This is a genomic window from Streptomyces sp. WMMB 322 (genome assembly GCF_900090145.1).
Lineage (GTDB): Bacteria > Actinomycetota > Actinomycetes > Streptomycetales > Streptomycetaceae > Streptomyces.
The window spans coordinates 111,128-157,216 of the sequence record NZ_FMHI01000018.1; the positions used below are offsets into that span (position 1 = coordinate 111,128).

Annotated in this window: 38 protein-coding genes, 1 rRNA gene and 1 pseudogene (1 of these 40 running past the window's edge); 11 read left to right on the forward strand and 29 right to left on the reverse strand. The window is 71.6% G+C overall.

The annotated features are described in order from the left end of the window. Positions 1-424: the start of a glycosyltransferase family 4 protein gene (locus tag H180DRAFT_RS23940; RefSeq protein ID WP_055488187.1), read on the reverse strand. It extends 827 nt beyond the left edge of the window; only the first 424 of its 1,251 coding nucleotides appear in the window; the start codon lies at positions 422-424; its stop codon lies beyond the left edge, outside the window. 293 nt (positions 425-717) lie between these two features. Here H180DRAFT_RS23940 and H180DRAFT_RS23945 point away from each other — a divergent pair, with 293 nt between their 5' ends. Both H180DRAFT_RS23945 and H180DRAFT_RS23950 read left to right on the forward strand, forming a co-directional pair. Next, entirely contained in the window at positions 718-1,683 is a 966-nt protein-coding gene (locus H180DRAFT_RS23945) for a hypothetical protein (RefSeq protein ID WP_055488188.1), read from the forward strand. A 203-nt stretch (positions 1,684-1,886) separates the two neighbouring features. Beyond that, positions 1,887-2,150 carry a hypothetical protein gene (locus H180DRAFT_RS23950; RefSeq protein WP_055488189.1) on the forward strand — a complete coding sequence of 88 codons (264 nt, stop codon included), beginning with the start codon at positions 1,887-1,889 and terminating at the stop codon, positions 2,148-2,150. A gap of 104 nt (positions 2,151-2,254) precedes the next feature. Here the strand turns inward: H180DRAFT_RS23950 and der are convergent, their stop codons facing one another. From der to H180DRAFT_RS24020, 14 genes are all read right to left on the reverse strand, one after another. Then, positions 2,255-3,733, reverse strand: coding sequence for a ribosome biogenesis GTPase Der (der, locus tag H180DRAFT_RS23955; protein ID WP_055488190.1), 1,479 nt, complete (start codon positions 3,731-3,733; stop codon positions 2,255-2,257). 158 nt (positions 3,734-3,891) lie between these two features. After that, positions 3,892-4,548, reverse strand: a complete 657-nt coding sequence (locus tag H180DRAFT_RS23960; RefSeq protein WP_055488191.1) for a lysophospholipid acyltransferase family protein — start codon at positions 4,546-4,548, stop codon at positions 3,892-3,894. After that, the gene (gene cmk, locus H180DRAFT_RS23965; protein WP_074466959.1) at positions 4,545-5,288 is read right to left on the reverse strand and encodes a (d)CMP kinase; all 744 of its coding nucleotides are present in this window, start codon (positions 5,286-5,288) and stop codon (positions 4,545-4,547) included. Before cmk ends, H180DRAFT_RS23960 begins: the two co-directional genes overlap by 4 nt. Before the next feature lie 157 nt (positions 5,289-5,445). Beyond that, positions 5,446-6,534, reverse strand: a complete 1,089-nt coding sequence (locus tag H180DRAFT_RS23970; protein ID WP_055488193.1) for a prephenate dehydrogenase — start codon at positions 6,532-6,534, stop codon at positions 5,446-5,448. After that, positions 6,534-6,896, reverse strand: coding sequence for a chorismate mutase (gene aroH / locus H180DRAFT_RS23975; RefSeq protein WP_055488194.1), 363 nt, complete (start codon positions 6,894-6,896; stop codon positions 6,534-6,536). The genes H180DRAFT_RS23970 and aroH overlap by 1 nt, the downstream gene beginning before the upstream one ends. Before the next feature lie 200 nt (positions 6,897-7,096). Continuing rightward, on the reverse strand, positions 7,097-8,365 hold the full coding sequence (locus H180DRAFT_RS23980; RefSeq protein WP_055488195.1) for a pseudouridine synthase: 1,269 nt from the start codon (positions 8,363-8,365) through the stop codon (positions 7,097-7,099). Continuing rightward, the gene (gene scpB / locus H180DRAFT_RS23985; protein ID WP_055488196.1) at positions 8,365-9,180 is read right to left on the reverse strand and encodes an SMC-Scp complex subunit ScpB; all 816 of its coding nucleotides are present in this window, start codon (positions 9,178-9,180) and stop codon (positions 8,365-8,367) included. The genes H180DRAFT_RS23980 and scpB overlap by 1 nt, the downstream gene beginning before the upstream one ends. Then, the gene (locus H180DRAFT_RS23990; RefSeq protein ID WP_055488197.1) at positions 9,177-10,538 is read right to left on the reverse strand and encodes a segregation/condensation protein A; all 1,362 of its coding nucleotides are present in this window, start codon (positions 10,536-10,538) and stop codon (positions 9,177-9,179) included. Before H180DRAFT_RS23990 ends, scpB begins: the two co-directional genes overlap by 4 nt. Before the next feature lie 90 nt (positions 10,539-10,628). Continuing rightward, entirely contained in the window at positions 10,629-11,447 is an 819-nt protein-coding gene (locus H180DRAFT_RS23995; protein WP_055488198.1) for a hypothetical protein, read from the reverse strand. Next, positions 11,444-12,637, reverse strand: a complete 1,194-nt coding sequence (locus H180DRAFT_RS24000) for a ParA family protein (protein ID WP_074466960.1) — start codon at positions 12,635-12,637, stop codon at positions 11,444-11,446. The genes H180DRAFT_RS23995 and H180DRAFT_RS24000 overlap by 4 nt, the downstream gene beginning before the upstream one ends. Positions 12,638-13,033: 396 nt before the next feature. Continuing rightward, entirely contained in the window at positions 13,034-14,149 is a 1,116-nt protein-coding gene (gene ald, locus H180DRAFT_RS24005; protein ID WP_055488243.1) for an alanine dehydrogenase, read from the reverse strand. Between the two features lie 226 nt (positions 14,150-14,375). Then, positions 14,376-16,538 (reverse strand): AAA family ATPase, encoded by a 2,163-nt coding sequence (locus H180DRAFT_RS24010; protein ID WP_055488200.1) that lies wholly within the window; start codon positions 16,536-16,538, stop codon positions 14,376-14,378. 180 nt (positions 16,539-16,718) lie between these two features. Beyond that, positions 16,719-17,378 (reverse strand): NUDIX domain-containing protein, encoded by a 660-nt coding sequence (locus H180DRAFT_RS24015; protein WP_055488201.1) that lies wholly within the window; start codon positions 17,376-17,378, stop codon positions 16,719-16,721. A gap of 3 nt (positions 17,379-17,381) precedes the next feature. Beyond that, on the reverse strand, positions 17,382-19,034 hold the full coding sequence (locus H180DRAFT_RS24020; protein ID WP_055488202.1) for a CTP synthase: 1,653 nt from the start codon (positions 19,032-19,034) through the stop codon (positions 17,382-17,384). Between the two features lie 473 nt (positions 19,035-19,507). On the opposite strand from H180DRAFT_RS24020, the gene H180DRAFT_RS24025 reads away from it, so the two are divergent. Then, positions 19,508-21,322, forward strand: a complete 1,815-nt coding sequence (locus H180DRAFT_RS24025) for a glycoside hydrolase family 15 protein (RefSeq protein WP_074466969.1) — start codon at positions 19,508-19,510, stop codon at positions 21,320-21,322. Positions 21,323-21,524: 202 nt separating this feature from the next. Here H180DRAFT_RS24025 and H180DRAFT_RS24030 read toward each other — a convergent pair whose 3' ends face one another. Continuing rightward, positions 21,525-22,697, reverse strand: coding sequence for a beta-1,3-glucanase family protein (locus H180DRAFT_RS24030; RefSeq protein WP_055488204.1), 1,173 nt, complete (start codon positions 22,695-22,697; stop codon positions 21,525-21,527). Next, the gene (locus H180DRAFT_RS24035; RefSeq protein ID WP_055488205.1) at positions 22,694-23,650 is read right to left on the reverse strand and encodes a glycoside hydrolase family 16 protein; all 957 of its coding nucleotides are present in this window, start codon (positions 23,648-23,650) and stop codon (positions 22,694-22,696) included. Before H180DRAFT_RS24035 ends, H180DRAFT_RS24030 begins: the two co-directional genes overlap by 4 nt. Before the next feature lie 110 nt (positions 23,651-23,760). Here H180DRAFT_RS24035 and H180DRAFT_RS24040 point away from each other — a divergent pair, with 110 nt between their 5' ends. After that, positions 23,761-24,810 (forward strand): LacI family DNA-binding transcriptional regulator, encoded by a 1,050-nt coding sequence (locus H180DRAFT_RS24040; RefSeq protein ID WP_055488244.1) that lies wholly within the window; start codon positions 23,761-23,763, stop codon positions 24,808-24,810. A gap of 212 nt (positions 24,811-25,022) precedes the next feature. Here the strand turns inward: H180DRAFT_RS24040 and H180DRAFT_RS24045 are convergent, their stop codons facing one another. From H180DRAFT_RS24045 to H180DRAFT_RS24080, 8 genes and pseudogenes are all read right to left on the reverse strand, one after another. Then, entirely contained in the window at positions 25,023-26,189 is a 1,167-nt protein-coding gene (locus H180DRAFT_RS24045; protein ID WP_055488206.1) for a glycosyltransferase family 4 protein, read from the reverse strand. 295 nt (positions 26,190-26,484) lie between these two features. Next, positions 26,485-28,245, reverse strand: coding sequence for a DNA repair protein RecN (gene recN, locus H180DRAFT_RS24050; protein WP_055488207.1), 1,761 nt, complete (start codon positions 28,243-28,245; stop codon positions 26,485-26,487). Positions 28,246-28,399: 154 nt separating this feature from the next. Beyond that, positions 28,400-29,305, reverse strand: a complete 906-nt coding sequence (locus H180DRAFT_RS24055; protein WP_055488208.1) for an NAD kinase — start codon at positions 29,303-29,305, stop codon at positions 28,400-28,402. Continuing rightward, positions 29,302-30,108: a TlyA family RNA methyltransferase gene (locus H180DRAFT_RS24060; RefSeq protein WP_055488209.1), complete on the reverse strand. Its 807-nt coding sequence runs from the start codon at positions 30,106-30,108 to the stop codon at positions 29,302-29,304. Before H180DRAFT_RS24060 ends, H180DRAFT_RS24055 begins: the two co-directional genes overlap by 4 nt. A gap of 3 nt (positions 30,109-30,111) precedes the next feature. Then, positions 30,112-30,363, reverse strand: a pseudogene (locus H180DRAFT_RS29340) (hypothetical protein); the annotation flags it as partial. A gap of 332 nt (positions 30,364-30,695) precedes the next feature. Next, positions 30,696-31,583, reverse strand: a complete 888-nt coding sequence (locus tag H180DRAFT_RS24070) for an ABC transporter ATP-binding protein (protein ID WP_079100367.1) — start codon at positions 31,581-31,583, stop codon at positions 30,696-30,698. Between the two features lie 229 nt (positions 31,584-31,812). Then, positions 31,813-32,844 (reverse strand): FecCD family ABC transporter permease, encoded by a 1,032-nt coding sequence (locus H180DRAFT_RS24075; RefSeq protein ID WP_055488210.1) that lies wholly within the window; start codon positions 32,842-32,844, stop codon positions 31,813-31,815. Further along, a complete protein-coding gene (locus tag H180DRAFT_RS24080; RefSeq protein ID WP_055488245.1) occupies positions 32,841-33,821 on the reverse strand; it encodes a FecCD family ABC transporter permease in 981 nt (326 codons plus the stop codon). Before H180DRAFT_RS24080 ends, H180DRAFT_RS24075 begins: the two co-directional genes overlap by 4 nt. 303 nt (positions 33,822-34,124) lie before the next feature. Between H180DRAFT_RS24080 and H180DRAFT_RS24085 the strand changes: the two genes are divergently transcribed. Together H180DRAFT_RS24085 and H180DRAFT_RS24090 are read left to right on the forward strand one after the other, a co-directional pair. Further along, positions 34,125-35,156, forward strand: coding sequence for an ABC transporter substrate-binding protein (locus H180DRAFT_RS24085; protein ID WP_055488211.1), 1,032 nt, complete (start codon positions 34,125-34,127; stop codon positions 35,154-35,156). A 237-nt stretch (positions 35,157-35,393) separates the two neighbouring features. Continuing rightward, entirely contained in the window at positions 35,394-36,314 is a 921-nt protein-coding gene (locus H180DRAFT_RS24090; RefSeq protein WP_055488212.1) for a siderophore-interacting protein, read from the forward strand. A 29-nt stretch (positions 36,315-36,343) separates the two neighbouring features. On the opposite strand, the gene H180DRAFT_RS24095 is transcribed toward H180DRAFT_RS24090, so the two are convergent. Further along, positions 36,344-37,390 (reverse strand): HAD hydrolase-like protein, encoded by a 1,047-nt coding sequence (locus tag H180DRAFT_RS24095; RefSeq protein WP_055488213.1) that lies wholly within the window; start codon positions 37,388-37,390, stop codon positions 36,344-36,346. Between the two features lie 116 nt (positions 37,391-37,506). On the opposite strand from H180DRAFT_RS24095, the gene H180DRAFT_RS24100 reads away from it, so the two are divergent. From H180DRAFT_RS24100 to H180DRAFT_RS24120, 5 genes are all read left to right on the forward strand, one after another. Next, complete coding sequence (locus H180DRAFT_RS24100) at positions 37,507-38,865, forward strand: DUF1015 family protein (protein ID WP_055488214.1); 1,359 nt, start codon at positions 37,507-37,509, stop codon at positions 38,863-38,865. Between the two features lie 133 nt (positions 38,866-38,998). Further along, positions 38,999-40,525, forward strand: a complete 1,527-nt coding sequence (locus H180DRAFT_RS24105) for a pyridoxal phosphate-dependent decarboxylase family protein (protein WP_055488215.1) — start codon at positions 38,999-39,001, stop codon at positions 40,523-40,525. 30 nt (positions 40,526-40,555) lie between these two features. After that, on the forward strand, positions 40,556-41,920 hold the full coding sequence (locus H180DRAFT_RS24110) for a lysine N(6)-hydroxylase/L-ornithine N(5)-oxygenase family protein (RefSeq protein ID WP_055488216.1): 1,365 nt from the start codon (positions 40,556-40,558) through the stop codon (positions 41,918-41,920). After that, positions 41,917-42,567 carry a GNAT family N-acetyltransferase gene (locus tag H180DRAFT_RS24115; protein ID WP_079100368.1) on the forward strand — a complete coding sequence of 217 codons (651 nt, stop codon included), beginning with the start codon at positions 41,917-41,919 and terminating at the stop codon, positions 42,565-42,567. Before H180DRAFT_RS24110 ends, H180DRAFT_RS24115 begins: the two co-directional genes overlap by 4 nt. Further along, a complete protein-coding gene (locus tag H180DRAFT_RS24120) occupies positions 42,564-44,381 on the forward strand; it encodes an IucA/IucC family protein (protein ID WP_055488217.1) in 1,818 nt (605 codons plus the stop codon). The genes H180DRAFT_RS24115 and H180DRAFT_RS24120 overlap by 4 nt, the downstream gene beginning before the upstream one ends. Before the next feature lie 91 nt (positions 44,382-44,472). On the opposite strand, the gene H180DRAFT_RS29345 is transcribed toward H180DRAFT_RS24120, so the two are convergent. The 3 genes from H180DRAFT_RS29345 to rrf all read right to left on the reverse strand — a co-directional run bounded on the left by H180DRAFT_RS29345 (position 44,473) and on the right by rrf (position 46,069). After that, the gene (locus H180DRAFT_RS29345) at positions 44,473-45,207 is read right to left on the reverse strand and encodes a tetratricopeptide repeat protein (RefSeq protein WP_107097758.1); all 735 of its coding nucleotides are present in this window, start codon (positions 45,205-45,207) and stop codon (positions 44,473-44,475) included. Further along, a complete protein-coding gene (locus H180DRAFT_RS29965) occupies positions 45,186-45,761 on the reverse strand; it encodes a hypothetical protein (RefSeq protein WP_055488218.1) in 576 nt (191 codons plus the stop codon). The genes H180DRAFT_RS29345 and H180DRAFT_RS29965 overlap by 22 nt, the downstream gene beginning before the upstream one ends. A 191-nt stretch (positions 45,762-45,952) precedes the next feature. Continuing rightward, a 5S ribosomal RNA gene (gene rrf, locus H180DRAFT_RS24130) occupies positions 45,953-46,069 on the reverse strand. Positions 46,070-46,089 lie beyond the last annotated feature (20 nt).

Here is a 46,089-nt window from a genome sequence, read left to right on the forward strand (position 1 = left end):
CGAGCGTGAGGTGTTCCTGGCCGAGACGGGCCGGTCCACGCCGCGTCTGACGGGCCATCTGCACATTGAGCCCGGGCCGGGTGCCGACGACGACGTCCGCCGTGGTGCTCCCCAGATGCTCGCCGATCCGGCGGTCGGTCAGCGCGCTGTACTGCGGATGCCGGCCGTCGCCGCGCGGGAACACCCGTGCCGGCAGGGCGTGTTCGGGATCGTCCCCCTCGTAGCCGGGGCTGTGGCGGCGCATGTCGATCAGTGACCGCAGCCGCACGCGCGGACCCGGGTCGAAGAACGGCTTGTCCCGGTACCGGAAGACCGAGACGACCTCCACATCGTGCTGTTCGGCAAGCGTCCGCGCCAGGTTGAACGTGGTGCGGACGGTTCCCCCCATGCCGTATGCGCCGCTGATCAGAAAGGAGATGTGCATGGCCCCGACTCCCGCATGTGTAGAGCGTTCGTTCCCCCGAGTACTCCTTGGTCGCTTGCTAGACCGGCCCGGGTTGGTGATGGTTGGCCGCAATCGAGGTTTTGTTCCAGAAGAGTTCCGGCATTGTGAAGAAAATGCTGGAACTCGACGGGCCCGTGCGGCGTTCCTCCGGTCCCGTCCCCGCCGTTGCCCGGCGGTCCGATTCCGCGTCCGGTCACGCGTGACCGGGACCACGGCTCCCCCGTTGTTCATACGGACAAGAACCGAACGCCCAGGGAGCCCCCGTGTCCCCCATGCTCGATGTCAGCGACGAAGTACGCGCCGAGATCGGCGATGACGAAGCCAACCGGCTGCTCACGGGCGACAACGCCCCGGGCAGCTACGACTGCACCTCGTGCCGCGCTCCGGGCGACACGGGCCGAATCCCCACCAGCACAGTCCTGTTCGTGGGCGAGGAGACCGCAGTGCTTGCCTTCGCGCACGCCACGTGCGTCCCGTCCCAGGTGATCAAGGTCTCCGAGGAAGAGGTCCAGGGAGCGGTCCGCACGATCACCGCCGACGCCGCGGCCGCAGCCCATGCCGCTCCGCCGGCGCCCTCCCTGCCCGCACAGGCGCCGGCGCCCGTACCTCCGCCCGGGCCGGCGGGACCGACGGCCCCCATGGCGGCAGCCGCGCACGCCCCCGCGCCGGCGCCCCCGTACGACTCCGCCCATGCCCAGGCTCCGGCCCACACCCGGGAGCCCGCGCCCGGCCCCGCCCGGCCCGACACCGGCCGGTCCACGGAGCACGCCGTACTCGGCGTCACCTGCGGGCAGATCCTGATCGACGAGACCCTGCACGCGGCCGTCGTCGTCGAACCGACGGCCCGCATCGCCCGCCCCGGCTCCGACGGACACGGCGACGACTTCCTGCCCCTCCTGGTGGAACAGGGCTTCATGCCCGTCACGGGACTCACCCAGGCCCCGGCGCCGGTGCCGGGCTGGTCGGTCCTCGTCGCCATGGGCCAGCTGCACGCGATCCTGCAACCGCCCACGGGCGGAAGCCTCCAGCAGAACATCTGGTGGCAGGCGCACGAGGCACTGCCGGTCACCGACGGATGGCGCACTGCCGCGAACCAGAGCAACTCGGTTCTGGTCTACGCCGCTCCCGTCGGCTCCATCGGCCGGCAGCCACGTGAGGACCTGCTGCGTGAGGCACTGGTTCAGGCCGCCGCCAAGGGCGTCCTCGTCGCCGCGGCCATGCCGCTCGCAGGGTCCTGACCCAGGCAGGGACGGCCCGTACCGTGAGTACGGTCTCGCACGTACGGACCACGGCCGACCCCTGCGAACAGGTCATCCGCCGCGCCGCCCCGCATCCGCGGGGCGGTGCGGTCGTTGGCCCAGACGTGCAGCCTTACGAACCTTCCCGAGCTCCCCGTCCCTACCGCGACCACGGCAGAGGCCCCGGCCTCGGCATCCCCGCCATGCGGACCGGCCACGGCTCCAGAGCCGGCAACGCCTCCTCCACGCCCATCTACGACGCGCTGTACGCCGAGTACAGCAGGCTCTTCCGCACGCTGCCCGGCGACCGGACCGGCGAGGAGGAGCTGCGTTTCGAGGGCTTCGGCACGGTGCACGGCACCGGCAGCTGGGGCAGCGAGAACTGGCAGCACGACTCGCTGCCGCGGCGGAGCACCCGCGTACCGGCGGCGCTGCCACCGGGCCCGCGGGACGGCCAGGCGTACTGATCCGGTCACGGCGGGCCCGGAAGCGAGCCGGTCCGGGGCCGCCGTTCCGCGCCCCGGCTCCGCTGCTCCTGCCCCGGCTCCGCGGCTCCTGCCGTTTCCGCCGGCTACTTCTTCCTGCCGCGCTTCTCCCGCACGCGTACAGAGATGTGGATCGGCGTCCCGTCGAATCCGAACTCCTCGCGCAGCCGGCGCTCAACGAAGCGCCGGTAGCCGGCCTCCAGGAAGCCCGAGGCGAAGAGCACGAACCGCGGCGGACGGGTCCCCGCCTGCGTCCCGAAGAGGATGCGGGGCTGCTTGCCGCCTCGTACCGGATGGGGGTGGGAGGCGACGATCTCGCCGAGGAACGCGTTCAGCTTCCCTGTCGGCACCCGCGTCTCCCAGCCCTCCAGGGCCGTCTCGATGGCGGGAACCAGCTTCTCCATGTGGCGCCCGGTGCGTGCGGAGATGTTCACGCGCGGTGCCCAGCGGACCTGGACCAGGTCGCGCTCGATCTCCCGCTCCAGGTAGAAGCGCCGCTCCTCGTCGAGGTTGTCCCACTTGTTGTAGGCGAGGACGAGGGCACGCCCCGCCTCCACCGCCATGGTGATGATGCGCAGGTCCTGGACGCTGATCGGCTCGGTCACGTCGATCAGTACGACCGCGACCTCGGCCTTCTCCAGCGCGGCAGCGGTGCGCAGCGACGCGTAGTAGTCGGCGCCCTCCTGGAGGTGCACCCGGCGGCGGATGCCGGCGGTGTCGACGAACATCCAGTTCTTGCCGGCCAGTTCGATCAGTTCGTCCACCGGGTCACGGGTGGTGCCCGCCGTCGCGTCGACGACGACGCGGTCCTGCTTCGCGGCCTTGTTCAGCAGCGAGGACTTCCCGACGTTCGGACGGCCGATGAGCGCGACCCGCCGCGGACCTCCCGCGCCGACGCCGCCGAAGGTCTGCTCGGGTGCCTCGGGCAGCGCCTCCAGCACGACGTCCAGCAGGTCGCCCGTGCCGCGTCCGTGCAGTGCCGAGACCGGGTGCGGCTCGCCGAGGCCCAGTGCCCACAGATATGCCGCGTCGGCCTCGCCGGTCGGGCCGTCGACCTTGTTCGCGCACAGGACGACCGGCTTTCCGGCCTTGCGCAGCATCCGCACGACGGCCTCGTCGGTGTCCGTCGCACCGACCTGGGAGTCCACGACGAGGACCACGGCGTCCGCGGCCTCGACGGCGAACTCCGCCTGGGCGGCGACCGTGGCCTCCATGCCGAGCACGTCCTGTTCCCAGCCGCCGGTGTCGACGACCTTGAAACGGCGGCCGGCCCACTCGGCCTCGTAGGTCACGCGGTCGCGGGTCACGCCGGGGCGGTCCTCCACGACGGCTTCGCGCCTGCCGAGGATGCGGTTCACCAGGGTCGACTTGCCCACGTTGGGGCGGCCGATGACGGCCAGCACGGGAAGCGGGCCCTGCGAGGCCTCCTCCAGGGCGCCCTCCACCTCCTCGGCGTCGAACCCCTCTTCGGCGGCGAGCTCCATGAACCGGTCGAACTCGGCGTCGCCGAGCTCACCGTGGTCATGCCCGGGCTCGTACACGCCGTGCTGTTCGTTCTCGTCCATCGGATCTCGTCCTCGTCGTTCTCGTTCAGGTGGTCCGCCGCGGTGCGCGGCGCTCCGCACCACGGCTGCTTCAAGTCTGCCGGGCCTCCGCCGGGGCCGTGTGGCCCTGCGAGGCACCCGTACGGGCCACTGCGCCGGTGCCCGTTTCCGGAACGCCGTCAGCGCTCCGTGCGCCTCCTCGCCTCCGCCAGGTGGTCCGTGAGCCGCCGCTGGATCCGCACGGTGGCATCGTCCAGCGCGGCGCGCGTACGTCTGCCGCTTCCGTCGCCCGCGTCGAACGGGTCGCCGAAGACGACATCGATGCGGCTGCGCAGTGCGGGCAGAGCCCTGACGAGCCGGCCCGGCCGGTCGTTGCTGCCGAGCACCGCGACCGGGACGACGGGCGCACCCGAGCGTACGGCGAAATAGGCCAGGCCCGCCCGCAGGGATGCGAAGTCGCCCTCGCCGCGCGTGCCTTCGGGGAAGATGCCCATCACCCCGCCGCGCTCCAGCACACCCAGGGCACCGAGGACGGCGGCACGGTCGGTGCTGCCGCGGTCGACCGGGATCTGCCCGATACCACGGAGGAACGAGCCGAGAGGCCCCTTGAACATCTCCTGCTTGATGAGGAAGTGCACCGGGCGCGGAGCCGTGCCCATCAGCATCGGGCCGTCCACGAAGTGGGAGTGGTTGACCGCCAGTATCGCGGGCCCGCTCGGCGGCACGCGCTCGGCGCCCAGAACACGCGGACGCCACAGGCCGTGCATCACGCCGAGGCCGATCCGCCGTCCCGCCGCCGCCCCTCGCGCACCGGGCGCGGAGCCGGTCGATGTCACTTGGAGATCTGCCCCGCCTTCTCGTCGGAGCTCCCGGCGTCGCGGCCGTCCCCGCGGCCGCTCTTTGCGGAAGCGGCCTTCTCGACGAGCGTGACGACGCACTCGACGACCTCGTCCAGCGTGAGGCGGGTGGTGTCGACCTCGACGGCGTCGTCGGCCATCTTCAGCGGGGAGGTCTTGCGGCCGCTGTCGGCCGCGTCCCGCTTGATCAGCGCCTCGCGGGTGGCCGAGAGGTCGGTGGCCTCCTTGCCCTTCAGCTCCCCGCTGCGGCGGGAGGCACGGGCCTCGGGCGAGGCGGTGAGGAAGATCTTGAGGTCCGCGTCGGGGAGGACGGTCGTGCCGATGTCCCGGCCTTCGACGACGATGCCGCCGGCCGCCTCGGCCGCGATGGAACGCTGGAGCTCGGTGATGCGGGCCCGCACTTCGGGGACGGCGCTGACGGCGCTGACCGCCGAGGTGACCTCCTGGGTCCGGATCGGCCCGGAGGCGTCCGTGCCGTCGACGGAGATGGCGGGGGCGGCCGGGTCGGTGCCCGAGACGATCACAGGGTCCGCCGCGGCCGCCGCCACCTTCGCGGGGTCGTCCACGGGAACACCGTGGGTCAGCATCCACCAGGTGACCGCCCTGTACTGGGCGCCCGTGTCCAGATAGCTGAGACCGAGCGCCGTCGCGACAGCCTTGGAGGTGCTGGACTTGCCCGTGCCGGAGGGGCCGTCGATGGCGACAATCACTGCAGACACGCTGTGGGGGACCTTTCTGGAACACGGGCAGGGCGAGCGGGGCCGTGCCGTACCGGCCCGGGCCCAAGGCTACCGGCTCGGTGAAGGGCTCAATTCCGCCGCCCTCGCACGGCATCGGCGCCCCTGGCCCGTCTCCTCGCGGCCCCGGCGAGTGCGTTCACTGCTGCCGGAGGGCCCAGCCCCGCTCCCGCAGCGCCGTCTCCAGCGCCGATGCCGCGCCGGGCTCGACCATCAGCTGCACATGGCCCGCCTGCTGGCCCGTCGCGTGCTCGATGCGCACGTCCTCGATGTTGACGCCCACGGCGCCGGCGTCCGCGAAGATCCGTGCCAGCTCTCCCGGCCGGTCGCTGATGAGGACCGCCACGGTCCGGTACGCGGCCGGTGCCTGGCCGTGCTTGCCGGGCACCCTGGCGCGGCCCGAGTTGCCCCGGCGCAGCACGCTCTCGATGCCCGTCATGCCGCTGCCGCGCTTGTCGTCGTCGGCCGAGCCGAGCGCGCGCAGCGACCGCACGGCCTCGTCGAGGTCGCTCGCCACCTCGGCGAGGATGTCAGCCACGGGCCCCGGGTTGGCGGAGAGGATCTCCACCCACATCCCGGGGTCGGAGGCGGCGATGCGCGTGACGTCGCGGATGCCCTGACCGCACAGGCGCACGGCCGTCTCGTCGGCGGCCTCCAGCCGGGCAGCGATCATGCTGGAGAGCAGCTGCGGCGTGTGGGAGACCAGGGCGACGGCCCGGTCGTGCGCGTCGGCGTCCATCACGACGGGGACGGCCCCGCACAGTGCGATGAGCTCCAGCGCGAGATTGAGCACCTCGGTGTCGGTCTCGCCCGTGGGCGTCAGCACCCAGGGCCGGCCCTCGAAGAGGTCGGCGGTGGCGGCGAGCGGTCCGTTCTGCTCGCGGCCCGACATGGGGTGGCTGCCCAGGTAGCTGACGAGGTCACCGCCCAGTTCGAGGACCTCACGGCGGGGCCCGCCCTTGACGCTGGCCACGTCGATGCAGCCGCGGGCGAGACCGCGGCGCTGCACGTCCGCGAGGACGCGGGCCACGTGCGCCGGCGGCACCGCAACGATCGCGAGGTCGACCCGCTCCTCCGGCTCGTCCTGCGTACCGGCGCCGAGGGCGGTCGCCGTACGGACGCGTTCCGGGTCGAGGTCGCTCAGGTGCACCCGCACTCCGCGTCCGGTGAGGGCGAGCGCCGCGGAGGTGCCGATGAGGCCTGTGCCGACGACGAGAGCTGTGCGCATTACTGGGCGATGTCCTTGCGGAGTTCGGCTGCGGCCCCGAGGTAGACGTGGTTGATCTGCGCCTTCGGCAGATCCGACTCGACGTGCGCCATCACCCGCACCACACGCGGCATGGCGCCCGCGACGTCGAGTTCCTGCGCGCAGATCAGCGGGACGTCCACGATTCCGAGCTTACGTGCGCCTGCCGCCGGGAAGTCGCTGTGCAGGTCGGGGGTGGCCGTGAACCAGACGCTTATCAGGTCCCCGGCGGTCAGGCCGTTGCGCTCCAGGACGCTCGTCATCAGCGCCGCCACCCTGTCGTGCATGTGGCCGGACTCGTCCCGCTCCAGCTGTACGGCTCCGCGCACCGCTCGCACCGCCACGCCTGCTCCGCTCCCTGTTCCCACGTGCCGCCGGGTGCTCTGCTCACCGGCGCCTTCCGCGGCCGGGTACTCACCGGCCGCGGACAGCGTAGATCGGCGCGGGGGCCCGCGTCCGTGCGGACCGGAAACTGAGACGCCGGCTGCCCTGCGTACCGCGGGAGCCGCTGCCCGGGCCTGTCAGGCCGCCGGGGACCGGCCCCCTAGAGACCGACCTCGTTCATCAGCATGCCGACCTCGGTGTTCGTCATGCGGCGCAGCCAGCCGGACTTCTGGTCGCCGAGGGCGATGGGGCCGAAGCGCGTGCGTACGAGCCGTTCGACGGGGAAGCCCGCCTCCGCGAGCATGCGGCGCACGATGTGCTTGCGGCCCTCGTGCAGGGAGACTTCCACCAGGTAGTTCTTGCCGGTGTTCTCCACGACCCGGAAGTGGTCGGCGCGCGCGTAGCCGTCCTCCAGCCGGATGCCGTCCTTCAGCCGCTTGCCGAGATCACGCGGCAGAGGCCCCTGGATCGCGGCGAGGTAGGTCTTCTTCACGCCGTAGCGGGGGTGGGTGAGCCGGTGGGCCAGCTCCCCGTGGTTGGTGAGGAGTATGAGGCCTTCGGTCTCGGTGTCGAGACGCCCGACGTGGAAGAGGCGGGTCTCCCTGTTCTGCACGTAGTCCCCGAGGCACTGGCGGCCGTCCGGGTCCTCCATCGACGCGACCACTCCCGAAGGCTTGTTGAGCGCGAAGAAGACGTGCGACTGCGAGGCGATGGTCAGCCCGTCGACCTTGATCTCGTCCTTGTCGGCGTCCACGCGGACGCCCTGTTCGACGACGATGCTGCCGTTGACCTCGACCCTGGCCTGCTCGATCAGTTCCTCGCAGGCACGGCGCGAGCCCATGCCCGCGCGGGCCAGCACCTTCTGCAGCCGCTCGCCCTCCTCCTCCCCGAAGGTCTTCGGCAGCTTCCGGGCCGGCTTGCTGTGACGGGCCCGGTTGCGCTCCTCGACCTGCGCCTCGTACTCGCGGGGGCGCGCGGGCGCGGAGGCGTTGCGGGCACGGGCCTTGGGCGCGCCGCTGCCGGTGACCTTGCGCGGTCCGCTCTTGGCCGCGTTCTTCGCCGCCACGCTCCTCGCTGCCGCCCCGCGTGCCCCGGCGCTCCGGGGACCGCTCTTCGCGCCCCCGCCGGCACCGGCACGGGCGCCGGACGCCTTCTTGGCCGCCGCCTTCGGGGTGCTGCCGGAGGGGCCCTGCGGGGACTTCCGTGCGGGCTTGCCGCCACCCTTGCCGGCGGCGCCCTTGCCGGCGGCGCCCCTCTTGGCACCGCCGCCCGCGGACCGCTCCTCGCCCTTGCCGTAGCGGCGCTCCTCCGGGCGCGGACGGTCCGTCCGCTTCTGGCTGCCTCCGCCTCCTCCGGCCGCGCGGCGGGACTGCCCGCCGCCCTGGCCGCTGTTCCTACGGTTGCCGCCGGTGTTGCCGCTGCTTCGCATCAGTGTTCCGTCTGCGTTCTGTCGTGGATTTCGTCGCCGCTGTCATCTACGTCGAACGACGGCACGCCCTCCTGCGAGTCCCCCTCGACGGCGTCCGCCTCCGGAAGGAAGGGCGCCAGCTCCGGAAGCTCGTCCAGGCCGCGCAGGCCCAGCCGTTCCAGGAAGTAATGCGTCGTCGTGTACAGGATCGCACCTGTCTCGGGTTCCGCGCCCGACTCCTCGACCAGCCCCCGCTGGAGGAGCGTACGCATCACACCGTCGCAGTTGACCCCGCGCACGGCGGAGACCCGGGACCGGCTCACGGGCTGGCGGTAGGCGACGACGGCGAGCGTCTCCAGCGCCGCCTGCGTCAGCCGCGCCTGCTGGCCGTCGAGTACGAAGCTCTCGACGGCCTCGGAGAATTCGGCCCTCGTGTAGAAGCGCCACCCCTCCGCGACCAGACGCAGTTCGAATCCCCGGTGCTGCCGGTCGTATTCGTCGGCCAGTTCCCGCAGAGCGTCCGAGATCTCACGGCGCCGCCGTTGGAGGACCTTCGCCAGGTGCTCCTCGGTGGCCGGCTCGTCGACGACCATGAGGACGGCTTCCAGGGCGGGCTTGAGCTCCAGCGCGGCGACTCCGTCGACCTCGTCGGCATCGCCGGCATCGCCGACGTCCGGACCGGCGTCCGAACCGGCGCGCGAACCGGCAGCGTCCGGGCCGGCAGCGCCCGCGGGCGCCCCGCTGCCGCCCGTCTGCGCGGCCGCTTCCGCCGCGGGCGCAGGCTCGGCCGCCGCGTCCGCGCCCGCCTCCTGGATCTCGTAGGTCTCCTCGCTCATGGCTGGATCTCCTCCTCGGACGCGGACTCCCGCGGGGGCTGCTGCTTCTCGTCCTGCTGCCCGGGTTCCTGGTCGAACTCGTCCGTCACCAAGGGCTCCTTGCCCTCCTCGCCGCTCCAGCGGACCGTGAGCGCCCCGAGCGCCTCCTCCTGCTCGAGGGAGACGGCCCGCTCACGGAAAAGCTCCAGGAGGGCGAGGAAGCGTGCGACGACGGTCAGCGTGTCCGGGGCGTCCTGCGTGAGGCGCTGGAAGCTGACCTCGCCCAGCTCCCGCAGCAGCGCCACCACGACCTCCGCCTGCTCCCGCACGCTCACCAGGGGTGCGTGGATGTGCTCCACGTACACCTGCGGCTTCGGCTTCGGCTGCATCGCCTTCACCGCGAGACGGGCGAAGCCCTCCGGACCGATGCTGATGGCCACTTCGGGCAGCAGCTCCGCGTGGTGGGGCTCCAGACCGACCGTGCGGGGGTGGCGGTGCGCCTCCTGCGCCATGCGTCCGGCGAAGATCCCGGCGATCTCCTTGTACGCGCGGTACTGGAGCAGCCGCGCGAACAGGAGGTCACGGGCCTCCAGAAGCGCGAGGTCCGCCTCGTCCTCGACCTCGGCGGCCGGCAGCAGTCTCGCGGCCTTCAGGTCGAGCAACGTCGAGGCGACGACGAGGAATTCGGTGGTCTGGTCGAGGTCCCAGTCGGGGCCCATGGCGTGGATGTAGGCCATGAACTCGTCGGTCACCTTCGAAAGAGCGACCTCCGTGACGTCCAGCTTGTGCTTCGAGATCAGCTGGAGCAGCAGGTCGAAGGGGCCCTCGAAGTTGTCGAGGACGACCTTGAAGCGCCCGTCGTCGGGCTGATCCTCTTCCTGATCTCTCCGCTCATCCGGTTCAGCCGGTTCAGCTCGTTCAAGCGATTCGGGCTGTTCATCCGGTTCGTGCGGCCGCGGGTCCGCGCCGGGGGGCGTGGCGGCTCCGGCACCGGTCTCGCCGAGGAACTCGGTGACGGTTGCGGTGCCCGACTCCGGCCGCTCTTCCGCGAGTTCCGGCTCGCGCCCTGCCTCTGCCGCGGGCCGCGGTTCCGCCATGGGTTCCGGCATGGGTTCCGGCAGTTCCGGCTCCGGCGACGCGGGGGCGGGGGCCGGCACGGTCCCGGGTCCCGGTGCGAGCTGCTGCTCCGGTCCGGCCGGCGGCGCCGGTACGGGCTCCCCCGCGGCCTGAGGCTCCGGCTCACCGGGACGCTCCTCGACGGGCCCCGGCTCCCTCCCGGGGAGCCCGGCGCCGGGCGACGACGACGTACCCGGTCCCCGCCCGAGGGAGCGGCGGGCGGCGCGGGGCGTCGTGCGGTCGTGGTCGTCAGGACTGGGCATCGCGGGGCAGCGTACTGGGGAGGAGCCGGTCAGGGCGTTCCGGCTCACTCATCTGCCCGCGCTTTCGGATGTGGTGGCGCACAGGAATGTTCAGCGCCCCCGCAGCCGCCGTACGAGAATGCTCGCGTCCCCGCGGGATTCCAGGTCGGCCAGGACGACGGCCACGGCCTCACGCACGATGCGGCCACGGTCCACGGCCAGTCCGTGCTCGCCGCGCAGCACGAGGCGGGCGTGCTCCAGGTCCATCAGTTCCTCTGCGGAGACGTAGACCGTGATCTTCTCGTCGTGCCGTTCACGGCCGCTGGGGCGCCTGTTGGCGCCGCGCCCCCCGCGCCGGGGTGAACCGGCAGCCTGCTGACGGGACCTGGGCTCGGCCGCCCGCGGACTCTTCGGCTGCTGCGGTGACTTCGGGCCGCCGGCCGCAGCCGTCTGCCCGGTCCGCCGGGAGGGGATGTCCGCGCCCGGGGGGCCCGCCTGGCCGCCTCCGCCCGAGGAGCCGGCCGCAGCCTGCGACGTGCCCTGGCCCGGCACCGCCGGGCGCGGCGCGGACCGGCTCGCCAGTCCTTCGCCGCCCTCACGGCCGGTGTGTTCGCCGACGCCCGCCGCGGCGGGGCCTCCGGGCGCCGCTCCGGCCTCCGCGGCGGACTCGTCGCCCTCTCCCGCGGCGCTGTGCTCGCTCTGCCCGCCGTCCTCGGTGAGGCCGCCCCCGGCTGTGTCGTCGCCGGCTGCGGCGTCCGCGGCGCCCGCTGAGTCCTGTTCACCGGCGGGCGCCGGAACCCGCGTGGCGGACTGTGCGCTCTTGCCGGACGGCTCCTCACCGTTGGCGTGGTTCTGGTTGGCGGGGGACGACGGCTGGACCGCTGAGCCCCCGGTCGTACGGAACAATTCGTCAGCTGCAGGAAGACTCACTCGGCGTGGCACCGGGCGAGCACCTCCCTGGCCAGCTGGCGATAAGCGGCTGCACCCACGGAGTTGGAGGCGTACGTCGTGATCGGCTCTCCCGCGACGGTCGTCTCCGGGAAGCGGACGGTGCGTCCGATGACCGTGTGGTAGACGTTGTCGTCGAAGGCCTCGACGACACGCGCCAGAACCTCGCGGCTGTGCACCGTCCGCGAGTCGTACATCGTCGCCAGGATGCCGTCGAGCTCCAGCTCCGGGTTGAGCCGCTCCTGCACCTTCTCGATCGTCTCGGTGAGCAGGGCGACACCGCGCAGCGCGAAGAACTCGCACTCCAGCGGCACGATCACCTTGTGCGCCGCCGTGAGCGCGTTCACGGTCAGCAGACCGAGCGAGGGCTGGCAGTCGATGACGATGAAGTCGTAGTCGTTCAGCAGGGGCTGGAGGGCGCGCTGCAGTGTCGACTCGCGGGCGACCTCGCTCACGAGCTGAACTTCGGCCGCCGAGAGGTCGATGTTGCTCGGCAGCAGGTCCATTCCCGCCACGGCCGTCTTCAGCAGCACCTCGTCGGGTGCCAGGCCGCGCTCCATCAGGAGGTTGTAGACCGTGAGTTCGAGCTCCATCGGATTCACGCCGAGGCCCACCGACAGCGCCCCCTGGGGGTCGAAGTCGACGAGCAGCACGCGCCGTCCGTACTCCGCGAGCGCCGCGCCCAGGTTGATGGCGGAGGTCGTCTTGCCGACGCCGCCCTTCTGGTTGCACATCGCGATGATCTTCGCCGGGCCCGGTTCGCTGACCGGGCCGGGGATCGGGAAGTACGGGAGCGGGCGCCCTGTCGGGCCGATCCGCTCGCGGCGCTGCCGGGCGGCGTCGGGCGCGAGCGTGGCCGCGTACTCGGGATCCGGTTCGTACTCCGCGTCCGGGTCGTAGAAGTGCCCTTCGGGCAGCTCGCCGTAGGGGACGCGGTGCGGGTCACTGTAGTCGGCGAGTTCGGCGGACTCGTCGCCCGCCGAGTTGCCGGCCATGGCGTTCACTTGGCGGCCGTCCATGCTCTGTTGGGCTGTAGTGGTCGGTGCTGCGTTCTGGTGGGCGGCGAAGGTGCGGACAGCGACGGAGCCGACACCCTCGGACCCCGAGGACTCCTGGCCCCGTGCAGGTGCTCCTGGTCGACCACCCCCGGGAGAAAATGTCGACTCATTCACAAGTCGTCCTACCTCCTTGGCGACCAGGGAACTTCTAGACAGGTCAGCGTGACACCATGCCGACGATTGGCGACTCTATGGCGTGTCGGCGGTTCGCAGCAACACAATCCACCGGAGACGGCACGATGTGTCGAGCTGCGAACACTTCGCTGTCAAGAGGCAATGCGGGTCGGGGCACCCCTGCGAAGCGGGCGCCGGAGCGCCCGGAGACACGTGAACGCCGCGGCCCCGCCCCGCGGTTGAGCGGCTGTCACCCACCCGGGACCACCCGGGAAGCACCCGGAAACGCGTCACCGGCCCGGCCGCCGCAGCGGCGGCGGACGGACCGGTGGACGGCCGGTGACCTGCCGTCAACGGCAGGCCCGCGGCATTGACTTGCCGGGTTGACGTGCCGAATCAGCCCAGCAGCGTGCCGAGTTCACGGCTGCCGAGACCGTGGGCCTCGGCGACGGGCCCGTAATAGACCTCTCCGTCATGGACGTTGAGCCCCTTGGCCAGCGTCCCGTCCCGGCGAAGTGCGTCGCGCCAGCCGCAGTTGGCCAGCTCGACGATGTAGGGAAGCGTCGCGTTGGTCAGCGCGTACGTCGACGTACTGGGCACGGCGCCCGGCATGTTGGCGACGCAGTAGAAGACCGACTCGTGCACCTGGAAGGTCGGCTCGGCGTGCGTCGTCGGCCGGGCGTCCTCGAAACAGCCGCCCTGATCGATGGCGATGTCGACAAGAACACTTCCCGGCTTCATGCGGGAGACCAGCTCGTTGCTCACCAGCTTCGGCGCCTTCGCACCCGGGATCAGCACCGCGCCGACGACCAGGTCCGCCTCGAGGACGGCACGCTCCAGTTCGTAGGCGTTGGAGGCGACCGTGCTCACCTTGGTGCCGAAGATGCGGTCGGCCTCGCGCAGCTTGTTGACGTCCTTGTCGAGGAGCGTGACATGGAAGCCCAGTCCGATGGCGATCTGCGTGGCGTTCCAGCCGGAGACGCCGCCGCCGATGACGACGGCCCGCCCGGCCGCCACACCCGGCACACCGCCGGGCAGCACACCGCGGCCGCCGGCGGAACGCATCAGGTGGTAGGCGCCGACCTGCGGGGCGATGCGGCCGGCGACCTCGGACATCGGAGCGAGCAGCGGCAGTGCGCGGCCGGCCGTCTCGACCGTCTCGTAGGCGATCGCCGTCGTGCCCGATTCCAGGAGCGCCTCGGTGCACTCCCTGGATGCGGCCAGATGGAGATAGGTGAAGAGCGTCTGGTCCTTGCGCAGCCGCCCGTACTCCTCGGCGACCGGCTCCTTGACCTTCAGCAGCATGTCGGCGGTGGACCAGACCTCGTCGGCGGAGCCCAGGATGACGGCTCCGGCTGCGACGTACTCCTCGTCCGGGATGGAGGAGCCGAGTCCGGCTCCGCTCTCCACCGTGACCTGGTGTCCGTTGCGTACGAGTTCGTGCGCCCCGGCCGGGGTGATGGCCACGCGGAACTCGTTGTTCTTGACCTCGCGGGGGATGCCGACCTTCACGTCGATCACGGTCCTTGACTTCGGGTTGTTTCGGAAGCGCCCGCGCCTGTGGGCGCGGAAGCATCCGTGGCGCACATCCCGGTACGGCGGCATAAGAAGCCCATGGGAGGTATATGCCGGCTTGTCGCATGGACGGCCACGGCTCCGCCAGTCTAATGAAGGATCGTTCGCTGTCCAGCCTTACAAACAACCAATTTTTTCTGTCACAGCTATTAGTTTCTTAGGTCTACTCCATGCGCACCGTCAGATCGTGCGCATCCAGCAGCTCTTCGGCGGCACGGCGGTGCTTTCCGCCTTCCCTAACGTCCCCCGTCCGGTCGCACGCGTCGGCAAGCCGAAGCAGCAGGGCCGCGCGCAGCCGGACGTCCTCCCCGTCCCGCAGGGCCTGGAGCGCCTGACGGCACAAGCGCACCGTCTCCTGCGGACGTCCCGCGCGCTCGTGCACCCTGGCGAGTTCGGCCAGCGCACGGGCGTGGGCAGCCGCGTCGCCCAGCCTCCGGAAGTTCGCCGCCGACGCACGCCACTCGCGCAGTGCCTCCCCGAAGTGCCCGGCGGCGGTGTGCACCGCACCCAGCCGTCCGTGGAGCCGGGCCGCGGCGGCAGCGGCGTCCCGGGTCTGGTGGTGGGCGAGGGCGCGGCCGTACCAGTCGGCCGCGCGCTCCAGATCGCCCATGTCCTCGTAGGTGGACCCGATGGACTCCAGGGCGCGCGCCGCGGCGTGGTGGTCCTGCGCCCGGCGTCCCTCCCGGCCGGGACCGCCGTCGCGGCCGCTGCGCACGCGGGAGGCGCCTTCGTCGCCGTCCCCGTCGCGGGCCGTCCCCAGCGCGGCCCGGTAGCGCTGAAGGGCACGGGAGTGCCGGCCCGTCCGGGCGTCCAGATCCCCGAGGTTGAGCAGCGCCGCGGCCCGCTCCCGCTGCAGATCGGCACGTTCGGCGACGTCGAGCACCAGCTCGTGCAGCCGGTAGAGCTCCGGCGCCGCCTCCTCGGGCGAGCGGTGGGCGTCGAAGGCGCGCGCCAGTGCGGAGATCAGCCGGCGCGCGAGACCGTCGAGTCTGCCGCCGCCCTCCGCGACGGCCAGCCGGGCCGCGGCGAGTATCGCGGGACGCCGGGCCTCCAGCCATTCGCGCGCCTCGCGGCGCGTGGCGAAGCGGACCGTACGGGGCAGCAACGCCAGGCGCTCGCGGGCTTCGGAACCCTCCGGCTCGGTGACGGCATGGCAGGCCCGCAGCTGCCGTACCGTCCGCTCGAGCATCCGCGCACGGGCGAAGACCGTCCTGTCCGGGCCCTCGTGCTCCGCGAGTTCGGTGCGCAGCAGCGGGTCCAGGCAGCGCGGCACCGCGTAGCAGCCGGGCGCGAGCGCGCTGGTGCGCAGCAGTCCGAGCCGCAGGAACTCCTCGAGGATCTGGCGGGCGGCCGCCACCGGGCAGCTCGCCAGTGACGAGGCCGTGTGAGCGTCGACGAGACCGTCCGGGGCGAGAGCGAGCATCCTCAGCACGCGGGCCGGCGTCTTGGCCAGGGAGCCCGCGACGAGCCGGAACGCCCGCTCCAGAGGGTCGGCGTGCGGCAGTTGTGCGAGTTCCTTCGCGGCGTCCGCCACGGAGAGTTTCGGCCGTGCGGCCAGCCATCCGCCCGCCAGGACGAGGGCGGCGGGCAGGTGTCCGCAAGCCTCTGCGACGAGTTCGGCGCTGCGCGGGTCGACGGTCGTACGGTGCGGGGCGCCCGCACGCGACGCGAGCAGCGAGACGGCGGCGTCGCGGTCCAGGCCTCCCACCGCGCAGGGCCGCACGTCGGGCACTCCGGTCAGCGGCCCGGAAGCGACGGCGACGACGAGGCAGTCACGGGTGTCGGGAAGCAGGTCGAGCACCTGCTCGGGCAGCGTCACGTCGTCCAGGAGCAGCAGCACCCGGCGTCGTCCCAGCTCCGTCCGCAGCGTCCCGGTCAGTTCGTCCTCGTCGGCGCCCGCGGGGACGGGGTCGGGGCCGAGGGCCGCCAGCAGGTCGCGCGCCGTACGTTCCGTGGGCACGGGAGTGCCGCCGGGCTCGGTGAGGCGGGCGCGGAGTACGCCGTCGGTGAAGCGGTCCGACGCCTGCCGTGCGAAGGCCTCCGCGAGCGCCGTACGGCCGGACCCCGGCCGGCCCGCGACGAGCAGGACGCGGCTGTGCGGCGAGGGACGGCCGGAGAGGGTGTGCAGTCCCGCCTTCTCCATGTCGGCCAGCATCTGGGCGAGTTCGCACTCACGTCCCGTGAAGTGGCCCGGGGGCGCCGGAACCGCGGCTCTGCCGGCCGGCCCGCCACCGCCGCGCGGTTCGCCCTCGCGCGAGCCGCCCTCGCGCGTCCCGCCGCCGGATGCGTCGTCCGTGCCTGCGGGCTGCACCGCCTGATCCGTCACGGGCCACGCTCCCGTCCACCTGCGTCCGCGCGTACGAGCCCGCCGCAACAGCGACCGGGCACGCACAGAGCGTAGTTCACCCCAGGCGGCGGCATGCGGTTCGCACGCCGCACGCGCCGGGAACGCACAGGCCGCGCGGGCGGGCGCGGGCGGCGGGGCCCAAAGCGTCCGCGCGGGGGGCTACTTCTCGAACGGGCGGGCGGGCCACGGCGCGTCCGCCGGGCGCAGCGACTCCAGCCCGGGCCCGGAACGCGCCGCGGTCAGCGCCAGAACGCCCACCACAAGACAGTTGTTGTGCAACTCCCCCGCGAGCACGCCGCGTACGAGATCCGCCACGGGCACCCGCGCCAGCTCCATGTCGGCCTCCTCCTCGGAGACTTCGAAGCGTTCGCCGTCGGCGGCGCCGATCTCGCGCGCGAGGAAGATGCGCACGGCCTCGTCGGAGCCGCCGGGAGTGGTGTAGACGTCGGCAAGAACCCGCCAGTCCTCCGCCTTGACGTGCGCCTCCTCGTACAGTTCGCGCCGCGCCGCGTGCAGAGGGTTCTCGCCGGGGACGTCGAGGAGCCCGGCCGGGATCTCCCACAGCTTCTCCCGCACCGGGTGCCGGTACTGGCTCAGCACCAGCACCCGGTCCTCGTCGTCGAGGGCGAGCACGGCGACCGACCCGGGGTGCACCTGGTAGTCGCGGCGGACGACGGAACCGTCGGGCATGACGACGTCGTCGGTGCGCACACCGGTCTTCTTCCCCTCGAAGGGCAGTGCGGTCGAGGTGACCTCCCACGCCTCGGGGGCGTCGGCGATGTGCTTTCCGGAACGCACCGGCAGCCTTTCCTCCGTCATGCCTCAGTCCTCGCCCTGCTGCCGTGCCACGGCGGCCGCGACCAGGCCGGCGAAGAGCGGGTGGGGGCGGGTCGGCCGCGAACGCAGTTCGGGGTGCGCCTGCGTGGCGACCAGGTACGGGTGCACCTCGCGGGGGTACTCCAGGTACTCCACGAGCTTGTTGTCCGGGGAGGTGCCGGAGAAGACGAGGCCTGCCTTCTTCTCCAGTTCGCCGCGGTAGGCGTTGTTGACCTCGTACCGGTGGCGGTGGCGTTCCTCGACGTACGGCTCGTCGCCGTACACCTCGCGCACGATGGAGCCCTCGGCGAGCTTCGCGGGGTAGAGACCGAGCCGCATGGTGCCGCCCATGTCGCCCTCGCCCGCGACGATGTCGAGCTGCTCGGCCATCGTGGAGACCACCGGGTGCGCCGTGCCCTGCTCGAATTCGGTGGAGTCGGCGTCCTCGATGCCGGCCAGGTTCCGCGCGGCCTCGATGACGATGCACTGCAGGCCGAGGCAGAGGCCGAGGAGCGGGACCCGGTTCTCGCGCGCGTAGGTGATGGACGAGAGCTTGCCCTCGACTCCGCGCTCCCCGAATCCGCCGGGGATGCAGATCGCGTCGCAGTCCCCGAGCTGCCTGCGGGCGCCCTCGGGCGTGCGGCAGTCCTCGGAGGTGACCCATTTGACCTTCACGCGGGCGTTGTTGGCGAAGCCGCCCGCGCGCAGCGCCTCCGTCACGGACAGGTAGGCGTCGGGCAGATCGATGTACTTGCCGACGAGGGCGACCGTCACCTCGTGGTCGGGGTGGTGGACGCGGCGCAGCAGGTCGTCCCACTGCGTCCAGTCGACGTCCCGGAAGGGCAGGTCCAGCTTGCGCACGACGTAGGCGTCCAGGCCCTCCGCGTGCACGACCTTCGGGATGTCGTAGATGGACGGGGCGTCCTTGCAGGCGATGACGGCGCTGTCGTCCACGTCGCACATCAGGGAGATCTTGCGCTTGATGGAGCGGGGCACGTCCCGGTCCGCGCGCAGCACGATGCCGTCCGGCTGGATGCCGATGCTGCGCAGCGCGGCCACGGAGTGCTGGGTCGGCTTCGTCTTCAGTTCCCCGGACGGGCCGATGTAGGGAAGCAGCGAGATGTGCACGACGAAGACGTTGTCGCGGCCGACCTCGTGACGCACCTGGCGCACGGCCTCGAGGAAGGGCAGGGACTCGATGTCGCCGACCGTGCCGCCGACCTCGGTGATGACGACGTCCACCTCGTCGGTCGCCAGGCGCCGGATGCGGTTCTTGATCTCGTTGGTGATGTGCGGGATGACCTGCACCGTGTCGCCCAGGTAGTCCCCGCGCCGCTCCTTGGCGATGACGCTGGAGTAGATCTGCCCGGTGGTCACGTTCGCGGACCCGTCGAGGTCCACGTCGAGGAAGCGCTCGTAGTGCCCGATGTCCAGGTCGGTCTCGGCGCCGTCGTTGGTGACGAACACCTCACCGTGCTGGAAGGGGTTCATGGTGCCCGGATCGACGTTCAGATACGGGTCCAGCTTCTGCATCGTGACGCGCAGGCCCCTCGCCTTGAGCAGCGCGCCCAGGCTGGAGGCGGTGAGCCCCTTGCCGAGTGAGGAGGCCACACCCCCCGTGACGAAAAGGTGCTTGGTCGTCCTGGACGTGGGCGGCAAAGGCAAGGGGTGCTCCCGTGGTAGCGAGGTGAGGTGCGCACCGGCGCCCTGACCTCGGTCACGCAGCGGTGCGCAAGCGGTTGTTCAGGGGTACCGTCGCTGCGGCTCGGGGGGCTTCCGTGCCGGAGATTCGCGGACGAATCCGGGAACTCCCGCCCACCGGTCCACGGGCCACCAGGGTATCAGCGACCCTCCCCCGGTGTGTCTCGCCGTGTGCCCGACTGCGTCCGGGGTCACAGCTCAGCGGCTTCCGGGAACGCTCTTGCCGTGCCCTGAAGTGAGGGCATGGTCGCACCTTGTGAGCGGCCTCGTACAGGCTCACCGCATAGGGTCATCCATAGTGGGGAGAGCGCGGGCAGAGCCCGTCGCTCCGTCGTATCCTGCTCGGACGCTCGATCGGACACGTGATTGAGTGTGCTGGAAACCCGCAGGTCAACGCACGTCCCAAGGGGCGAGCCACAGTTCGACTGGAGATATACGTGGCTGGGCGCATCGAGGATTACGCACTCATCGGGGACATGCAGACCGCAGCCCTGATCGGCCGGGACGGCTCGGCGGACTGGCTGTGCCTGCCGCGCTTCGATTCCCATGCGGTCTTCGCGAGTCTTCTCGGCACGGGGGAGCACGGGTGCTGGCAGGTGGGTCCCGCCGTCGCCGAGGGCACCGAGCCGCCGAGGGCGGACCGCAGGCGCTATCGCGGCGACTCGCTCGTCCTGGAGTCGGAGTGGGACACGCCGCGCGGCACCGTGCGCGTCATCGACTTCATGCCGCCCCGTGAGCAGCACGCACCGCAGCTGGTGCGGATCGTGGAGGGTGTCAGCGGCCGGGTGCCGATGCGTTCGGCGCTGCGGATGCGCTTCTCGTACGGCTGGGTCGTGCCGTGGGTGCAGCAGATCGAGGGACGCACGGTCGCTGTCGCGGGGCCCGATTCGGTGTGGCTGGACACCGACGCCGAGACGTACGGCAAGGATCTGACGACGTACGCGGACTTCACCGTCTCCCCCGGCGAACGCGTCGCCTTCACCATCAGCTGGCAGGCGTCGCACAAGAGCCCGCCGGCCGAGCCGGACCCGGAGTCCGCGCTGGAGGCGACACAGGAGTTCTGGCGCGAGTGGGTCGACCACTGCACGTACCACGGCCCCTACCGTGAGGCGGTCGTACGGTCGCTGATCACGCTGAAGGCGCTGACGTACGCGCCGACCGGCGGCATCGTCGCCGCCCCTACCACGTCGCTGCCGGAGTGCATCGGCGGCATGCGCAACTGGGATTACCGCTTCACGTGGCTGCGCGACGCGGCGATCACGCTGTCGTCCCTGCTGCGCACCGGCTACCACGACGAGGCGCTGGCCTGGCGCGAGTGGCTGCTGCGCGCGGTCGCCGGCGACCCGGAGAACCTTCAGATCATGTACGGCATCGCGGGTGAGCGGGAGCTGGGCGAGGCCGAGCTCAACTGGCTGCCGGGGTACGAGAATTCGAAACCGGTGCGGATCGGGAACGGAGCCGCCGGGCAGCTCCAGCTCGACGTCTACGGCGAGGTCACCGAGGCGCTGCACCTGGCGCACATGACGGGTCTGTCACGCAACGACTACGCCTCGCTCCTCCAGTTGAAGCTCATCGGCTACCTGGAGGACCACTGGGACGAGCCGGACGAGGGCATCTGGGAAGTCCGCGGCCCGCGGCGGCACTTCGTGCACTCCAAGGTGATGGCGTGGGTCGCGGTGGACCGCACGGTCAAGCTGATCGAGTCCGGTGACGTGGACGGCCCGCTGGAGCGGTGGCGCGACCTGCGCGACGAGATCCACCGCAACGTGTGCGAGAAGGGCTACGACAAGGAGCGCAACACCTTCACACAGTCCTACGGTTCGCGCGAGCTGGACGCCTCGCTGCTGCTGATCCCGCAGATGGGCTTCCTGCCGCCCGACGACAAGCGCGTCATCGGGACGATCGAGGCGATCCAGCGGGAGCTGTCCACGGAGGACGGCTTCGTGCTGCGCTACCCCACTTCCCAGGTGGACGGAGCCAACCTCGACGGACTCCACGGCGAGGAAGGCGCGTTCCTCGCGTGTTCCTTCTGGCTGGCCGACGACCTCGCGATGATCGGAAGGGTGGAGGAGGCGCGGAAGCTCTTCGAGCGGCTGCTCTCGCTCCGCAACGACCTGGGGCTCCTCGCGGAGGAGTGGGACTCCCGCCTGCAGCGCCAAGTGGGCAACTTCCCGCAGGCGTTCAGCCATGTGCCCCTGATCGACACGGCCCTGCGGCTGACCGCCTCCGGGGCGTACAGCGGCTGACGCCGCACCGCCCGCACCCGGCCCCCGCAAGTGGGCGCACGGGCACGGGGCCCACGGACGAACCCACGCCCGCTGCCCGGCGACAACCGGCAGCGGGCGTGGATGTGAGGGAGGGGCCGCCCCCCGGGCCTGTCGGCCCAGGGCCCCGGGACCGGAACTCCCGGGGGCCCGGCGGGTGGGCGCCGGCCCCCGATCGGTTCCCTCAGAACGGGGTCAGCGTCAACGTCATTTCGCTGGCCCCGCCGTCTTCGATGTAGGAGGCGAAGCCCGCGACGTCGTCGAATGCGAAGCCGTAGGCCTTGCCGTCCTCGGTGGCCGCGTGCATGGCCTTCACGTACTGGTGGGCGGACTTCCCCTTGTAGAACTCGGCGGGGTCGGTCGTCGGCTGGGAAGCGGCCGAGGCGAGCGTGGTCCGGTTGAACGCGGCACCGAGGATGGCGGCCACCGGCCCGAGGGTGCCGTCGTTCGGCGCGGCGAGCTCCCCGTCGCAGAAGAGGATGTCCTTCGTGCTGGGCTTGTTGAAGGAGACCTCGCCGGGCCCGGTGAAGGAGAGCTTGTCGCCGCTGACCTTGCCCGTGAACTTGCCTGCGTTGGTGGTGACGACGAGTTCCTTGCCGGCGTAGGTGCTCCACACTTCTTCGACGTACTCGTCGAAGAAGTCCTCGGCGAACTTCCCCTCGCCCATTCCGTGTCCGGGTGCGATGACGCGCCTGTCGTCGATCACCAGGTGGGAGAAGCCCTCGGCGGCGGCGACGTCCTTGAAGATCTTGTCGCGCCCTCCCTCCTTGAGGAAACCGGTCTTCTGGTCCTTGTCGCCCTTGAGCTGGATGCCGAGCGGCACGCTGAACATGTCGACCATGGTCGTGTTGCAGTACATGGCGCCGTCCTTGTACGTGAACTCCGCGCAGTCGTGGAGAACCCCGAAGTTGGGGTCGGACTCCACCCAGCCCGCCGGATAGGCCAGCGCGGCCTTGCCGTCGCCGTCCTCGACCGCCTTGATCTTCAGCTTGTCGCCGAGCGCGAAGTAGATGCGTCCGGACATCTCGGGAAGCTTGAGCGTCGTCTCGCTGCCCGAGAGCGGAATGGCGTAGTCGGTAAACCCGTCGCTGCCGTTGTCGCCCGCCGAGACCGTCTTCAGCTCGCCCTCCGGGGTGACGCGGACCTGGTTCGTCCCGTCGTTCCCGACGATGTAGACGTGAATCGACTTGTTGTCGAACTGACCGCTCTTGTTGACGATCTTCAACGACAGCGGGCCGGCCGCCTTGCGGGCGTTCTTGCGGGTCGCACCGCCGGCCTGCGACACGAGGAGCCCTGCCGCCGGTACGGCGACGGCTGACGCGGCGGCACCGCGGATGAGGGACCTGCGGCTGATCACTTGGAGGCACCTCCGGTGCTTTCGACGGACACGTAGTCGACGGTCAGGGAGCCACCGGGCTTCGTGGCGCCGGTGGGCGTCTTCGAACCCGCGACGCCGTCGGGGAAGGCACCGCCCATGGCGAGGTTGAGCAGGATGAAGTGACCGTGGTCCGTGGCCTGAGCCCAGGTCTCGGCGCCGACGTCGGACTCCTTCACGGAGTGGAACTGCTCGCCGTCGACGTACCAGCGCAGCTCCTCGGTCCCGCCGCTGCGGTCGAGTTCGAGCGCGTACTCGTGGAAGTCCGCCTTGCAGTCGCCGGTGCACTCGTGCGCCTTGCCGATGCCGGTCGTCTCGTTGCACGGCCCGCCCGGGTTGGTGCCGCAGTGCAGCACTCCGTGCGTGGTGTTCTGGCCGTTGACGTTCTCCATGATGTCGAACTCACCGACACCGGGCCAGTTGTGGTAGTTGCCGCGGTACGCCTCGCCCAGCGTCCAGAAGGCCGGCCAGTAGCCGAGCGCCTCGTCGCCGGACACGTCGGGCAGTTTGAGGCCCGCCTCGATGCGCATCTTGCCGCCCTCGGGTGCGGCGAAGTCCGTGCGCTGGGTCTCGATGCGTGCGGAGGTCCAGTTCTCACCGTCCTTCAAGGCAGTGATCTTCAGGTGGCCTTCGCCGTCGAGCTGGATGTTGTCCGTGCTGTCGGTGTACTCCTGGATTTCGCCGGTGCCCCAGTTGTCGGGCCCGCCCGGGTAGCTGTGTCCCTTGTCGATGATCCAGTCCTCCCCGGAGGGGAGTGACCCGGCGTCACCGTCGAAGTCCGTACGCCAGACTTCCTCCATGGCCTGCGCCTTCTTCGCCTGCGCCCGGCCGTCGCCCTCGTCGGCCTGGGCGTACGGGGCCACACAGGTCCCGATGACCGCCGCTGCCGCGATGCCTGCAAGTGCCCAACGCCGTCTGCCGCTCTTCAAGAGCATGACCTACGCTCCTCTTCGGTGGGGGGTGAGAGCGCTCTCACGTCATGGGCAGCACCCTGCCCATGAAACTCGCCTATGGTCAAGACCTGGACAGAGAAAGGGAGTTGTTCGTGCACACTTTCCGCCAGTCCCGCCCGACGCTGGAGGCCGTGGCCGCCCATGCCGGGGTCTCCCGGGCAACGGTGTCGCGGGTGGTCAACGGGGGGCCCGGCGTCCGTCCGGAGGTTCGCGAGAAAGTGCGAAACTCCGTGGAGGAGCTGGGGTACGTGCCCAACAACGCCGCCCGGACTCTCGTCACCCGGCGCACCGGCGCCGTGGCCGTCGTCATCGCGGAGCCGGAGAGCCGTGTGTTCGCCGACCCGTTCTTCGCACAGCAGTTGCGGGGTATCAGTCGCGAACTGTCCGAGTACGACACGCAGTTGGTGCTCATGATGGTGGAGCGGCAGAAGGACTACGCGCGCATCGGACGGTACCTGTCGGCCGGACACGTCGACGGCGCCCTGATGTTCTCCCTGCACGGCGACGACCCCCTGCCCACGGTGGCCCGCCGGTCCGGCTTGCCGGCGGTCTTCGGCGGCAGGCCGGGCTGGCCCGGTGCCGAGGGCGATGCGGATCTGCTCTACGTGGACACCGACAACCGGGACGGCGCCCGGCAGGCCGTTGCTCATTTGCAGGAGCGAGGGCGGCGTACCATCGCGGTCATCAACGGGCCCCTCGACCAGACCTCCGCGCTGGACCGGATGCACGGCTACTGCGACGCCCTCGGCATCGGCGTGCACGAGGCGGATCCGGCGCTCGTCGCGCAGGGCGACTTCACCGCCGAGGGCGGCGAGCACGCCATGGAGCGGCTGCTCGACCTCTGCCCGTCCCTGGACGCCGTCTTCGCGGGGAACGACCTGATGGCGTCGGGGGCGCTGCGTACGCTGCGGGCCCGCGGCCGCCGCGTGCCCGAGGACGTGGCCGTGGTCGGCTACGACGATCTGGAGCCCGCCGCATGGGCGTCACCGCCCCTGACGACGGTGCGCCAGGACGTGGAAGGCATGGGCGGGATGATGGCCGAACTGCTGCTGCGGCGCATCGGGCTGGCGGGAGGGAAGCACGACGCACCGCCCACGCCTGTCGTCACCCCGGCCACCCTGGTGGTACGCGATTCCAGCTGAGAGACGGCGACGCGCGGGACGGGGCGGCGGCGCTCGGGTCCCGTGCGGAAGGCACACCGAGGGCCCCGGGACGCAGACGGACAGCGCGGACGGGGCGGACGGGGCGGACGGGGCAGACGGGCGGACGGAGACGCCGCAGACGTACGCAGACATACGCAGACCTACGGAGCCGAAGTCCTGCCGGCCGGGAAGGAACGGGTCGCCGGACAGGCTCAGGAGCGGCCCGAACCCGTCAACTCGTCGTAGACGCTGAGGACATGCGCCACCGTCGACTCCTCCGTCGGCCAGTCCGCCGCCCGGGCCCGGCCCCGCTCGACGAGGCGCACGCGGCGCCCGGTGTCGGCCAGCAGGCCTCCCACGGCGGACGCGATGGCGTGCGAGTCGCCGTAAGGGATCAACTCGGCGGCGTCGCCGACGAGTTCGGGCACCCCGCCGACCGAGGTGGCGACGAGCGGAACCCCCTCGTGCAGCGCCTCCTGCGCCAGCAGCGGACGGCTCTCCCAGCGTGAGCACAGCAGTGCCACGTCCGCGCCGGCCAGCAGCTCGAAGGCGTCCTCCCGCCGGCCCAGCAGCCGTACAGGCAGCTCCTCGTCGTCGATGCGCCGCTGCAACTCCGGCCGCCGCGGCCCTTCGCCGGCGATGGCGAGCAGCGGCGGAGGGTCCATGTGCCGCCAGGCACGGGCGGCACTCAGCGCGGTGACATAGCCGTGACGGTCGTCCAGACGTCCCACGCTGAAGACCAACGGACGCCCCACCGCGCCCACTTCGGCACGCGACTTGTGCCCTGCCCGGCTCTCGACGGCGGCCAGCGGCTCCGGCGGGCTCTCGTGGCGGGCGGGGCCGGGAAGGACGACGGGCGCGAGCCGCGCGTCGCGGGCGCCGCGCCGCCGCGCCCGGTCGACGAGGTCGGTGGTGACCGCCAGAACGACCGAGGCGCCACGGGCCACGCGCCGCTCCATCAGCTGCCGCAGCTGCGCCCGCGCCCCCGAGGCGCTGCCGCGGTGGTGCCAGGTGACCACGAGCGGGACTCGCCGCGCGCGCCCCGACAGGGCGAGCGTGGTGACAGCCAGCAGCCCGGCCCGCACGCCGTGGGCGTGCACGAGGTCCGCGTCCGCGCACAGCCGGCGGAGCACGGCGGCCGCCTCCGGCTCGCTGCACGCGGGAAGGGGGGCGAAGCGGGCCCCGGCGCCGGTGAATCCGTACACGGCCTCCGCGCCGGGCGGCGCGCAGACGGTCACCCGCAGGCCGCGCGCCACCAGCCCCTCCGTGAGTGAGCGCACATGGGCGCCGGTGCCGGCACTCGCACCGTCCACGACCTGGACGGCGTGCTGCGGCTCCCGGACGGCTGAGCGTGGGGACGGCGTGGGGGGACGGGTCACAGCAGGTCGAGCTCCCAAGAGGTTCGGTGCCGGTGCCGCACGGGCACGGGCACGGGCGGTCGGTGGGGCGAGGGGTCCGGGCCCCGGGGCGGGGCGGGGCCGCGCGCCCAGCATGCCAGCCGGGCGGGCCCCGGGACACCGCGCCTGTGCGGGCGGTGCGGCACATCGCATGCGTACGGTACCGCCATCACTCACGCGAGTGATGCCGCCGGCCTCCGGAACCGCCCTGTCCCGGACCGCCGAGAAGGCCGTCCGTCCGGCCGCTGCGGCTTCCGCCGCTCTCGTACGGTGCTGTTCAGGAACCGGAGCGCGCGGCTTCGAGCAGTTCCTCCGCGTGGGCCCTGGCCAGTTCGGAGTCCTCCTGCCCCGCGAGCATCCGCGACAGCTCCCGCACCCGGGACTCCCCCTCCATCGCCTTCACGCCGCTGTGCGTGACGGAGCCGTCATCGGTCTTCTCCACGACCAGGTGCCGGTCGGCGAAGGCCGCGACCTGGGGAAGGTGCGTGACGACGACGACCTGGGCCGACCTGGCCAGCCGTGCCAGCCGCCGTCCCACCTCGACCGCGGCCTTGCCTCCGACTCCCGCGTCGACCTCGTCGAAGAGGTACGTGGGCACCGGGTCGGCGCCCGCGAAGACGACCTCCACGGCGAGCATCACGCGCGAGAGCTCACCTCCGGAGGCGCCCTTGGCCACGGGACGCGGCTGCGCCCCGGGGTGCGGCGCCAGCAGGAGCTCGACCTCGTCCGTGCCGTGCGGCCCGAACGCCACGCTGCGGCCGTCCAGTTCGAGTCCGGGGGCGCCGGCGGCAGCGTCGCTGCGTTTGAGGGAGAAGGACACCCGGGCGTGCGGCATGGCCAGTTCGGAAAGCTCCTCGGTGACGGCGTCCGCGAAGCGCTTGGCCGCGTCCGCGCGGGCGTCCGTCAACTGCTGGGCGAGACCGGTGAGTTCGCTGACGAGGGCGTCGCGCTCCGCGGAGAGTTCACCGATGCGTTCGTCGTCGCCCTCGAGTTCGGCGAGGCGTGCGGCGCTCTCCTCGGACCAGCTGAGGACTGCGGCGATGTCCTCGCCGTACTTGCGGGTGAGCTGCCCCAGGGCCGCGCGCCGCTCCTCGACGGCGGCCAGCCGCAGCGGGTCGGCGTCCAGATCGTCGGCGTATCCGGCGAGTTCGCCCGCCACGTCGCCCATCAGGATGGCGACCTCGCCCAGGCGGTCGGCGAGCGAGGCCAGCGCGGGGTCGTGTGCGCGCTGGGCCTCCAGGGCACGGTGTGCGGCCGAGACGAGCGCCGCCGCATCGGAGTTCTCCGGGCGCCCGGTGTCCTCGGGATCGCCCGCGAGGGCCGCGTGCGCGGTGGTGGCGGCGGAGGCGAGGGCTTCGGCGTGGCCGAGGCGTTCGGCCTCCGCCGCGAGTTCGGTGTCCTCCCCCGCGCGCGGCTCCACCGCGGCGATCTCCTCCAGGCCGAAGCGGAGCATGTCCGCCTCCTGGGCCCGTTCGCGGGCAAGCGTGGTGATCTCGTCGAGTTCGCCGCTGACGCTGCGCAGCCGCTGGTACGCGGTGGTCCACCTGGCCAGCGGCGCGGATACTGCCTCCCCGGCGAACCGGTCCAGGGCCTGCCGTTGGCGTGCTGGGCGCAACAGGCCCTGCTGGTCGGACTGTCCGTGCACAGCCACGAGGTCGTCGCTCAGCTCGGCCAGCAGCCCGACGGGCACGGACCTGCCGCCGACGTGCGCACGAGAGCGGCCTTCGGCGGAGAGCGTGCGGCTGACGAGCAGCGCCCCGTCGTCGAGTTCGGCTCCGGCCTCGCCCGCGCGGACCGCGGCGGACGACTCCGGCGGCACGACTATGCGCCCCTCGACCACCGCGGCCCTGGCTCCCGCCCGTACGAGGGCGGCGTCGGCCCGTCCGCCCAGCAGCAGCCCCAGGCTGGTGACGACCATGGTCTTGCCCGCTCCGGTCTCACCGGTCACCGCGGTGAAGCCTGGGGACAGTTCGACGACGGCGTCGTCGATGACACCCAGGGACCTGATCCGCATCTCCTCCAACACGGGTACGACCATACGCAGTCCGCGGAGGTACCCCCACCCTCCCCCGGAGACTTCGGCCCGGGTGGGGTCCCTGGGGGCACCGCCCGGCGAAGCCAGGGGGAGCAGCGAGGGGGAGTGCCCCAGCCCCCGGAAGGTGCGGTCGCCCGGTCGCGGGAAGCGGCGCGCGTCAGTGCGGCGCGCCGCGCCAACCCGCCACCGGCAGCGCGAACTTGGCGACGAGACGGTCGGTGAACGACGCGTGGTGCAGTCGTGCCAGCCGCACCGGCACGGCCCCCCGGCGCACCTCGACGCGCGCACCCGCCGGAAGTTCGACGCTGCGTCTCCCGTCGCACCACATCACGCCGTGCGGCGTCTGCGGCTGCACCTCCACCGCGAGCACCGAATCCGGGGCCGTCACGAGCGGTTTGGCGAACAGCGCGTGTGCGCTGATCGGCACCAACAGCAGCGCCTCCACCTCGGGCCAGACCACGGGACCGCCGGCGGAGAAGGCGTAGGCCGTCGAGCCGGTGGGTGTGGCGCACACGACGCCGTCGCCACCGAAACGGGAGACGGGACGGTTGTCGATCTCGGTGACGACCTCCAGCATCCGCTCGCGGGAGGCCTTCTCCACCGACGCCTCGTTGATGGCCCAGTCGTGGTGCACGATCTGGCCGTCGTTGCGCACGAGGACGTCGAGCGTCATCCGCTCCTCCACCTCGTAGTCCCGGGTGACGACCCGGTGCACGACTTCCTCCAGGTCGTCGCGCTCGGCCTCGGCGAGGAAGCCGACCCGGCCCAGGTTCACGCCCAGCATCGGCACGCCGGAGGCACGGGCGAACTCGGCGCCGCGCAGCAGCGTTCCGTCGCCGCCGAGGACGACGATCAGCTCGCAGCCCTCCGCGGCCTGCCCGGTGGAGGGCACCGTGCGCACCCGGTCCGGCAGGGGCAGGGCACCGGCCTCCTCCTCCAGCACCCGCACGCCGATGTCGTTGCGCAGCAGGCCCTGTACGACCAGCTCCGCGCTGCGTACGGCTGCTCCGCGTCCCGTGTGGGCGAGCAGGAAGACCGTGCGGGCGTCACTGCCTGTCGTCATTTCGGGCCCTCCGCCACAGCTCGCTCGACTTCGGCCGCGTCGATCGCGGGTGCTCCGGCGCGCAGCCACAGAAAGTACTCGACGTTCCCGGACGGCCCCGGCAGCGGACTCGCCGTCACTCCGAGGGCGCCGAGTCCCAGCCGTGCGGCCTGGGCCGCCACTCCCAGCACGGCCTCCGTGCGCAGCGCGGCGCCGCGCACCACGCCGCCGCTGCCGAGGCGTTCCCTGCCGACCTCGAACTGCGGCTTGATCATGAGCACCAGGTCGGCGTCCGGCGCGGAGCACCGCACGAGAGCGGGGAGCACGAGTCCCAGGGGGATGAAGGACAGGTCTCCCACGACGAGGTCCACAGGCCGGCCGTCCACGTCGTCGAGTGTCAACTCCCGTACGTTCGTACGGTCCTTGACGGTGACGCGTGCGTCGCTGCGCAGGGACCAGGCGAGCTGCCCGTAGCCGACGTCCACGGCCACGACCTCGGCCGCGCCGGCACGCAGCAGCACGTCGGTGAAGCCGCCCGTCGAGGCGCCGGCGTCCAGGGCGCGGCGCCCCTCGGTACGCAGGCCCACAGGCCCGAACACCGCGAGCGCGCCCGCGAGTTTGTGGCCGCCGCGCGAGACGTACTCCGGGTCGGCGTCGTCGGCCCGTACGACGACGGCGGCGCTGGTCTCCACCTGTGTGGCGGACTTCGCGGCGACGTTGCCGCCGACGGTGACCCGTCCTGCGGCGATCAGCTGGCTGGCATGCTCGCGCGAACGGGCCAGGTTGCGGCGCACCAGTTCCGCGTCGAGTCGGCGTCGGGGCAAGAGTCAGCTCCGGTGAGGCTGAGGCCCTGGCGCGGGGCGGCCCGGACCGTGTACGGAGGCGGGGCCCGGGGCGGGTGCCGAAGCGGGGTGCCGGTCGAGCCCGGCCAGCACCTCCCGCAGCCCGCGGTGCACGTCCTCGTACACCTCCAGATGGCCCGAGACCGCGAGATGGTCGGCGTCCTCCAGGCGTCTCAGCTGGGCGTCGACAGGGGCCTGGCCAGTCGGCTCGACGTGCAGCCCGAGCGGACGCGGCCCGTCGTCCTCAGCGTCCGCCTCCGCCTCGCGGAGCTGTGCGGGCTCCTCCGCGTCCGTGTGCTCTCCGGCGCCCGCGTGGTCCCCGGCGCCGGCGTGGTCCGCGGCACCCGCGTGGTGCTCCGTCCCGAAGGACTCACGGGCACCCGGCCGCTCGCCCTCCACGGCTTCCGCTTGTTCCGCGGGTGCCGCTTGTTCCGTCGGCTCCCCTGCGCCCGCCACCCGTGGGGGGTCGGCGTCCTGCTGCGCCGGCACTGCGCCCGGCATCGGCTCGCTCATGCCCCTGACGCTACCGCTTCCGGAGCACCCCGCGGGCCCGCCCCGTGTGCATGGGCTCAGGTGCTGCGCGCCGCGCGCGCACGGGACCGCGCGGCCGGTACGACCAGCGGCGTCCCCGATTCCGGATCCTCGATCACCCTGCACGGCATGCCGAAGACCTCCTCCACGAGGCCCGCCGTGACGACCTCGCCCGGGGCCCCCTCCGCGACCACTTCGCCCTCCCGCATCGCGATCAGGTGCGTGGCGTAGCGCGCCGCGTGGTTGAGGTCGTGCAGCACCGCCACCAGCGTGCGGCCCTCCTCCTCGTGCAGCCGGGCACACAGGTCCAGCACCTCGATCTGGTGGGCGATGTCGAGATAGGTGGTCGGCTCGTCCAGGAGCAGCAGCGGTGTCTGCTGCGCGAGCGCCATGGCGATCCACACGCGCTGCCGCTGGCCGCCGGACAGCTCGTCGACGAAGCGGCTCTCCAGGTCGTCCACCCCCGTCGCCTCCATCGACTGCCTCACCACCCGCTCGTCCTCCCGCGACCACTGGCGCAGCAGGCTCTGGTGCGGGTAGCGCCCGCGCGCCACCAGGTCGGCGACGGTGATCCCGTCGGGGGCGACGGACGACTGCGGCAGCAGCCCGAGGATGCGCGCGAGCTTCTTCGCGGGCATTGCGCCGATGTCGGCGCCGTCCAGCAGCACGGACCCGGCAGCGGGCCGGAGCATGCGGGAGAGGGCGCGCAGCAGCGTGGACTTGCCGCAGGCGTTGGGGCCGACGACCACCGTGAAGGAGTTGTCCGGCACGGCGACGCTCAGCCCTTCCGAGACCGTCCGCCGGTCGTAGGCGAGGGTGAGGCCCTTGCCCGTGAGCCGGCTGGCGCCTTCCCAGGCGCCGTCAGGCCGCGGGGAGTCGGGTGCGTGCGGCTGCCGCGGGTACTCCGGGGTCTGCTGTTCGGTCACGCTCGCCGTCCTTGCACTGTCGCCCGTACCGGTCGTCGCATCCGTGGTCTTCGTCCCCGTGGTGGTCCTGTCCACGGCCGTCGCATCCGCCGCCGTCGCGACCGCGCCCGTTCCGTTCGTACGCTTCGCATACCTGGCGGCGTCCGTGCGCTCCGCATCCGTGACGGCACCCGTGACGGCGTCCCTGGCTGTGACGCCCCCGGTGTCGCGTCCGCCGCGCTCCCGCCGCTCATATCCGTCCCGCCCTGCGCTCGGTCGCCAGCAGCCACACCAGATAGCCGCCGCCCAGCACACCGGTCACCACCCCCACCGGCAACTCCCTTTCACCGAAGACCCGTTGGGCGCAGAAATCGGCGGTGACCAGCAGCGCGGCACCCATGCACATCGCCGGCAGAAGGTTCGGTCCCGGCGCCTTCGTCAGCCGACGCGCCAACTGCGGCGCCGTCAGCGCCACGAACGCGACGGGGCCCGCGGCAGCGGCCGCGAGGGCCACCAGGAGCACGGCGGCGGCGAGGAGCACCAGCCGCACGCGCTGCACGCGGACGCCCAGCGCAGCGGCCGCGTCGTCGCCCATCTCCATCATGCGCAGGGGCCGTTCGCACCCGAGCAGCACGACCGGCACCAGCACCGCCATGGCGGCGAGCAGCGGCGCCGCGTCGTCCCAGCCCCGCCCGTCGAGGCTGCCGGTCATCCACAGCACCGCACGCCCGGCCTCGGTGATCTGGGCCTTGGTGAGGAGATATCCGTTGACGCCGGTGAGCATGGCGGCCACGCCGATGCCGACGAGCACGAGACGGTAGCCGTGCATGCCTCCGCGCCACGCCAGTCCGTACACGGCGATCCCGGTGACGACGCCGCCGGTCAGCGCACCGCCCGCGAGTGCGGCGCTGCCTCCCCCGACGATGACGATCGCGGTCAGCGCACCGGTCGCGGCGCCGTGGGTGAAGCCGAGCACGTCGGGGCTGCCGAGCGGATTGCGCACGACCGCCTGGAAGACCGCGCCCGCCAGCGCCAGCGCGGCGCCCACCGAGAGAGCCGTCGCGGTGCGCGGCAGCCGCAGTTCGTTGACGATGAAGGCGTCCGCCGGTGCACCCTGGCCGGCCAGGGTGCGGATCACGTCCGCCGGTGCCATCGGGTATTCACCGCTGCCGATGGCGAGGACTCCGACGACGAGCGCCAGCACCGCGCACCCCGCCCCCGCGAGGAACGCGCGCGGCCGGAGCGTGACGGAGTATCCGCCCGCGGTACGTATGACGCTCATGCCTGGGCCACCTTCCGGCGCGGCACGAAGTACAGGAAGAACGGCCCGCCGAGCACGACGGTCACGATGCCCACCTGCAGCTCGGCGGGCCGCCCGAGCACGCGTCCGAGCACATCCGCGCCGAGCATCAGCACCGGCGCCAGCAGCGCGCAGTAGGGCAGGAGCCACCGCAGGTCCGGGCCTGTCAGGGAGCGCACCATGTGCGGCACCATCAGGCCGACGAAGACGATGGGACCGCAGGCCGCGGTCGCCGCACCGCACAGCAGCGTGACGGCCACGATGGCAGCGCCGCGCGTGAGTCCGGGACGTGAGCCGAGCGCCCGTGCCGAGTCCTCGCCGAGTGCAAGCGCGTTGAGCGGACGTGCCAGAGCCAGCGCCAGCAGGATGCCGGCCAGCACGAACGGCAGCGCCTGGACGTTGGTGCCGTCCTCCGCGCGGGCCAGCGAGCCGACCGTCCAGAAGCGCATGCGGTCCAGCGATGCGGTGTCCAGCAACTGCACTGCGTTGACGTAGGAGATGAGCGCCGCGTTCAGTGCCGTACCGGCGAGGGCCAGCCGTGCGGGAGTCGCCCCGCGGCCGCCACCGACCGCGTACACGGCCACCGAGACGGCCGCGGCGCCCGCGAAGGCGAAGCCGATGTAGCCGGTGTAGCCGGAGACCCCGAAGAAGGAGATCGCGGTGACGACGGCCGCGGCGGCGCCGCCGTTGATGCCGAGCAGTCCGGGGTCGGCTAGCGGGTTGCGGGTCAGTGCCTGCATCACGCCGCCTGCGAGCCCGAGTGCGGCTCCGGCGAGCAGCCCGAGAACGGTGCGCGGCAGGCGCATTTCGTGCACGACCGGGTACGACGGCGAGCCCGTGTCCGTCAGGCCGTTGAGGACCTCGGTGAGCGAGAGCTGCTTCGCCCCGACGGCGATGCTCAGTGCGAGTACGAACAGCAACAGGGCCCCGGCGCCGAGCAGTCCGGCGGCGCGGAACACGAGGACGGTCCGGCCACCGCCCGCGGCGGGGTCACCGCTCCGGCCCGCGGTCCCGGACCGGCCGGCACCGGCCTTCCGCACGGACACCGCCGCCGGTGGGGGCCGTTCGGCCTCCCCGGGACGTTCGGTCGCCGAACTGCCCGATCCCTGGCGGGAGTTGATGAGGGTCACGTACGGGCTCCGGTCGGGGACCGGGGCCTTGGGCACCCGGCCACTGGACAACAACGACTTTGGTTAGGTTAACCTAACTTGCATCCCGGCACGCCGGCCGCCCTGAAAGACACCGGAAAGAGAAGGCTCTGCATGCCCCATTCGTCCGCGTCCCCCAGTCTCTCCCGTCGTGGTCTGCTGGCCGTCGGCGGCGCCGCGGGTCTCGGCGCCCTGCTCACCGCCTGCGGCAGCGACGGGGGTTCGAAGTCCGGCTCCGGCAAGGGCGGAGGCGCCTGGTCCTTCACCGACGACCGCAAGAAGAAGATCAGCCTCGACGCCCGGCCGCAGCGCATCGTCGCCTACGTCGGCACCGCCGCGGCCCTGCACGACTTCGGCGCCGGTGACGCGATCGCCGGAGTCTTCGGCCCGACGAAGAAGAAGAACGGCGAGCCCGACGTGCTCGCCGGTGACCTGGACGTGAAGAAGCCGGCGGTCATCGGCAACGCCTACGGCGAGTTCGACATCGAGAAGTACGCGAAGGTCCGTCCCGACCTGCTGGTGACGAACATGTACGTGAAGGACGCCCTCTGGTACGTGCCGGACGAGAGCAAGGCCAAGATCCTCAAGCTGGCCCCGGCACTCGCGCTCCAGACCGCCGAGAAATCCATGCTGGACACGATCAAGCGCTTCGCCGAACTCGCCGGCTCCCTCGGCGCCGACCTCAGGGCCGAGCGCGTCACCGACGCCAAGGACCGCTTCGAGAAGGCCTCCGAGAGGCTGCGCAAGGCGGCCGGGGCGAGCGGTGGCCTGAAGGTGATGGCCGCCTCCGGCGCCCCGGACCTCATGTATGTCTCCGACCCCTCCGCGAATGCCGACCTGCGGTACTTCAAGGAGCTCGGCGTCGACATCGTCGTACCGAAGAAGCTCAGCAAGCAGGGCTTCTTCGAGGAACTCAGCTGGGAGAACGCCGACAAGTACGAGGCCGACGTGATCATGCTGGACAACCGCACGCAGGCCCTGCAGCCCCCGGCGCTCAAGTCCAAGCCCACATGGTCGGACCTGCCCGCCGTCAAGGCCGGCCAGGTCACCACATGGGACGCCGAGCCGCGCTTCTCCTATGCGGGTGCCGCCCCCGTACTCGAACAGCTCGCCAAGGCGATCGAGGACGCGAAGAAGACCGCCTGATGGGTGGAGCGGGCGGCGGCACCTCTCCGCCGCCCGCTTCGCGCCCCGGACACCTCCGGACCCCGTTCCGCGCAACCCGAACCGCCCGCAAACGCCGCGTGGTTCACACTCCGCCGGACCCGCCCCGGGACCCGGGGCGCGTGGCCGCGGCACCGCACAGCCACCGGTCTCGCGGCCGGACCACCAGCAACCCGACGTCCACGCACGGCACGTCCCACCCGGGAGGAAAGCCGCACCATGAGCACCGCAGCCCCCGAAGCCCCCGCCCGCGCCGTCCCGTTCGAGTTCTTCGACGCCCACGTCGTACGGACCCTCCGGCTGGGCCCCACGATGCTGCGCATCACGTTCGGCGGCGAGCCGCTGCGGGACTTCGCCTCCGGCGGGCGCGACCAGCGCTTCAAACTCTTCCTTCCGCACCCGGGCCAGAAGGCACCCGTCGTCCCCACCGACGCCGGCGACGCGTGGTTCACGGCCTGGCGGGCCATGGACCCGTCCGTGCGCGGGATCATGCGCTCCTACACCGTGCGGGAACAGCGCCGCTTCCCGCAGCACGAGCTGGACATCGACTTCGCGCTGCACGGCGTCGGCGACCCGTCCGAGGCCTCATCGGCGGGCTTCGTACCGGCCGGTCCCGCGTCACGGTGGGCCGCCACCGCGCGCCCCGGTGACCGGGTCACGCTCCTCGGCCCCACCGTCCACGACAACGCCGGCGTGGACTTCCGTCCCGCCGCCGGCACCGACTGGGTCCTGATCAGCGGCGACGAGACCGCGCTGCCCGCGATCGCGGGCATCCTCGAGTGGCTGCCGCCGGGCACCCCCGCCAAGGTGTGGATCGAGGTGCCGCACGCCGAGGACGTCCAGGAGCTCCCGACAACCGCGGACGCCGACATCACCTGGCTCGTCAGGGAGAACACCACCGGGAACCGCACGGACTTCCATCTCGCGTCCCTCGCCGCGGCCGGCCTCCCCGAGGGCACCCCGTACGCGTGGATCGCGGGCGAGGCCGGAACCGTCAAGGCGCTGCGGCGGCACCTGGTCGGTGAGCGCGGCTTCGACCGCAAGAGGGTGAAGTTCACCGGCTACTGGCGGATGGACACGAGCGAGGAACAGCTCGTCGAGGAGGCCGTCTCCGGCGCCGCGGGTGCCACGGGCGACTGAGGAGTCGCTGCGCCTCAAGGCACCGCGCCTCAAAGCCCCAGCCGCGCAAGTGCCTTGTCCGCCTCCAGCGTGCAGCGGCCCGGCCCCGCGGCGGTCCACGCGGCGGCGCACAACGCCCGCAGTCCGTCGAGCACTTCACCCTCCCCGTCGAGGACGAGTTCCCCGCTGGCCGCACCGGCTTTCCAGCCGGCGCATCCGAAGCCGCTCCCGGCGTCGCCCGCCGGCTCCGGGTGGGGCTGCGCCAGTCCGCGCAAGTCCCGCGCGACGTACGCCGGGCGGTGCTCGGGCGGCGCCGCGAGCAGCTGCGCCGCGTCGGTCAACCCTGTCAGGACGAGCAGCGAGTCGACGCCTCCGACGTGCGCGCCCTCGATGTCGGTGTCCAGGCGGTCGCCGACGACCAGGGGCCGCCGCGCTCCCGTGCGCAGAACGGTCTCGCGGTGCATCGGCGGCTGCGGCTTCCCCGCGATCCGCGGCTCGGGAGCATCACGCATCCATCGGGTCGCCAGGCGGACGACTTCGACGGCCGCGCCGTTGCCGGGGAGTATTCCCCGGTCTCCCGGGAGGGTGAGGTCGGTGTTGGAGGCGAACCACTCGGCGCCCCGTCCGACGGCGAGCGCCGCCTCCCCGAGCCGTCCCCACTCCAGGTGCGGGCCGCCGTAACCCTGCGCCACGACGGCCGGTTCGTCGTCGGCCGATTCGACGACGCTCATCCCCTGCGCGCGCAGCGCCTCCCGGAGGCCTTCGCCGCCGACGGCCAGCACCCGGGAACCCGGCGGATGCCGCTCGGCGATGAGACGGGCCACTGCCTGCGCCGAGGTGATCACGTCTCCGGCGTCCGCGGGGATGCCCAGGTCGCACAGGTGCGCCGCGACGGTCTCCGGCGTTCGTGATGCGTTGTTCGTCACATACGCCAGGCGCATTCCGGCTATCCGCGCCTCCTCCAGCGCTCCCACCGCGTGCGGCACCGCATCGCCCGCGACGTACACCACACCGTCCAGGTCCAGCAGCGCAGTGTCGTACGCCTCCCGCAGGGCCCGGGGGCTTCCGGAAGGGCTCGTGCGCACAGTGCCCGCCATCGTCTCTCGCTCTCCTCGCAACGGATACCTCTCTTCGCCCGGCTCCCCCGATGATGCCGCCCTGCGCCGCCAGGGGCCGCTCCGCCCCCGGCCGGAGTCGGGCATAGCATGCGGTAATGACCACCGACGGCCTCCGGCTCACTCCCTTCCGCGGCCTGCGTTACGCCCCCGGGGAGGTCGGCTCTCTCGCCGCCGTAACCTCGCCGCCGTACGACGTGGTCGTCCGTCCCGACGAGTTGCACCACCTGGAGACCTCGGACCCGTACAACATCGTCAGGCTGATCCTGCCGCAGGCCGGCGACGCGGCACGAGGTCAGGCCAAGGCCGCGGAGACACTGCGTTCCTGGCGTGCGCGCGGCGTACTGGCGCAGGATCCACGGCCGGCGCTCTACGTCTACGAGCAGCGCCGCGGCGACCTGCTCCAGCGCGGACTCATCGGCGCGCTGCGGCTGTCCGAGCCCGAGGAGGGCGTGGTCCTGCCGCACGAGGGCGTCATAGCCGAGATCGTGGAGGACCGCGCGGCACTGATGCGCGCCACCGGAGCGAACCTGGAGCCACTGCTCCTCTCCTACCGCGGCGACGGCATGGTCACCGGCGCCACGGCAGTCGTCGAACGGGCCGTGCTCCGCACGCCGTTGCTCTCCACCACGACCGAGGACGGCTTCTCGCACCGCCTGTGGTCGCTGACCGATCCGGGCGAACTCGCCGAGGTCGACGCCGACTTGTCCCGGCACCGCGCTCTCATCGCGGACGGACACCACCGATGGGCGACCTACCTCCGGCTCCGCAGCGAACACCGGGGTCCGGCCGGGAGCGCCGACGGCGACGCACACGGCAGCCCCGCAGCGGCGGCCGGCCCGGCCGGCGGCCGCCCCGGCTCCGCCTCCCGCTCCGGCGGTTCGCCCTGGGACTACGGCCTCGTCCTCCTCGTCGACACCGTCCGCCATCCGCTGCGGGTTCAGGCCATCCACCGGGTGCTTCCACGGCTCCCGCTCGAACAGGCACTGCAGGCCGCCGCGTCGGAGGGCGCCTTCCGGGTACGTGCTCTCGGCACGGGTTCCCTTGCGCAGGCGCTCAGCACCCTGGAGGAGACGCCGGGCAACGCCTTCCTGCTCACCGACGGTGGCGCCTTCCATCTGCTGTCGGACCCCCTTCCCCGTCTGCTGGAAGGGCTGAACGCCCGCGGTCCGGAGTCGTGGCGGCGCCTGGACGCGACCGTGCTGCACTCCGTGCTTCTCGACGAGGTGTGGCAAGTGCCCGACGTCCCCGAGGAGATCAGCTACATCCACGACGCCGCCGCAGCCGTCGGCAAGGCGGCCCGCGCGGGCGGCACCGCCGTTCTCATGAGGCCGGTGCGGGAGGAAGTCGTACGTGAACTCGCCGAGCGGGGCGTGATGATGCCCCGCAAGTCGACCTCCTTCGGCCCGAAACCGGCGACCGGTCTTGTGCTCCGCGTGCTCGACGACGACTGCTGAGGCCGTCCTGCTTCCTGTGACGCTCGCGACCCGCCCCGCTGCACCCCCGTCCGACCATAGTTAGGGTAGCCTTACCTAACTGCACTCTCCGTGCGGTTCATGACGACGATGCCCGCGTCAGGGAGGACAGTTCATGAGCAGCAGGTCCCACCTGCTCAACGACGGGACGGTGGAGCGCTACCGGCGCTGCGTCACGGACGGCGTCGGCCGTGTGGCGGACAGGATCGCCCGCACCGACCGCCCCTTCACCGGAGTCACCCCGTCCCAACTCCGCCCGGCCGTCGAGGGCATCGACCTGGAAGAGCCCCTGGACGACCCGGCCGCCGCCCTCGACGAGCTGGAGAACGTCTACCTCCGCGACGCCGTCTACTTCCACCACCCGCGCTACCTCGCCCACCTCAACTGCCCCGTCGTCATCCCGGCGGTCCTGGGCGAGGCGGTGATCTCGGCCGTCAACTCCTCGATGGACACCTGGGACCAGAGCGCCGGCGGCACGCTGATCGAACAGCATCTGATCAAGTGGACCGCCGAGCGGGCCGGCCTCGGCACCGCGGCCGACGGCATCTTCACCAGCGGCGGCACACAGTCCAATCTGCAGGCGCTGCTGCTCGCCCGCGAAGAGGCGTGCCGCCCGGCGCAGAAGAACTCCCCGACCCCGCTGCGGAAGCCGGAGATCCTGCCGCGGCTTCGCGTTCTCACCTCCGAATGCAGCCACTTCAGCGTCGAGAAGGCCGCCACGCTGCTCGGCCTGGGAGCCGAAGCCGTCGTCGCCGTACCGTGCGACCAGGACCGGAAGATGCGCACCTCCGCCCTCGCAGCCGAACTCGAACGGTGCGAACGCGAGGACCTGGTGGTGATGGCCGTCGTCGCCACCGCCGGCACGACGGACTTCGGCAGCATCGACCCGCTGCCCGCCATCGCGGGCCTGTGCGAACGATTCGGTACATGGCTGCACGTGGACGCCGCCTACGGCTGCGGTCTGCTGGTCTCCCGGCGGCGCGGTCTGCTGGAGGGCATCGAGCGCGCCGACTCCCTCACCGTCGACTACCACAAGTCCTTCTTCCAGCCGGTCAGTTCGAGCGCCGTGCTCGTACGCGACCAGTCCGCGCTGCGCCACGTCACGTACCACGCGGACTACCTCAACCCGGCACGGATGGCGGAGAACGACATCCCCAACCAGGTCGACAAGTCCATCCAGACCACCCGCCGCTTCGACGCCCTCAAGCTGTGGCTGACGCTGCGCATCATGGGCGCCGCCGGAATCGGCGAACTCTTCGACGAGGTCGTGGACCGTGCGGCCGACGCCTGGCGGATGCTGCGGGAGGACCCCCGCTTCGAGGTCGTCACCCGGCCGCAGCTGAGCACCCTCGTCTTCCGCTGGCTGCCGCCCTCGCCGGCCGACCGGTCCCTGACGGACGAGCTCAACCTGTATGCGCGGCACGCCCTTTCGGCCTCCGGTGAGGCCGTCGTGGCGTCCACGGTCGTCGACGGACGGCACTACCTGAAGTTCACACTGCTCAACCCGCAGACCTCGCTCGACGACATCGCCGCCGTCCTCGACCTCATCGCGGAGCACGCCGGCCGACACCTCGCCGAGCGCCGAGGCGGCTCCGAGGACCGGCTTCCGGCGCCGGAACCGGTCCACCCCCGCGCCAGCTGACCGCCCGCCCCCGGAGATCCGGAGACCTACGTGTCCACCCCACAAGGCACCACCCACGTCCACGACTTCATCGCGGTCGGCCTCGGCCCCTTCAATCTCGGCCTCGCCTGCCTGAGCGACCCCGTCGATGAGCTGGACGGCCTCTTCCTGGACGACAAGCCCGGGTTCGACTGGCACTCGGGGATGCTGCTCGAAGACGCCACGCTGCAGACCCCGTTCCTCTCCGACCTGGTCACCCTCGCCGACCCCACCTCCCCGTTCTCCTTCCTCAACTACCTCAAGGAGTCCGGCCGCATCTACTCGTTCTACATCCGCGAGAGCTTCTATCCGCTGCGCGCCGAGTACGACGACTACTGCCGCTGGGCCGCCGGGAAACTGGATTCGGTGCGGTTCCGCAACCGCGTCACCAGCGTCGAGTTCGACGACAAGGAAGACGTCTACCTCGTCCGCGCCGACGACCTGGACGCCGGGGAGAAGCGCACCTACCGGGGCAGGAAACTCGTGCTCGGCACCGGCACCCCGCCCCACATCCCCGACTCCTGCCGCGGCCTGGGCGGGGACTTCCTGCACAACTCGCGCTATCTGGAACACAAGACGCGGCTGCAGAGGAAGAAGTCCGTCACGGTCGTCGGCAGCGGCCAGAGCGCCGCCGAGATCTACTACGACCTGCTTCAGGACATCGGCAGCCACGACTACCACCTCACGTGGGTCACCCGCTCCCCGCGGTTCTTCCCGCTCGAATACACCAAGCTGACACTCGAGATGACCTCCCCGGAGTACGTGGACTACTTCCACAGCCTCCCGCCGGCCACCCGGGACGAGCTCGTCGCATCGCAGAAGAACCTCTACAAGGGCATCAACACCGAACTGATCGACGCGATCTTCGACCTGCTCTACCAGAAGAGCATCGGCGGCCCCTGCCCGACGCGGCTGATGACCAACACCTCGCTGACGGACGCCTCTTACGACGCCACGTCCGGCACGTACACCCTCGGCCTGCGCCAGGAGGAGCAGAAGCAGGACTTCACCCTCAGCACCGAGGGCCTCGTTCTCGCCACCGGATACCGCTACCGCACGCCCGAATTCCTCAACCCCGTTGCCGACCGCATCGAATGGGACGAGCAGGGACGCTTCGACGTACGGCGCAACTACCGCGTCGACAACGGCACGAGCGAGGGCCACGAGATCTACGTGCAGAACGCCGAACTGCACACTCACGGATTCGTCACACCGGACCTGGGCATGGCCGCGTACCGCAACTCGTGCATCATCCGCGAGCTGCTCGGCCGCGAGTACTACCCGGTCGAAGAGGCCATCGCCTTCCAGGACTTCAGCGCCCCGGCACCCGACGGGGCGCCGGCACCGGCCACACGGACGGAGGTTCCGCACCCATGAGGAGCACCCGTACGCACGACGGCGGCACCGCCGCCGTCGTGCACACCCGCAACGACCCGGCCCTGGGCCGCTTCGCCCTGCGCCCCGTGGACCCGGCGGGCGACGCCGAGTTGCTGCACACCTGGGTCACCCACCCCAAGTCGGCCTTCTGGCTGATGCGGGAAGCCACGCTCACCGATGTGGAGCGGGAGTTCATGGGCATCGCCGCCTCCGAGCACCACGACGCCTTCCTCGGGCTGCACGAGGGCGAGCCGCGCTTCCTCATGGAGCGCTACGACCCCGCACACGTCGAGCTGAAGGGCCACTACGACGCACAGACGGGCGACGTCGGCATGCACTTCCTGTGCGCTCCCACCGACGCGCCGCTCCGCGGCTTCACCCTCGCCGTAATCACCACGGTGATGGACATGCTCTTCGCCGACCCGGACACTCGCCGGGTGGTCGTCGAGCCGGACGTGCGCAACACCGCCGTGCACGCACTCAACGAAGCCGTCGGTTTCCGCATCGAACGCACCGTCGCCAAACCCGAGAAGGACGCCTACCTGAGCATGTGCACCCGGGAAGAGTTCGAGGCCGCACGCGAGGCCCTCGCGGCCCGGGAGTCCGGCGGAACCCGCGAGACCCCAGGAGAGACGAAGAAGCGATGACCACCCCCACCTCCCTCTCCCCCCGCGAAGCGGTCGCCCATCTCACCCCCGAACGCTGGGACCTGGCCAACCGGCTGCTCATACGCAAGGCCCTCGCCGAATTCACCCACGAACGGCTCCTCAGGCCGGAACCGTCAACGGCCCCCGACGGGCAGCACACCACCCCGTACACCGTCCACAGCGACGACGGCACCACTCAATACCGGTTCACGGCACGGCAGTTCGCCCTCGACCACTGGCAGATGGACGCCGGCAGCATCACCCGCCACCGCGACGGCGACCGACTCCCCCTGGACGCCCTGGCGTTCATCACGGAGCTGCGGGATTCGCTGCGCCTGGGACCGGAGATCCTGCCCGTCTATCTCGAAGAGATCAGCTCCACCCTTGCCAGCACGGCGTTCAAGCTCGCCCGTACTTCTGTCAGTTCCCGCCGGCTGGCCCGCTCCGGCTTCCAGGACATCGAGGCGGGCATGACCGAGGGCCACCCCTGCTTCGTCGCCAACAACGGCCGCCTCGGCTTCGATGTCGCCGAGTACCGCGCCTACGCGCCCGAAACCGGCGCCCCCGTACGGCTGATCTGGGTCGCCGCCCACCGCGACCACGCCACCTTCACCGCGTCGGCCGGCCTCAGCTACGACAAACTGCTGCTCTCGGAGCTGTCCGCACCGACGCTGCGCCGCTTCTCCGCCGTCATGCGGGAAGAAGGCCTCGACCTGGACGACTACTTCCTCATCCCCGTCCATCCGTGGCAGTGGTGGAACAAGCTGTCCGTCACCTTCGCCGCCGAGGTCGCACGCCGGAATCTCGTCTGCCTCGGCCACGGGGACGACGAACACCTCGCCCAGCAGTCCATCCGTACCTTCTTCAACGCCACCGCCCCGGAGAAGCACTATGTGAAAACGGCACTCTCCGTCCTCAACATGGGCTTCCTGCGCGGACTTTCGGCCGAGTACATGAAGGCAACCCCCGCGATCAACGACTGGCTCGCCCGCCTCGTCGCCGATGACGAGGCCCTGCGCGAGACAGGCCTCACGGTGCTGCGGGAGTGCGCCGCCGTCGGCTACCACCCCGCCCCGTACGAAGCGGCCGCGGCCAAGGGCTCCCCGTACCTGAAGATGCTCGCCGCCCTGTGGCGGGAGAGCCCCGTCCCGCTGCTCGCGCCGGGTGAGCGGCCGGCGACGATGGCGGCGCTCCTCCACACCGACACCGAGGGCACCTCCCTGGCCACCGCACTCATCGAACAGTCCGGCCTGGGCGCGGCGACGTGGCTGCGCCGATACCTCGATGTGTATCTCACGCCGCTGCTGCACTGCTTCTACGAGTACGACCTGGTCTTCATGCCGCACGGCGAGAACGTCATCCTCGTACTCGACGAGGACGGCGTCCCCGCACGGGCGTTGTTCAAGGACATCGCCGAAGAGGTGGCGGTGCTGAGCGCGGACGCCGAACTCCCCCCCGAGGTCGAACGCATCCGTGCCGACGTACCGGAGGAGAAGAAACTCCTCTCCCTCTTCACCGACGTCTTCGACTGTTTCCTGCGCTTCCTCAACGGAATCCTCGCGGACAACGGCACCCTCGACGAGTCCTCCTTCTGGTCGACGGTCGCCGACTGCATCCGCGACTACCAGAAGTCCGCACCGCACCTGGCCGAACGCTTCGAGCGCTACGACCTCTTCGCGGAAACCTTCCCGCTCTCCTGCCTCAACCGCCTTCAACTGCGCAACAACCAGCAGATGGTGGACCTGCAGGACCCGGCGGGCGCTCTCCAGCTCGTCGGCGAACTGGAGAACCCGCTGGCACCCTTCGCACCGTAGCCCAGCCCTTCCCCCGACCCGTCGGACGACAAAAGAGGCGGGAGCCCGCCGCGGGCTCCCGCCTCCTCATCTCTCCCGGCTGCTCACCGGCTCACTCCGAGGTGCTGCCGCCGTCACCGTCCCCTGCGGCCTCTTCCTCCGCCTCCGGGTCGAGGGCGTCGATGAATTCCACGCCGTCGAGCTCGGCGAGCCTGTCCGACGCGTCCGTGGACCCGCTCTGGTCGGCCTCCAGCGCCCTGGCGAACCACTCCCGCGCCTCGTCCTCCCGTCCGACCTCCAGCAGTGCGTCGGCGTACGCGTAACGCAACCGGGCCGTCCACGGCTGCTGCGAACTGGACGCGAGTTCGGGGCTCTGCAACGTCACCACAGCAGCCTCGGCCTGACCCATGTCACGGCGCGCCCCCGCCGCGACAAGCCTCATCTCCACCTGTCCGGCCTTGTCCAGCTTCTGCACCTCGGGCTCGCCGGCCATCGCCAGGGCCTTCTCCGGCCTCCCCATGCCGCGCTCGCAGTCGGCCATCACCGGCCACAGATGCTGCAGCCCCGTCATGCGCCGGGCGGCCCGGAACTCCGCCAGCGCCTCCGCGTACTTCTCCACCGCGTACGCGGCGAAGCCCGCGGCCTCACGCACCGACGGAACACGCGACGCCAGCCTCAGTGCGACACGTGCGTAGCCGTAGGCCGCCTGCGGATCCTCGTCGAGCAGCCTGGCGACCATGACGAGGTTCTTCGCGACGTCCTCGGCAAGAGTCTTCGGCAGGCTCATCAGCTCCTGCCGGACCTCCTTGTCGATCTCGGCGCCGGTCACGTCGTCGTCGATGGGCAGCCGTCGCGGCGCATCCCGGTCCAGGCGCCTGTCATCTCGGCGCCCGTCCCTGCGGTCGTCCCGGCGGTCGTCCCGGCCGGGGCGCCGCGGAGGACCTCCGCGGTCGTCGTCCCTGCGCCCGCGGAAACCACCACGCCGCTCCCGGTCGTCCCGTCCGCGACCGCCGCTCTGCCCGTACGGGCGCCGGCCCCCGCCGCCGCTCCGCTCGTCCTCCCGACGGGGTCCACGCGGCCTGTCATCCCGGCGGTCCTGCCGCGGCCCGTCAGACCGACGATCCTGCCGCGGCCCGTCAGACCGGCGGTCCTGCCGCGGCCTGTCAGACCGGCTCCTGTCAGGGCGGGGAGCGCTGCCGCGCCCCTCGCTGCGCCGCGCCGGCCGGTCACTCCTGTCGTTCCGCTCATCCCGGCGAAAGCCGGCTCCGCGCGGCCTGTCCCGGTCTGTCCGGTCGTCACGCCGGTCGCTGCGACGCCCGTCCTCGCGTCGATACCCGTCCCGTCCACGGTTCTCACCACCGCCGGCGCGACCATCGCGCTTTCCACCACGAGGGCGGTCATCGCCGCTCCGCGGCCCGGACCGACGGGGACGAGGCTCAGGCCGATCGTCTGGCGAATCGGTGGACATCGACGTGACTCCTTCTACTGCACAGGGCCCATCTCCAAGGCCCGCACTACTGCAATTCCGAAAATCAAAAAAGCCCGTGGCCCACAGCGCATGCACGCTGTGGGCCACGGGCCCTTCAATAGTAGTTCGGCGGTGTCCTACTCTCCCACACGCTCCCGCATGCAGTACCATCGGCGCAGTAAGGCTTAGCTTCCGGGTTCGGAAAGTAACCGGGCGTTTCCCTCACGCTATGACCACCGAAACACACCCCCCACACATGGC

What these genes read in the sequence shown, in the direction of transcription:
- H180DRAFT_RS24090 (WP_055488212.1), top strand. Translation starts at nt 35,394, where the DNA reads ATGAGCACCGCAGCCCCCGAAGCCCCCGCCCGCGCCGTCCCGTTCGAG.
- recN (WP_055488207.1), bottom strand. Translation starts at nt 28,245, where the DNA reads ATGGTCGTACCCGTGTTGGAGGAGATGCGGATCAGGTCCCTGGGTGTC.
- H180DRAFT_RS23970 (WP_055488193.1), bottom strand. Translation starts at nt 6,534, where the DNA reads ATGCGCACAGCTCTCGTCGTCGGCACAGGCCTCATCGGCACCTCCGCG.
- H180DRAFT_RS24015 (WP_055488201.1), bottom strand. Translation starts at nt 17,378, where the DNA reads ATGACGGAGGAAAGGCTGCCGGTGCGTTCCGGAAAGCACATCGCCGAC.
- der (WP_055488190.1), bottom strand. Translation starts at nt 3,733, where the DNA reads ATGGACGAGAACGAACAGCACGGCGTGTACGAGCCCGGGCATGACCAC.
- H180DRAFT_RS24115 (WP_079100368.1), top strand. Translation starts at nt 41,917, where the DNA reads ATGAGGAGCACCCGTACGCACGACGGCGGCACCGCCGCCGTCGTGCAC.
- H180DRAFT_RS23950 (WP_055488189.1), top strand. Translation starts at nt 1,887, where the DNA reads ATGCGGACCGGCCACGGCTCCAGAGCCGGCAACGCCTCCTCCACGCCC.
- H180DRAFT_RS24100 (WP_055488214.1), top strand. Translation starts at nt 37,507, where the DNA reads ATGACCACCGACGGCCTCCGGCTCACTCCCTTCCGCGGCCTGCGTTAC.
- H180DRAFT_RS24105 (WP_055488215.1), top strand. Translation starts at nt 38,999, where the DNA reads ATGAGCAGCAGGTCCCACCTGCTCAACGACGGGACGGTGGAGCGCTAC.
- H180DRAFT_RS23990 (WP_055488197.1), bottom strand. Translation starts at nt 10,538, where the DNA reads ATGCCCAGTCCTGACGACCACGACCGCACGACGCCCCGCGCCGCCCGC.
- H180DRAFT_RS24035 (WP_055488205.1), bottom strand. Translation starts at nt 23,650, where the DNA reads ATGCTCTTGAAGAGCGGCAGACGGCGTTGGGCACTTGCAGGCATCGCG.
- H180DRAFT_RS23945 (WP_055488188.1), top strand. Translation starts at nt 718, where the DNA reads ATGCTCGATGTCAGCGACGAAGTACGCGCCGAGATCGGCGATGACGAA.
- scpB (WP_055488196.1), bottom strand. Translation starts at nt 9,180, where the DNA reads ATGAGCGAGGAGACCTACGAGATCCAGGAGGCGGGCGCGGACGCGGCG.
- H180DRAFT_RS23980 (WP_055488195.1), bottom strand. Translation starts at nt 8,365, where the DNA reads ATGCGAAGCAGCGGCAACACCGGCGGCAACCGTAGGAACAGCGGCCAG.
- H180DRAFT_RS29965 (WP_055488218.1), bottom strand. Translation starts at nt 45,761, where the DNA reads ATGACCGCCCTCGTGGTGGAAAGCGCGATGGTCGCGCCGGCGGTGGTG.
- H180DRAFT_RS24120 (WP_055488217.1), top strand. Translation starts at nt 42,564, where the DNA reads ATGACCACCCCCACCTCCCTCTCCCCCCGCGAAGCGGTCGCCCATCTC.
- H180DRAFT_RS24055 (WP_055488208.1), bottom strand. Translation starts at nt 29,305, where the DNA reads ATGACGACAGGCAGTGACGCCCGCACGGTCTTCCTGCTCGCCCACACG.
- H180DRAFT_RS24085 (WP_055488211.1), top strand. Translation starts at nt 34,125, where the DNA reads ATGCCCCATTCGTCCGCGTCCCCCAGTCTCTCCCGTCGTGGTCTGCTG.
- H180DRAFT_RS24095 (WP_055488213.1), bottom strand. Translation starts at nt 37,390, where the DNA reads ATGGCGGGCACTGTGCGCACGAGCCCTTCCGGAAGCCCCCGGGCCCTG.
- H180DRAFT_RS24075 (WP_055488210.1), bottom strand. Translation starts at nt 32,844, where the DNA reads ATGAGCGTCATACGTACCGCGGGCGGATACTCCGTCACGCTCCGGCCG.